This is a genomic window from Candidatus Halocynthiibacter alkanivorans, assembly GCF_003333265.1.
In the GTDB taxonomy this organism is placed as follows: Bacteria; Pseudomonadota; Alphaproteobacteria; order Rhodobacterales; family Rhodobacteraceae; genus Halocyntiibacter_A; species Halocyntiibacter_A alkanivorans.
The window spans coordinates 1-51496 of sequence record NZ_QOLB01000149.1 but is presented as its reverse complement, the minus strand read 5'-3'; the positions used below and the strand labels follow the sequence as shown (position 1 = coordinate 51496).

The window sequence follows — 51496 nt, the reverse complement described above, 5'->3', positions numbered from 1 at the left end:
GCCCCGCGCCCGTCACCCGGCCCACGCCGCTCAGCAGCCACCAGGAAACAGCGCGCCTGTTTTGCCGGTGATCCGGTAGACCAGCAACCCGATCCATTCGCGCACCCCGGTGTTCAGATCATCCAGATGGTCGGCATAGTCCCAGCTCACTTCCAGACCGGCGGGCCGGGCGCGATAATCCACCGGATAAGGAACAACATCCCGCCAGCCAGCCGCACAAAACACACCAACACTGCGCGGCATATGAAAGGCCGAGGTCAGCAGGATCCAGGGCCCCTCCGTTGTTTCAGATGTTGCCACCAGCAGCTCCAGCGTGTTCACCGCGTTTTCCCAGGTGTTGCGCGAGCGGCTTTCAAACATCAGCCGGCCAGGCGGGATGCCGGCAGCGGCAAAAATCTTGCGCGCCACATCCGCGCCCGAAACGGACGGGTCCAGCACAGCGCCACTGCCACCGGTGAATATCAGCTTTGCCTGCGGGTATTTGCGCGCCAGCACCAGCGCCTGCAAGAACCTCTCCCCGGCCTCATTGGTCTGAAACTGCCCATGATCCGCCGTCAGCCGCGATTCTTCGCCACCGCCCAGAATGATGATACCCGCCGGGTCACTGACCTCAGGCCCGGGCGCAAACCGCGCCTCCAAAGGCCGCAGCACCAGATACCCCAGTGGCAGCGCGCCAAGCAGCAGCGTCAGCAGCACGCCTGACGACAGCAACCACAGCGCGCCACGCCGGCGATGCCGCAGCAGCGCCACCAGAGCTGCCACGGTCAGAAAAAGCGGCAGGTTTTCCGGCCGCACCAAAAACCAGAACAGTTTTGAGACCACAAAAAATACATTATCCATACCGGTCCCTTTACCCCGCATCACCCGGCGACCACCCAACGGTCCTCCCGCCAGCCATCCCGCTCCCGGCCACTATATTGTCTTGCACCCGAAACGAAACACACTCATGAAGTTAACATCCAGCCGACGGAGTGCCCCATGAAGACCAAAAGCCGCCGCAACCCCAGCGCCGAAATTCTCGGCCTCAACCTTGTGTTGCCGATGCTGGCAGGCCAGGGCCTCGCCGTGGTGCCGGTGCCAATGCTGCAACTGGTGCTGTTTGTCAGTTTTGGGATCGCGCTGGTGGCAGGCAACCTGTGGATGCTGCGCCGCCACCCGGGCTGGAAAATGATGATCTGGGGCCTGGTGGTTCTGAACATCTTCACCTCGGTGATGTTCAACTTCCTCGCCTTCCTGCCCGCCGCGATCTTCTTGCTGGTGCTGATCCCGCTGGGCATTGTGGTGATTTAGGCGCGAATCGACACGCCTGAACCGCCGCCCCGAAACGCTCTCAATCCCCCGCTTCAGCCGCCGACTTTCAATACGATCTTGCCGATGTGGCTGCCGGCCTCCAGCTTTGTATGGGCGCCCGCCGCGTCGGCCAGCGCAAATTCGCTGTCCATCACCGGGCCGACCTGACCGGCCTCGATCAGCGGCCAGACCCGGGCCAGCAGCTCATCGGCAATGCGCGCCTTGGCCAGATCGCTCTGGGGGCGCAGAGTGGAGCCGGTAATGGTAAGGCGCCGCATCATCACCTGGGCAAAATTCAGCTCGATCTTGGGTCCGGTCAAAAAGGCAATCTGCACCAGCCGGCCATCATCCGCCAGCGCCCGCACATTGCGCGGCAGGTATGAACCGCCCACCATGTCGAGAATCAGATGCGCGCCGCCCTCGGCCTTCAGCACCTCGACAAAATCATCCTCGCGGTAATTTATTGCTTTTTCGGCGCCCAACCCGGTGCAGGCGGCGCATTTTTCTGCCGATCCTGCGGTGGTGAACACCCGCGCCCCAAAGGAACGCGCCAGCTGGATCGCGGTGGTGCCGATGCCACTGGAGCCGCCATGCACCAGGAACCGCTCGCCGGCCTGCAGCCCGCCGCGCATGAACACGTTGGACCAGACGGTGAAAAAGGTCTCCGGCAAGCAGGCGGCCTCGGCCATGCTCAGCCCAGAAGGCACCGGCAGGCAATGCGAGGCCTGGGTCGCCACATATTCCGCATATCCGCCGCCGGGCACCAGCGCACAGACCGCATCCCCCAGCGCCCAGCCCTGGGCATCCGGCCCCAGCGCCACGACTTCGCCAGACACTTCAAGCCCCGGCAGATCGCTGGCGCCCCTGGGCGGCGCATACAGCCCGGCGCGCTGCAAGGCGTCCGGACGGTTCACCCCGGCATATGCCACTTTAATCACCACTTCGCCCAGGCGGGGCACTGGTCTTTCACGCTGGGCCAGCTGTAAGACGTCCGGCCCGCCTGCGGCGGTAATCTCTACGCAATTCATCTCGCTCACGACTCAGCTCCCTTATCCGCAACGCCCGCCTCAGCAGCGCTGTTGTCCCGGGCGCCCGCATCCGCGCTGCCCCTGTCCGTTTGGCCCGTATCTGCCGCAGCCCTGTCCGCCCCGCCCTGACCCGGGTCCATATAGCCCGGCACATCGTGGCGCCGCGCCCCCGCCGGTGCTTTCACCTGGGCCAGCACCGCCATCGGCAGCGCCAGCAGGCCAGAGAGCAACTTGCTGTCGCGCACCCCGGCCTTGACCTTTTCAATCCGCATCACATCCTCGACCCGCCGGTCGAGAAACTCCCAGCTGTCGGCGTGGCTCTCAGAAGTATCGCCCAGCCAGAACAGCACCGTGGCAGCATAGACGCCCGACAGGCTTATGCGTTTGCTGTACCAGTTCACATCCTCAGAGGTGTCGCCCAGCGCATTCCAGATCGCATCACAGGTGTCCCACATCAGCCTGGTGCCGTCGGGCGCATAATAAGGCAGCGCAAACAAGGTCATACCCCGGCGCACCATTTCAATGTCTGAGGCCTCAATGCGCAGCCGCACCGCCAGCGCAATCTTGTCGCGAAAGCGCATGTCGGTAAGATCCGCCGCCGCCAGACCCGCCAGCATCTGCGCATCTCCACGCCGGTGATAGGCGCTCGCCAGATCCACCGCACCGCGCGGACAGACCGCCAGGGCCAGCTCCGCGCTGACCGCGCAATCCTGCACCGCGGCGTCAAATGTTGCCTGACTCCAGCCGTCAAACGGCACATGGTCCAGCGCCGCCTCCAGCAGCGCCTCTTTCAGCGGGGCATCCGTTGTATCGACACGCATAACAGCCTCTCAAACAGCCTCTCAAAATCTATGCACCCGATAGTAGACAAGATAACATCGCTTTGCTATACGGCCAATTCCTGCAATTTTGCAAATTCAACCTAGAAAGGTGGTGAAAACCACATGCAGGTAAGCGTACGTGATAACAACGTCGATCAGGCACTTCGTGCTCTGAAGAAGAAACTTCAGCGTGAAGGCGTTTTTCGTGAAATGAAGCTCAAGCAACATTTTGAAAAACCGTCCGAGAAAAAAGCCCGCGAGAGCGCCGAAGCAATTCGTCGTGCCCGTAAACTGGCTCGGAAAAAAGCGCAGCGTGAAGGTCTCCTCTAAGACGATTACGCTTTTGATCCTCCGGGATCAGGAATTTAACCCCTGGGGCCTCACGGCGCCGGGGGTTTTCTTTTGGCTGACGGGGATCAGAGGCGCTCAGACCTTTGCCCATTGCCCGCACAACGTGCGCCCGGACGTCTGACGGTTGCACTGACATGGGGGCTGACGCGTGGTCGGGCAGGCATCCGGCGCAGCGCTCCTCTGCTCACAACATCCGGGCGCAACACACGGGCGCAACACACGGGCGCAGCACCCCGCCCCACCGGCGCAAGTCCCACAACGCTCCGAGCTGCCCGTCACAGCCCTCTGAAAACGTCCTCGACATAATCCGCCAGGCCCACGGCCAGCGCCCCTGGTGGGCGCTCCGCGCTGTGGGCCAGCACCACCGGCGTCGGCGGCAGCTCTTCCTCCAGCGCGATGGGCACCACCTGGCCACCGTCATAGGTCGCATCAGAGGCAGGGCGCATTGACAGGATCGACACGCCAAGCCCGTTGGCCACGCTGCAACGCACCGATTCGATGGAGCGCGAGCGAAAGGCGATGCGCGGTCCGATGCCATAACGCGCAAAGATCGAGAAAAAATAGTCCCGGCTGCGCGGCGCATCAAACAGGATGTAATCTTCCGTTGCGATGTCGCGCACCGAAACGCTTTGACGCTCTGCCAGCCGGTGCCCCGGCGGCACAATCAGATAGGGCGGTGCCTGGGTCAGCGCCCGCCATGAGATCCGCCCCGGATCCAGCCCGAGATCATACATAATCGCCAGATCAAGCGTGCCCTGGGTGAGCGCCTCGCTCAGCTCCTCCTGCAGCATTTCTGAAACGTCCAGCACCACATCCGGTGCCAGCGCCCGGTAGCCGCGCACAATCCGCGCCAGACAAAACGGCGCAATCGACTGAAAACAGCCCAGCCGCACGGTGCCACTGCGGTTGTCGGCGATCTTTTCCACCGCAGCCTCGATACCGGTGCCGCAGACCACCAGCTCGGTCGCGTAGGACAGGAACGCTTCGCCCTGCGCCGTCAGCTCAGTGCCACGCGCATGCAGCCGGCGCAGCAGCACCAACCCGGTCATATCCTCCAGCTTGTCCATCGCCTGGGCCACCGCCGGCTGTGACACACCCAGCGCGCGCGCCGCCGCAGCAATACCGCCGCACCGCGCCACCGCACAAAAATACTCGCATTGTTTGAGCGTGAGTCTGATCATCGCGACGCTCCTGAATAAGAATTTCTTTTCTTAAAGCACAAATAATACAGTTTTTTCAATCTTTGTATCGGGTCTAATCTCGCAGCAACCGGCAAAGGAGCCCCGAAATGAAAACCGAGACGCAAACCCAAATGACCCTGAACCAGATTGTAGACCTGCACAGCTATCCCCTTGGCGATACAGCCTTTCAGAGCGCCTGCCGCGCAAAAATCGACGACACTGGCGTGCTGGTCATGCCGGATTTCACCACCGCGGCCGCAGTCAAAGCCATCCATTCCGAGGGAGACGCCAATCAGCACCGGGTCTACGCCAGCGCGGCGCAGCACACGGTCTATCTCAGCCCGCAGGACCCCGCGTTTGCCGAAGACCATGCCCGCAACCGGCTGGTGACCTCGTCAAAGGGCTGCATCACCGATGATGTGGTGCCGGCTGATTCCGCCCTGCGCACGCTCTACAATGCACCGGAATTTCGCAGCTTCCTGTGCCAGGTGCTGGGCGAAAGCGCGCTTTTTGAGTACGCAGACCCGCTGTCCTCAATCAATCTGCACTATGCACAAACCGGCCAGGAGTTGGGCTGGCATTTTGACAATTCTTCTTTTGCCATCACCCTGATGGTGCAGCCGCCCGAACGCGGCGGCGCGTTTGAATATGTCAGCGATGTGCGTGACGCCGATACCGGCGATATGGCCTACGGTGCTGTGGCCGACGTGCTCGACGGCAAAACAGCTGTGCAGCAAATCATCGCCGGGGCCGGTACTCTGGTGCTGTTCCGCGGCCGCAATTCCATCCACCGGGTGGCGCCGAACCTGGGCGCCCGCACCCGCATGCTGGCGGTGCTGGCCTATAATTCCGCCCCCGGCATCGCGCTGTCAGAAAAAGCCCGCCTGACCTTTTTTGGCCGCACCGGCTGAGCTTTTTTGGTTGCACCGGCACACAGCTGCCGCCCGTGGCCTGCAGAACAGCGGCCATGGGCGGCAGGCGGGGCGAAAATCGCAGCCCCCCTCCTGCAGGCCGCGCTGATCCGGCCCCCGATCCGGCCCACCGCCTGCAGCGCAAAACCATGGCGTTACGGGCGGCTTTTTGACCTGATCGCCGCGCCTCTGCCTCTCATATGGATTTTTCCGCATTTTCTTGCTACGGTCACGCAGCGGTCGCACCGTATTTTGCAGCCTCCGGCAATTTCAAACCTGCGCTACGACAGAAACCGCACCCTTGGGACAGAGACACAGGCCAGCGCCATCTCGGACGGGCATTCCGCCCGTCGTCAGTGTCACTTAACGAGGGATCAAATCATGACAGAGTGGAGTATCCAGGGCGCAGAACTCACCAACTGCAATTGCAATTTTGGCTGCCCGTGCCAGTTCGCCGTTTTGCCCAGCGACGGCACCTGCGAAGCGGCGGTGTTCTTCAACATCAACAAAGGCCATTACGGCGATGTAAATCTCGACGGGCTGCGCGCCGCCGCCGTCTATAAATGGCCCGGCCCCATCCACGAAGGCAATGGCGAGATGCAGCTGATCATTGACGAAAGCGCCAGCGCTGAACAGCGCGCCGCGCTTGGGGAAATCATGAACGGCCGCGACACCACTGAAATGGCAACCATGTGGTTTGTCTATTCCGCGATGGCCCCGACCAAACACGACACGCTCTATAAACCCGTTTCAATCGACATGGATCCCGAGGCGCGCACCGGAAAGGGCTCGGTCTCCGGTGTGGTCGAAATCAACGTCAAACCGATTCCTAATATTGTCACCGGCGATCCGCACCGGATCAGAATCAACCTGCCACACGGGTTTGAATTTGACGTTGCCGAAATGGCCAGCGGCAGTACCACCACCTCCGGCGGCGCTATTTCACTGCTGAAAAACAATAACACCCATGCGCACCTGGCCCAGCTGCATCTCACCGGTGCCGGCGTGGTGCGCTGACAAGGCGCTACGATGGGGACAAAACTCCCGCCCGCCACCGGAACCAGCACCGGTCCCGGTCGCGCGGCCAGTACCGCGAGCAACGCCAGGGCCGGCGCCAGTGCCCGCAGCCACAAGGGCACCGCCGGGCACGCCACCGGTCCTGCACGGGCGGCCACAGCTGGTCCCGGTATCGCCGAACGCCTCGCCCGCCGCGACCAGCTGATTGTGCTGCTGGCGGCGGCGGCAATCGTCGTGCTGGCGTTCACCTATACGGTTGTCGGCGTCGGCATGGACATGTCTGCCCTTGATATGGCCCGGATGGAACTGACATCACAAACCGTCATGCCGTCAACCGCTCTGCCGCCCGCCGCGAGCCCGTCATCCGACCCGCCGCCAGCTGCCATGCCAATGGTCGCTGCAACCACGTGGACGCCGGGCTATGCCATCCTGGTGGCGCTGATGTGGTGGGTGATGATGATTGCGATGATGACCCCCAGCGCCGCGCCAGCCCTGCTGCTGTTCACCGCGCTGAAACGCCAGGGCGCGGACCAGGACAAAGCACCAGGGTTAGCCCTGTTGTTCCTTACTGGTTATCTGTTGATCTGGGCCCTGTTCAGCCTGGTGGCGACCGCGCTGCAATGGGGGCTGGGGCACGCAGGCCTGGTGGCGCCGGCTTTGATGAAGATCAGCTCCTCCGGCCTCGCCGGCACCGTGCTGATACTTGCCGGGCTGTACCAGTTCTCTGCCCTGAAAAACGCCTGCCTTGACCATTGCCGTTCCCCGGCGCAGTTTCTGACCCGGCACCGGCGCCCTGGTGCGCGCGGCGCGCTGCAGATGGGCGCACATCACGGCACGTTTTGCCTCGGCTGCTGCTGGGCCCTGATGGCGCTGCTCTTTGTCGGCGGCATCATGAACCTGTTCTGGATCGCCGGCCTCGCGTTCTATGTCATCGCCGAGAAAACCCTGCCCTACAGCGCCCTGATCCCAAAACTCACCGGCGTGGCATTAATCCTGGCAGGGCTGGTGGTATTGTTCTACTAGGGCAAAACCCCGGAACGCAGCCCGGCATCACCCGACAACCGCTTGTTGCAGCGCGACCACCGGCGCCGAACTGTCCAGCTCCATCACCGGGCATTTCAGTCCGGCGGTCCACTCCAGATGCCGCGCGCGACTGCGACGGCCGGTGTCTGGCAGATCATACAGCGCCGCCCAGTCCATAAACTCCCGGCTGGCGGCATGCATGGCCCCGCCCGGCGCCAGCGCTGCTGCGCCATAGCGCGCGACCTCCCGCGTCCTGAGGCTCTTCATGCGCAGCGCCGGATCAAGCCGCAGCAGGATGACCAGATCGAAATAAGGCTCAACTTCAGCGCTCCAGGTCTCCAGCGCGCCCGACAGCGCCCTGGCCGGGCCGGGAAGAAACATCTGCCGCATCAGCGCCAGCCGTGCGGCCGCATCGCATTTCAGCTGGCAGGCCGGTGTGGTTGGCTGCCAGAAATAATCGTCTGTGTCGTGGCAGGGCACCGCCCAATGCTGCGCCAGCGCCCGCCCGAGGCTGGTCACCCCGGACCCGCCCGGCCCGGTAATATGCACCCGACAGGGCGGCCTCACACCGGCAGCGCCGTGGTATTGACCACGGTGCGCAGTGAAAACGAGCTCTGCATGCCCTGCACCCCGGGCAACCGCGCCAGATAGCGCCGGTGCAGCTGGGCGAAATGATCGGTGTCCCGCGTCACAACTTTCAGCAGATAATCCGCCGTGCCCGCCATCAGGTGACATTCCAGCACATCCGGGATCAGCGCCACCTCGCGCTCAAACGCATCCAGCACCTCATCCGCCTGACCTGACAGGGTGATTTCCACAAACACTGTTGCCGGCAGATCCACCCGGCGCGCGTCCAGCAGCGCCACGTAATCGCGGATAAACCCCTCGCGCTCCATACGCTGCACCCGGCGGTGACAGGCCGACGCCGACAGATGCACCCGTTCGGACAGATCCGAATTGGAAATCCGCCCCTGTTTTTGCAGCACCGCCAGAATGCGGCGGTCGGTGTCATCAAGTTCAGCCATCTGTTCGTCCCCGGATCTTGCATACCTTGTCGCAATGTGGCCATCCTGACGCCGATTGGCAACAGCGCAACGATACGCTCGCCACCGCAGGAGGAGCACTGGAGGACCGCCGCCCGGTCGCCGGAGCCCGCAGCGGGGACCCGCGACCGGGCGGCGGCGGAAGCGGCGGACAGGAGCGATGGCGGGAACGGCTTTAAGGTTGTCGCGGGGCTACTGAGGCGGCGGGAGCTGTGACATCAGGAGCGACGGCGGAAACGGCACTGAGGTAACGGCCGTGCCACTGAGGTGGCGGCGAGAACGGTGGCGCCGGCAGTCAACTTGCGCCACGCCCGCGGGCCGGATCGCCCCTTCTTAAGGGCGCGGCAGTCCGCACCCAGACCTGACACCCCGCGCCCACGCCGCCACGACACCTGCAATACAGTGCTGCGGCACCGCCCGCATTTCGCGCAGCGGCCGCCGCAGCTTCACGGGCACGCCTCATCCGGTGCGCATCATATCCGCGGCCTTTTCTGCAATCATAATTGTCGGCGCATTGGTATTGCCCCCGGTCAGCCGTGGCATCACCGACGCGTCCACCACCCGCAAACCCTCAATGCCATGCACCCGCAGCTGCGGATCCACCACCGCCATCTCATCCACACCCATTTTGCACGTGCCCACCGGGTGGTAGATCGTATCGGCGCGGGCCCGGATATCGGCCTCAAGCGCCGCATCTGACCCGTCATGCGGATAGAGCCGCTTGCCACGCCAGGGCGTAAGCGCCGCCGCCTGCAGCACCCCCTCCATCAGGCGCGCGCCGCGTTTCAGCACCGCCATGTCCCGCCCGTCGTTCAAAAAACCCGGATCAATCACAGGCGCCGCCCCGGGGTCCGCTGAGGCGAGGGCGACCCGCCCCCGGCTCTCGGGACGCAAGACGCAGACATGACAGGAATAGCCATGCGCAAGATGGATGCGGCGCATGTGATCATCCACAATGCCAATCACAAAATGCAGCTGCAGATCCGGCCGCGCCAGCGACGGGTCCGAGCGTAGAAAAGCCCCGGCCTCGCCATAAGGGGTGGCGAACAGGCCACTGCCGTCGCGGCGCCGCGATCTGTGGGAAACGGTGTAATCCAGATGATCCTGCAGATTGCGCCCGACGCCGGGCAGATCATGCACCACCTCAATCCCGTGGGCGCCGAGATCCTCCGCCGCGCCAATGCCCGAGAGCTGCAGGATTTTCGGGGAGCCAAAAGCGCCTGCCGCAAGCACAACTTCGCGCCGCGCGCCGATCACTGTGCCGTCCACACACATGACGCCGACGGCGCGCCTGCCTTCCATCACCAACCGCGCCACATCGCGGCGGGTAAAGACGCGCAGGTTCGCCCGGCCCTGCACCGGATGCAGATAAGCAGCCGCGGCGGAACAGCGCTCGCCGCGTTTTGAACCAGAGGAGAACTGCGTCACCTGAAACAAGCCGGCGCCGTGCTGGCAGGCGCCGTTGAAATCCGCGTTGGCAGGGATTTGCGCCTCAGAAGCGGCTTTGACAAACGCCTGTGAGACCGCCCGGGGCTCTGACTGTTCCGCCACCTGCAATGGCCCGTCTGCGCCGTGCAGGGAACAGGCACCGCGTATATTGGCCTCAGATTTGCGGAAATACGGCAGCACCGACGCCCAGTCCCAGCCGGTACAGCCCAGATCGGCCCATTCATCAAAATCGCGCCGGTGACCGCGCACATAGAGCATTGCATTGATGGCACTGGAGCCGCCAAGCGCGCGGCCGCGCGGCTGCAACCCCCGCCGCCCGTTCAGCCCGGGCTGGGGCGTGGTCTGAAAACTCCAGTTGTTGATTTTTGGCCGCCCGGACACCATCGCCGCCACCAGCGCCGGGGCGCGGACAAAAAGACTTTTTCCGGTCCCGCCGCTCTCAATCAGCGCCACGGTGACCGAAGGGTCCTCGCTCAGCCGCGCCGCCAGCACCGAGCCGGCGGATCCACCACCGACAACCACATAATCAAAATCCATTCTGTGCCTCCCGCACCGGGGCGCCTGTCTGCGGCCTTGGAGCCCAGCCTGGCACGGCAGCGGCCGATGCTGGCAAAGACGTCGCGTCAGCGCGAGGGCACGATTTTCAGAAAAGGCCGCCCCGCCTCCCCCGGCCTCTGGCAGGCCAGGTCCCGGCCTGAGGGGGCAGCCGGGGCGCATGCACCGGGCGGAAGGTGCTGGCGAAAGTTGCCAGCCTGTTCCCGGTTTTGCACACCTCATGCGCTGAAACGTGCAAATTTCACATAAGTCCGCAGCGTTTAATGCGGCCTAACCCGGCAGCGCGCCGCTCAACACATAGCGCAGGATTTCGACCACCTGGCCCGGCGTTTCGGTCACCGCCAGCGCGGCGGCATCGACCTCTTTCAGCGGGTGCTGGATGTCCGGCCCGTGCAGCACAATCAGGGATTTCCCCAGCGCCGATGCAAATCCGGCATCAAAAGCCGCGTTCCACTGTTTGTATTTATCGCCAAAGCGAACCACGACAATGTCAGCGTTTTCAATGGCATGGCGGGTGCGGATCGCATTGAGCTTTGCGCCTTTGTTGTCGTGCCAGAACTTGTTCTCTTCTGCGCCCATGATCGCCACGCCGCAATCATCAGACGCCGCATGATCAGTCACCGGGGCGCTGAATTCCACGTCCAAACCCTTGGCGCCGGTGATGATCTGGTCGCGCCAGTCGGTGTGAATTTCGCCGGACAGATAGATTTTAAGTGTCATATCAACCTCTTATAATAAAAAGGGCGCGAGAGATTCCCGCGCCCGTTACCCACATTCTGTCGCGCTGCAGTGCTGAAATCAACCGCGCAGCGTGCCACCGGTGACTTTGCTGACCTTCTCAACGATCCGGGTCGCCACCGCTTCAATGTCTTTTTCTTTCAAGGTCTTATCAACCGGCTGCAAGCGCACGGTTATGGCGATCGACTTTTTGCCCGCCCCCATCTGCGCTTCGGCTTTTTCGCCTTTGAACTCGTCAAAGACCCGCACCGTTTCAATCAGCACTTTATCGACACCAACAGCAGCATTCACCAGCGTCAGAGATTCGACGTTGTCATTGACAACAAAGGCAAAATCCCGCTCTACCGCTTGCAGGTCATTCAGCTTAAGCGCCGCACGTGTGGCGCCTTTTTTGCGCGCAAAAGGCGGTTCCTGCAGGAACACGGTAAATCCAACCGCCGGGCCTTTCACGTCCATTTCGCGCAGGATCTTTGGATGGATTTCGCCAAATACCGCCATGACTTTTTTCGGACCCAGACAAATTTTGCCCGAACGTCCAGGATGCCACCAGGCGGAAACACCGCGCAATATCTGAGACTTAGCAGGAGCACCGATTGCCGAAAGCACGGCTTCGGCATCCGCCTTGGCGTCATAGAGATCGACTATACGGCGCGCGCCATGCACGTCTTTGGGACCGGTCGCGCCGATCAGAATGCCGCTCAGCAACAGCTGCTGTTCACCAGGTTCGCCGCCGTGAAACACCGGGCCAACCTCAAACAGCGCCATATCCGCGAAACCACGCGCCTGATTGCGGCTTGCAGCCTGCAGCAGACCCGGCAAAAGTGACGGGCGCATGTGGCTCATCTCGCTGGAAATCGGGTTGTCCAGCATGGTAGCATCGGTACCACCGTCAAACAGTTTCGCCGATTTTTTGTCGATAAAACTGTAGGTTACGCATTCGTTATAACCAAGCGACGCGGTGGTACGCCGGGCGGTGCTTTCGCGCACCTGCATCGGCGTCAGGATCTGCTCCGCCACCCCGGGCACAGGACGTGCCATCGGAACACCCTGCAATTTGGTCAGCGAAGCGACCCGCGCCACCTCTTCGATCAGATCGGCTTCGCCGGTCACATCCGGGCGCCAGCTTGGCACTTGAGCCATATCGCCATCCAAAACAAAACCAAGTGCGGTCAATGTCTTGCGTTGATCCTCAGCAGGGATTTCCATGCCCACCAGACTTTGCACCCGGTCGGTATCAAGACGGTAGGCGCGGCTGACATCCGGCACTTCACCGGCGATCACCACATCAGAGGGCTCACCCCCACAGAGATCGAGGATCATCTGCGTCGCCAGTTCAATCGCATCGGCATTGAACGCGGGATCAATGCCACGCTCATTGCGGTAACGTGCGTCAGAGTTGATCTTCAGCGTACGGCCTGTCGCCGCAATCTGGATCGGGTCCCAGATGGCGGCTTCCAGGAACACATCGGTGGTGTCCTCAGTGCAGCCTGTGGCCAGACCGCCCATGATTCCGGCAATGCTTTCAATGTTATGCTCGTCAGAGATCACCACCATGCCAGGCGCGAACGTATATTCTTTTTCGTCCAGCCCGACCAGGGTCTCGCCGCCCTGGCTGCGGTGAATGCGCAGATCACCGGTCACTTTTGCCGCGTCAAACACATGCAGCGGACGGTTGGCATCCATGGTGAAAAAGTTGGTCACGTCCACCAGCGCCGAGATCGGTCGCAGACCGATGGCCCGCAGACGCTCCTGCAACCATTCGGGGCTCGGACCGTTTTTCACACCTTTGATCAGGCGGCCCATGAACACTTCACAGCCGTTGCCACGGGTATCACTGTCGATGGTAATGCCAATCGGGCTGGGGAATTTACCCTCTACCTTCAGCCGCTTACGGGGCTTCAACGTACCAAGACCGCGCGCGGACAGATCGCGGGCAATGCCCTCAATTCCAAGCGCATCAGGCCGGTTGGGGGTGATGGCAATCTCTATCACCGGATCGACTTTGGTTGGCTCGTTTTTCGCCAGCCAGGACACGAAGGTCTGGCCAACTTCGCCGGAAGGCAGCTCGATAATGCCGTCATGCTCGTCTGACAGTTCCAGCTCACGCTCGGACGCCATCATGCCAAAGCTTTCGACACCCCGGATATTGCCCACCTTGATGGTGATATCCAGACCCGGGATATAGCTGCCGGGCTTGCACAGAACCACAGTGATGCCGGCACGCGCATTATGGGCACCACAGACGATCTGGATCTCGCCCGCGTCTGAGGCAACTTTGCACACCCGCAGCTTGTCCGCATCCGGGTGTTTTTCGGCATGAGTGACCTTGGCGATGGTAAAGGAGGCCAGGCGTTCCGCAGGGTTCACCACCTCTTCGACCTCAAGCCCGAGATCGGTCAGCGCATAGACGATCTCATCAAGCGTCGCCTCGGTTTCGAGGTGCTCTTTCAGCCAGGAAAGTGTGAATTTCATATCGTTTCCTCTTTCGGCACCGGTTACCGGTCTGCCAAATCCTCAACCAATTCAAAGTGTTCGAACACTAAAACCATTTCGGGATCAAACCCGCCGTTGCGTTCGAAATAGGCCTGATGGCTTTTGCGCCAACCCTCGAGCGTGTCGTCTTCACCCTCAGCCAGAGCCATGTCTTGCGTGACATCACCAAAGCGGACTTTCTCCACTTTGGTTGTTTTGATCACCAATGCCAGACTGTCGTCCCAGTTGGCAGCAATATCACATCGCCCGACCATCGGCATCGCGTCCAGATCGTCTTCAAACTCGGCAAAGGCACCACAGGTGGCGGTCTTTTTGCCGGAGCGCACCAGCGAGATCAGCCGGTCGGACAGCGCCTGGCTGTCGCCAAATTTAAAGGTGCCGGCACCGGGGTAAGTGACCTGCAGGTCTTCCATGTCGTCGCTCATTTGCTCAGGCCTCCGTGTAAAGTTGGCATATCAAGCGAGGCAAAGCCGTAGTGGCGCAGCCAGCGCAGGTCGGAATCGAAAAACGCGCGTAGATCGGGGATGCCGTATTTCAACATCGCCAGCCGGTCGATGCCGATACCAAAGGCGAAACCCTGGTACTGATCGGGATCAATACCGCCGGCTTTCAACACCTTAGGGTGCATCATGCCGGAGCCCAGCACCTCCATCCAACCGTCACCTTCGCCGATGCGCAGCTGACCATCGACCCAGGAACACTGAATATCAACTTCAGCCGAGGGTTCCGTGAACGGGAAATGGGACGCGCGAAAGCGGGTTTTGACCTTGATGCCAAAAAACGCGTGGAAGAATTCTTCCAGCACCCATTTCAGATTGGCCATTGAGATGTCTTTGCCGATCGCCATGCCTTCGACCTGGTGGAACATCGGCGTATGGGTCTGGTCATAATCGCAGCGATAGACACGCCCGGGCGCAATCACCCGGATCGGAGCGCCCTGGGCTTCCATAGCGCGGATCTGCACCGGGCTGGTATGGGTGCGCAGCACGTGGGGGGCGCGTTCATCATCCGCCGCGCGGTGCATATAGAACGTGTCGAACTCCTGCCGCGCCGGGTGATGGGGCGGGATATTCAGCGAATCAAAATTGTACCAGTCGGATTCGACCTGCGGCCCTTCGGCCACCGCAAAACCAAGATCGGCAAAGATCGCATAGATCTCTTCTGAGACCTGGCTGACCGGGTGGATCGACCCTTTGCCACGGCTGCGGCCGGGCAACGTCACATCAAGCCATTCAGATTGCAGCCGTTCTTCCAGAGCTACATCTTCCAGCGCCGCTTTTTTCGCCGCCAATGCCGAAGTGATCTCGTCTTTCAACGCATTCAGCTTCGGGCCCATCAGCTTGCGTTCTTCGGGCGTCATCTTGCCCAGCTCCCGCATTTTCAGCGCCACTTCGCCTTTTTTGCCCACCGCCTGAAGACGAATGTCTTCCAAAGCTGCTTCGTCAGAGGCGCCGGAAACCGCGCCCAGGTATTTGTCTCTCAGATCGTCCATGACCGACCCCCTGGAATTCATCCCCGTGGTGCTATCACACAGGGGGTAAAACACAAGAAGCCGCGAGACCTGGAAGGTCCGCGGCTTCTGATTCTTCAAACCCGGATGGGTTTATGCGAGCGCGGCCTGAGCCTTTTCAACGATCGCTGTAAATGCTTCGGGCTCATGTACAGCCAGGTCAGCAAGAACTTTCCGGTCCACTTCGATACCGGCCATAGCCAGACCGTTGATGAAGCGCGAATATGTCAGAGTTTCGTCATGGCTGCGCACAGCAGCGTTGATCCGCTGGATCCAGAGCGAACGGAAATTACGCTTCCGGACTTTCCGGTCGCGTGTCGCGTACTGGTTAGCCTTATCAACGGCTTGTGTAGCTGTACGGAAGTTACGGCTACGGGCGCCATAATAGCCTTTTGCAGCTTTGATTACTTTTCTGTGACGGGCGTGGGTTACGGTACCACCTTTAACGCGTGACATTTTGGCGGCTCCTTAACGGTCGTAGGGCATGTAGGACTTGACGATTTTCGCATCAGGTGCGGAAAGCGCGGTCGTGCCACGTGCATTACGGATAAATTTCTTGGTACGTTTGATCATACCGTGCTGTTTGCCAGCCTGAGCTGCCATGACCTTACCGGTCGCAGTCACTTTAAAGCGCTTTTTCGCACTCGATTTTGTCTTCATCTTGGGCATTTCCGTCTCCTTCTTCGGGCGGTAGTTACGCGCAACTCGGCATGCCACTTCAGCCGGTCCCGCACCTAGAATTCGGGCGTATACGCGGCAATACAGCGACTCGCAAGAGGAAAGCCGGTTTCAGCGAATGAATTTAGCGAGCACACGGGCAAAAACGCCCGGAACTTCGCTGATGGTATAACCACCGGGCTGCGCAATTACTGCCCAGGCGATTAATGCGCCGCCAAGAGCGAACATTAATATGCTCGCTCTTGCGGATCTGCTTTCTGAAAAGGAGGTTATCAGCGCGGGAATTCCAATCCCCGCGATGATAATGCCGACAATCAAGACCAAGTCATTGCTCATAAAAGCCCTCCCTGAACAGGGGCTGGGGCTATTATTCCGGATCTGCGCTGAAAATCAATCTTTCGTCGCAGGGGGCCACCCGCAGAATGTTGGTCGAGCCTGGCTGATTAAACGGAATACCCGCGGTCACGACGATCTGATCTGTCCTGGTCGCAAAGCCGCCTTCACAAGCCGCACGCGCTGCATTCACAACGGCGGTTTTAAACCGGTCGACCTCAGAGGTCACCACACAATGTGTGCCCCAGTTCAGCACCAGGCGGCGCGCCGTCGACTTGTGGGACGTCATTGCAATGATCGGCACCTGAGGGCGTTCCCGTGCGGTCAGCAATGCGGTGGTGCCGGATTCGGAAAAACAGACGATGGCTTTAACATCGGTGGTTTCCGCAATCTCACGCGCGGCAGAAACGATGGCATCAGCGGTGGTGGTTTTGACACCCGAGCTGCTGGCATCCATGACTTTACGCCAGGTCGGATCGGCTTCGACCTCTATGGCCACGTTGTTCATCGTGGTCACCGCTTCAATCGGATAGTCACCGGCAGCGGATTCGGCAGACAACATGATCGCATCGGTGCCGTCATAAATTGCGGTAGCAATATCAGACACTTCAGCGCGTGTTGGCATTGGGCTTTCGATCATGCTTTCCAGCATCTGCGTCGCCACAATCACCGGCTTGGCCGCGGCGCGGCACCTTCTGATCAGACGTTTCTGAATCGGTGGCACAGCCTGCACCGGAAGCTCAACCCCCAGATCCCCACGGGCAACCATGATGCCATCAGACACCGCCAGGATGTCGTCAAACACGTCCACTGCGGCAGGTTTTTCAATCTTGGACAGGATCGCGGCGCGGCCAGCGGCCAGGTCGCGGGCTTCGGTCACATCTTCAGGACGCTGAACAAACGACAGCGCCAGCCAGTCAACTCCCAGCGCGCAGACAAACTCCAGGTCTTTGCGGTCTTTGTCAGACAGCGCCGCAACCGGCAGCACCACATCTGGCACGTTCACACCTTTACGGTTGGAAATCGTGCCACCGAATATAACGGTGCAATTGGCAAAGTCCGTGCCGCACTCATCGACTTTCAGGCTGATTTTACCGTCGTTCACCAGCAGCGTCGCGCCGGGTTTCAGCGCGGCAAAAATTTCCGGATGTGGCAGGCAGGCGCGGGTTACATCACCGTCAGAGGAGTCCAGATCCAGTCGGAAGGCGGCGCCGGAGACCAGTTCTTCGGAATCATTGGCGAATTTGCCCACACGCAGCTTTGGCCCCTGCAAATCGGCCAGAATTGCGATCGGGCGGCCAAGGTCGGTTTCGACCTGGCGGATAATGGTGTGCAGCTTGCGGATGTCTTCATGTTCGCCGTGGCTCATATTCAGGCGGAACACATCGGCCCCGGCTTCGGACAGAGCCCGGATCATTTTATAGTCATTCGATGCAGGCCCAAGCGTTGCAACGATCTTCACATGGCGAAGGCGTCTCATATTGCCTCGTTCCTTATAGTCGTTTCAATTTTTTGGTGGGCCGCGCTCTATATGGCTGAATTCAAAGCCGCTGACAACTGGCGCATTGTCTTTGATTTTTGTAAGCACATGTAAACGTCCATGCAGACCAGCTAGCACTTTACCCCTTCAAGGAGCCCAAATGCCTCATTTTGTTCTGGAATATTCGCCTGACCTCGAGACTGCACATGACATGCAAACTCTTTGCAATGACATTTGCGCATTTGCCATCGAAACCGGCGCATTTCCCAATTCCGGCGCGGTAAAAGTACGCGCGACCGCTGTGGGCCATGCCGCACTTGGCTGTGAACGTCAGGATTTCCTGCATGCCACCATCCGCCTGCTGCAGGGGCGCTCAGAGGAAGTTCAGGCCGGGCTGACCAGCGGCTTGCTGGCGCTGCTGGATGAAAAACTGCCCACTGTGGCCAATCTGTCGGTGGAGATCAAAGAAATCACCACAGCGACCTACGCCAAACGCAACTTGTGAAAGGATCGGACATGGACGACCAGACCCGCATAGAAATTGAAGCTGCCGCTTTTCGCACCCTGCGCCAGCACCTGATGGAAAAACGCACCGATGTGCAAAACATCGATATGATGAACCTGACCGGGTTCTGCCGCAACTGCCTGTCGCGCTGGTACCAGGAGGCCGCCAATGAGCGCGGCATCGAGATGGACAAGAATGAGGCGCGCGAAATCTATTACGGCATGAGCATGGCCGAGTGGAAAGCCAATTATCAGTCCGACGCCAGCCCGCAAAAGCAGGCTGAATTCAAAGTCGCCTTTGAAGAAAACGTCGGACCGGACAAAGGCTGATCGCGCTGACAAATGCGATGTGAGACCTCCGCTGTCCTGTGGGGGCTGTCACAGAGGTGTATTATGACCCGATATTTCAGAGAATCCCCCCCCTGGGTGGGGCTGCTAGGGAACCGAAACCACTGCCGCCGTGCAGCATGGTTCGCGTGAAACGCTGGTTTTGGATCATCGCCTTTTACGGGGCGCTGCTTGGGCTGGGCTGGGGCGTGGGCCACCTGCTGCCGGATATCGCCGGGCTGGAAACGTCAGACGGTGACGACACTGGTATGCCGCCGATGGTCTGGGTCACAGCGGTGATTTATTTTCTGGCTTCCGCAGTGCCATTTGTCCCCGGCGCGGAAATCGGCCTCGGGCTTATGTCCACATTTGGCGATCAGATTGCCGCGCTCGTGTATATCACCATGGTTGGAGCGCTCAGCCTGGCCTATCTGGCAGGACGGCTTTGCCCGCCGGCGGTGCTGGCCAGGATTTTTGCCGCAATTCACATGCAAAAAGCCAGCAATCTGGTCGCGCGGTCGGCGCAGATGACGCTGAGCGAACGCCGTGATTACCTTGCCGCTCAGTTTCCCAACCGGCTGGCGCCAAACCTGTTGCGGTATCGCTATCTCGCCCTGGGTGTGGCGCTTAATATTCCGGGAAATTCTCTGATCGGCGGCGGTGGCGGGCTGGCGATGCTCGCCGGGATGAGCCGGCTTTATTCGCTGCCAGGCTTCCTGCTGACGGTGCTGATCGCGGTGGCGCCGATCCCGTTTCTGGTGATCTTGCTGGGCTACCACCCGTAACCGCTTGGGGCTGCCCCCGATTTCTCAACCGGGAACAGCCTGAATATCAGTGGGGTCAGATCGCCGCCTTGCGGCTTTCATCCAGGTAGATTTCGCGCAGACGCATGGCCACCGGACCCGGGGTGCCGGTGCCGACGGTTTCGCCGTCAATTTTCACAACCGGCTGCACAAAGGTCGTCGCCGAAGTGATAAAGGCCTCGTCCGCCTGCTGCGCTTCTTCGATGGAGAACAGACGTTCTTCCACTTCCATCTGCGCCTCGGACGCGAAACGCAGAACCGCCGCGCGGGTGATGCCATGCAGGATGTCGTTGGACAACTGGCGGGTGATGATCTTGCCGCCCTTCACGATATAGGCGTTGTTCGAGGTGCCTTCGGTGACAAAACCATCCTCAACCAGCCAGGCATCGTCAGCACCGGCTTTTTTCGCCATCATTTTCCCCATCGACGGGTAGAGCAATTGCACGGTTTTGATGTCGCGACGGCCCCAGCGCAGGTCTTCAATGGAAATCACCGAAATCCCGGTCTGAACCGAGGGGGCGTTCGCCAGGTTTTTTGACTGGGTGAACATAACGATGGTGGACGGGGTTTCCGCTGGGTCGGGGAAGACAAAATCACGGTCCGCCGGCGCGCCACGGGTGATCTGCAGGTAAACGCCACCCTCGTCCAGCTCGTTGCGGGCCACCAGTTCGCGGTGAATTGTCAGCAGTTCGTCCATGTCCACCGGCGACGCCATGTCCAGCTCTGACAGAGAGCGCTGAAGGCGCAGAACGTGGCCTTCAAAATCAACCAGCTTGCCTTCCAGAACCGAGGTCACCTCATAGATGCCGTCGGCCATCAGAAAACCACGGTCAAAAATCGAAACCTTGGCTTCACCCTCGGGCAGGTACTCTCCGTTTACATATACAATCCGGCTCATACTTCTCTCCTTAGCCCCAGAGCGCCGCCACAGACGGGTGCACCCCGGCGTCATCAAACTTTAACGCGTTCTCCCGGTCTTCGGCCAGAAGCAGCGGCCCGTCAAGGTCTGTCACTGCCACGCCCTGTGCCACCAGCACCGCAGGCGCCATCGCCAGCGAGCTGCCAACCATGCAGCCGACCATGACGCCGTAACCTTCCGCAAGTGCCTGCTCCCGCAGCAAAAGCGCTTCGGTCAGACCACCGGTCTTGTCCAGCTTGATGTTGACCATATCGTATTTGCCTTTTAGCGCGGGCAGGCTGGCGCGATCATGACAGCTTTCATCGGCACAGACCGGCAGTGGCCGCGCGATCTCGGCCAGCATGTCGTCCTGGCCCGCCGGCAGCGGTTGTTCCACCATATCAACCCCCAGGCGCAACAGATGTGGCGCCAGATCGGCATAGACTTCGGCCGTCCAGCCCTCATTGGCGTCGACGATAATGCGGGATTTGGGCGCGCCCTGGCGCACGGCCTCAAGCCGCGCCATGTCATCCGGTGTGCCCAATTTGATTTTAAGCAGCGGACGGAATGAATTGCGCGCCGCCGCCGCCCGCATGTCAGCGGGCTCTCCCAGTGACAGGGTAAAGGCGGTCAGCTCGGGACCAGGGGCGGCCAGCCCGGCCAGTTCCCACACCCGTTTGCCGGCGCGTTTGGCTTCAAGATCCCACAGGGCGCAATCCACTGCGTTGCGCGCGGCTCCGGCGGGCAACAGGTCCTGCAACTGCGCACGGTTCAGCGGCAATGGCAGCGCTTCAACTTCTGCGGTCACACTGTCCAGCGTTTCGCCATAGCGGGCGTAGGGCACACATTCCCCCCAGCCCTGGTGAAGCCCGTCAGTAATCCGGACGGTCAGAACTTTGGCGTCAGTGCGGGACCCGCGCGAGATGGTGAACACCTCGGCGAGCCGATAGGTATCGGGGGATACAGTCAGTTGCATGGGCACCTCAGATTGCCGCCAGCGCGTCTGCCAGCCTGTCGGCACCCTGACGGAACGGGTCCACCGCCGGCAAGCCCATTTCGGCCTCAATCTCGGCAAGATAGGCCAGCGCGTCTTCTTCACTCATATTGGCGGTGTTGATTGAGATGCCGACAACTTTGCATGCCGGGTTTGCAACCTGCGCCAGTGGCAGTGCCGTGTCCCGCAGCGTCTGAAGGCTGGGCAGCGCATAGCCTGGCAGGCCGCGCATATGTTCGCGGGTGGGTTCGTGGCACAGGATCAGCGCATCCGGCTGACCGCCGTGGACCAGCGCCATTGTCACGCCGGAATAAGAGACGTGGAACAGGCTGCCCTGACCCTCGATCAGGTCCCAGTGGTCAGCTTCATTGTCAGGCGAGATATATTCAACCGCGCCCGCCATGAAATCGGCAACAACTGCGTCAAGCGGCACTCCGTCCCCGGTGATCAGGATACCGGTCTGCCCGGTGGCGCGGAAGGACGACTTCATGCCTTTGGCCTGCATGGACTTGTCCAGCGCCAGAGCGGTGTACATTTTTCCGACCGAGCAATCGGTGCCCACGGCCAGGCAACGTTTGCCGCTGCGTTTCACCCCGTTGGCGATCGGATATTCCACTTCGGGCACCCGCACATCATGCAGCTCACGGCCGCAAGCCTCAGCCACTGCCACCAGATCCGCCTCATCGCGCAAAAGATTGTGCAGACCGGATGCAAGGTCAAAACCTTCTTCCAGCGCCAGCACCAGTACTTTTTTCCAAGCGGGCGAAATCACCCCGCCGCGGTTGGCAACGCCAATCACCAGGGTTTCCGCCCCGGCGGCGCGGGCCTCGGCCAGCGTCATATCGGGCAGGCCCATATCGGCGTTGCAGCCTTCCATGCGGAACTGAGCCACGGCGTGATCCGGACGCCAGTCCTTGATACCCTGGGCAACTTTGGCGGCCAGGGCGTCAGGCGCGTCTCCGAGGAAAAGAAGATAAGGTGTCTTGATCATGTCGGTTCTCCACTGTGCTTGCTCTCCTTGTAGCGATGATCTGTGGGATGTGATCGCGTATTTGCCTGCAGTATTGCCGAATTTTGGGAGAATCCTTCACCTGACCTGGCCTTTTATGAATTTTCTTCGCAGAATCTCCACACGCTGCCCGCTTTCTGCGAAATTGCTGCGGCGCGGCTAAATTTCTGCACATGCGAAACACTGCTTGCAGACAAGTGCGCAACAATGTAACTATTGCGGATAGATACGAGCAACATCCTTACGCTGAGGTCGCCATGAGTTTCCGCATCCAACCCGCCGCCCCTGCCCGCCCGAACCGCTGCCAGCTGTTTGGCCCCGGCTCGCGCCCGGCCATTTTTGAAAAGATGGCAGCCAGTGCGGCGGACGTCATCAACCTGGACCTTGAGGATTCTGTTGCCCCGTCTGACAAAGACAGCGCCCGTGCCAATGTCATCACCGCGCTGAACACCGTGGACTGGGGCAAAAAATACGTTTCGGTGCGTATCAACGGGCTGGATACCCCATATTGGTATCGCGACGTTGTTGATCTGTTGGAACAGGGCGGCGCGCGGCTGGATCAGATCATGATCCCCAAAGTCGGCTGCGCCGCAGACGTTTACGCGGTGGATGCGCTGGTAAGCGCCATTGAGGCCGCAACCGGGCGCAAAAGCCCCATCAGCTTTGAAGTCATCATTGAATCGGCTGCCGGCCTCAGTCATGTCGAGGAAATCGCCGCATCCTCCCCGCGCCTGCAGGCGATGAGCCTGGGCGCGGCAGATTTTGCCGCTTCAATGGGAATGCAGACCACCGGCATCGGCGGCACCCAGGAAAATTACTACATGCTGCACCAGGGCCAGAAACACTGGTCGGATCCCTGGCACTGGGCCCAGACTGCCATTGTCGCCGCCTGCCGCACCCATGGCGTACTGCCGGTCGACGGCCCGTTTGGCGATTTTTCGGATGACGAAGGGTTTGTCGCGCAGGCCCGGCGCTCGGCCACTTTGGGCATGGTGGGCAAATGGGCGATCCATCCCAAACAGATCGCGCTGGCAAATGACGTGTTCACCCCGTCCGACGCCCAGGTTTCAGAGGCCCGTGAAATTCTCGCCGCGATGGAGCTTGCCAAGGCCAATGGCGAAGGCGCCACAGTGTACAAAGGCCGTCTGGTCGACATTGCCTCGATCAAACAGGCCGAAGTTATCGTTGCCCAGTCCGAACTGATCGCCGGATCATGACAAATACGCCCCGCCGGCAACAGGCGGGGCGGTTCTCTGCATCCGGGTCTATTTCAGCACGACACAGACGTCGGTAAGTAAATCGTCCGGCGCTGTTTCGCGCGGATCATTCAGATAGACCTCAAGACAGGGCTGATCGCCGGGCGCTTCGCCGCTTGCGGGCAGCCAGACGCCAAACAGATGATCATAGGCCGCACGCAGACCGGCATAGGGGCCCTTGTAGTGCATCACCGCATAGCGCCCTGCCGCCACCTCATGTCGTTCAAGCCCTTCGGGCACCGCCTCGCCGGTCCATTTCACGCCCGCAAAACTGCGCAGCTCACTTTCGGCAACCGCGGACGGGTCCTGCCAGTAGGCCGCTGCCATGCCGCGCGTCTGAGGCCACAGGTTGCGCGCCGCAACTACCGCCGCCACTTTTTCGAAACTTGAACCGATCTCAAAATAGCTGCCTTGATGCACCAGGCCCGCGAGGACCCCGGCTTCAAGCGTGTTAATTTCCACTGGGAACATCGGATATTGTCCTTTCCGTACTTTAAGTAGCGGCGACGTCATATCGCCGCGTTGACGGAATTGATTGGGGGCCATGCCATAGGATTCGGAGAACGCACGCGAAAAACTCTGCACGGAACTATAACCCACATCCCGGGCGATCTGGTCCACGGAGGCCGCAGAATGCACCAACTTTGCTGAGCCCAGATGCAACCGCACCCGGCGCACCGCCTGAGCGCAGGTTTCACCGGTGATCGCCGCAAAGACCCGGTGCCAGTGAAACCGCGACAGTGCCGCGACATCTGCCAGCGCATCCAACGACAGATCGCCAGCCGGGTTCTGGTGAATATAATCCAGCACCCGCATCATGCGATTTTCGTAATTGATCCCCATGTCCGGGCTCCCATTCAATCCGTGTCCGGTTTGACATGAGTGGTTTTAGCAAATCTTGCTGACTTGTGCTGCCCGTGGCGACAAAAGCTCAGGACTCGTTTCGACTGATGTGCTTATTCGCTCTGCCCCACTGCACCCGCGCCCACAAGCGTTCGTGTATCACATAGCTGATCAGACCGATGGCCGCGGCTGCCAGGGCGAAATACCCACCAGCAGTGAACGACCCGGTAAATGCCGCGCCAAGAGCTGTCATCGAAAACAAACCCAACACCTGCCACGTAATTGCTTTGGCCCATAGCCGGCGGCGACTGTCCATAACTCGTTCCTTTCAAATGATTTCTGCAGCAAATCTACCAATTGCCAGCCAGGGGTGGAATTTGGTAGATTTGCTGCAGAAATCATGCAATGCAGATTTAACTCAACAAGTGGTGAGATTATGGACAAACGGGACCGTGCCGTGCTTTTCCGCAACCGCCTCGGGGAAGCCATGACCCGCAACGGCGTCAACAAAAGCCAGCTGGGCCGGGCCTGCGCTGTCGACCGCTCCACCATTGGTCAGCTGTTGATGGCCGATTCGCCGCGTCTGCCAAATGCCCAGCTTGCGGCCGATGCGGCCGGCGCGCTGGGTGTCAGCTGTGACTGGCTGCTGGGCCTGTCCGACCGGCCCGAACGCGCCGGTGATATTCTGGCCGCGTCAATGAGCTTTTCCCAGGCCCGGCGCAGCTCGGCGGATGAGCAGCTCCAGGTCTGGCACCAGGAAGCCGCCGGATATAAAATCCGCCACGTGCCCGCGACCCTGCCGGATTTTTTGAAAACCAATGAGGTCCTGCGCTGGGAATATGCCGATCACCAGGCGAAATCGCCGGAACAGGCGATTCAGGCGACGCAATCCCTGCAGTCTTTTCTCAAGTCACGACAGTCTGATGTCGAAATCGCTGTGCCTCTGCACGAATTCCAGGCCTTCGCCGAGGGTTCCGGCTATTACGCCGGCCTGCCCCGTGACGTGCGCCAGGCTCAACTCGACCACCTGGCGGAGACCTGTGACGAGCTTTTCCCCACCCTGCGCCTGTTCATGTTTGATGCCCACACCATTTACTCCGCACCAATGACCGTATTTGGCCCCTTGCTGGCCGTGGTCTATGTCGGCCGGTTTTATCTGACATTCCGCGGCAGTGACCGCGTGGCATCGATGACTCAGCATTTCGACTGGCTGGTGCGCGAAGCCTCTGTGGACGCCCGGGATGCGGCGCGGACCCTGCGGGATTTACAGGTGCTGTAAATGAGTCCAGTTGCAAACGCCGCCCCGCCCCGCCATATACGCATGTAACAAGTGACGGAGTACGGTATGATCAACTATCTCGATTTCGAAAAACCGCTGGCTGAGATTGAAGGCAAAGCGGAAGAACTGCGCGCGCTGGCACGTGCGAACGAAGAAATGGATGTTGAAAAAGAAGCCGTGGCGCTGGACAAAAAAGCCGCCGATCTTCTGGTCAGCCTGTATCGTGATCTGACACCCTGGCGCAAATGTCAGGTGGCGCGCCACCCGCAGCGCCCCCATTGCCGCGACTATATCGCTGCGCTGTTCAACGAATACACTCCACTGGCCGGCGACCGCAATTTTGCCGATGACCATGCGGTCATGGGCGGGCTTGCGCGTCTTGGCGACCGTCCGGTGGTGGTGATCGGCCATGAAAAGGGTCACGACACCAAATCCCGCATTGAACGCAATTTCGGCATGGCCCGCCCAGAAGGCTACCGCAAAGCGGTGCGGCTTATGGATCTGGCCGACCGGTTTGGTCTGCCCGTGGTGGCGCTCATTGATACCACCGGCGCCTACCCCGGCAAGGGCGCAGAAGAACGCGGCCAGTCTGAGGCCATTGCCCGCTCAACCGAGAAATGTCTGCAGCTGAAAGTGCCGATGATCTCCATTGTGATTGGCGAAGGCGGCTCCGGCGGCGCTGTGGCTTTTGCTGCCGGCAACCGCGTGGCGATGCTGGAACATTCGGTCTATTCGGTGATTTCGCCAGAGGGCTGCGCCTCCATCCTGTGGAAAGACGCGACAAAGATGCGTGAAGCGGCCGAAGCGCTGCGGCTGACAGCCCAGGATCTGCACAAACTTGGCGTGATCGACCATATCATCGAGGAACCCCAGGGCGGCGCACAGCGCGACAAAGAGGCAACGATGGCCTCGGTTGGCGCTGCGATTGAAGCAATGCTGGACGACCTGAGCAAAAAAAGTCCGCAAGAGCTGCTTAAAGACCGGCGGCAGAAATTCCTCGATATTGGGGCGAAAGGTCTGGCCGCCTGAAATCTGGCCGCTTAACGCGTCTTACCACATCGATTTTTCGGCCCGCCCGGGCCACTCACGGTCATAAGCGGCGCCATCTGTGGCGCCGTTTGTCATTTCCCGCAGCATGTCTCCGACCGTTGGCAGCCCAGCGGCCTGATCCCCCGCCTGCCACAGTTCTGCGCGCATTATGGCGCGGGCACATTGCGAATAGATCTCTTTGATTTCAATGATGATCACGGTGACCGGGTGTTTGCCCTGACGCTCAAACCGCCGGGTAATCTCTGTGTCGGCAGTCAGGCGTGCCCGCCCGTTTACCCGCACCACATTGTCGGACCTCGCCACCATAAACATCAGAGAGACGCGGTCGTCACGTACAATATTACGCAGTGAATCCAACCGGTTGTTGCCACGCCAGTCCGGCAGGGCCAGGGTCCCGGAATCCAGCTCCAGCACCACCGGCCCGGCGTCCCCACGCGGCGAGCCGTCAATGCCTTCAGGGCCCACGGTGGAGAGAATGCAGAATTTCGAGCGCGCGATCCAGGACCGGTAGGCCGGCGTCATCTGCCGTGCCACTTTCACCAGAGACGCCTGGCCCGGCACGCCGTAGAGCATCTCCAGCGCCTCAACATCCCTGATAAAATCCATGCTCAGCCCTTTCCGGTAAATCCAACCTCAACCAACAAAGCGTCAGAGGATCCTTCGACCCGCTGTTCGAGAATTTTCATCGCCTCTTTGATCGGCACTCCAGGTGCAATCTCTGGCAGGAATTCCAGCACCGCCAGCCCGGGTTTGCGCAACAGCCCGTGGCGTGGCCAGAAAGCACCGACATTGGTACTGGCCGGGATCATCGCCTGTCCGGTCTTTTCAAAGAGCACACCGGCGCCAATTTTATAAGGCATTTTTTTGCCGGCGGCGACGCGGGTGCCTTGGGGGAATATGATAAGCTGACCCGGAATTCCACCGCTCTCTTTCACCCCTTTTACCATGCTTTTAATCGCCGCTGAGCGTTTGCCGCGATCCACATAGATGCATCCGATCCGCCTGGAGTAAAACCCGACAATCGGCACAAAACGCAATTCCTTTTTCACGATGAATTTGGGCCGGGGCAGCACCGAGACCAGCATCAGCACATCAAAGAAGCTTTGATGTTTGGAGGCGATGATCACCTCACCATCCGGGACCGGGCCACGGATTTCGGACTTCAGCCCGATCATCCAGGACGCGCTCCAGCGCACATAACGGCAGTAGGTCCGGATCGCCCGATAAGCGTACTTCCGGTTCACCACCGATGGCAGCAGGTAAAGCAGCCCGAACACCACCATCATCACATACATCATGGTGTTAAAAACCAGCGACCGCAGATACTGAATTGCCGTGCCCATTACATCAGCCCTTTCAAAACGCGCAACGCCGCAAGTCGCGTTGCCAAAAATCCGACGGCACCCGCCAGCGGCGGCACCGAAAGAGGCCACAGCCAGTGCAGCCCCTGAAAACCAAGCCCGGTGAGAAAACTGCCCTCAGCACTGGCGCCCGGCAGCATAAAGACTGCCAGCATGCCAAGCAGAGTGCCACCCACCGCGCCACTGAAGGCCCGCAGGGTAAAGCGACGCACAAAAGCAGCGGCAATGAACTTGTCGCGTGCCCCCACCAGGCGCAGCACCCGGATCACCTGGGCATTGGCTGACAACGCCGCATTTGCCGCCAGAGTGATCATCGCGCCGGTCGTGGCTGCAATCAGCGCCAGCGCGATCCAGCCCATGGTGCGCAGCCGTTCCGCCGCCTGGACCAGTGGACGCCGCCAGCGGGTGTGATCGTCCAGAACCGCCCCGGGTGCCTCCGCCATCAGCCGCAGCCGCAACCCTTCAGCCTCGTATCCGTTCTCATCTTCAATCACCTCAATCAACTGCGGCACCGGCAGGCTGGCGATGGGCATGGCGGGGCCAAACCAGGGCTCCAGCAGCGCCTGTTCTTCCTCCAGGCTCAGCGCCCGGGCCGAGGCAATACCAGGGGTGGTTTCCAGAACCTTCAGCGCCGCGCGGGTCTGCGCCACCCTCTGATCCTGAGTGGTGGAAATTCGCACCGTTGCAGTGCGCGCCAGTTCGCTGGCCCAGCGGTCCGCCAGCCGTCCGGTCGCCAGCGACAGCGCCAGTGCAAACACCGCAAGGAAAGCCATCGCAGCAGCAGCAAAAAGCGTCAGCCTTGCGGTAAAACCTGTGGGCGGCACCACACGGTCCGCCGCCGTTTCCGCTGAGAACACCGCGCGTCCCTGCGTCCCGCCGCTCAAAGGTCCGCTCCTGCGATTTGTAGCCGCCGGTCCTTGATCCGCACCACGCGCGCCGAAACCTGTGCTTTGGCGGCGCGGATCAGGTTCATGTCATGAGTGGCAATTATAATGGTTTTCCCCATCCGGTTCAGTTCAATCAACAGCTGCAGAAGACGCTGTGACATTTCCCAGTCCACGTTGCCGGTGGGCTCATCCGCAATCACCACATCAGGCGACATGATCACCGCCCGGGCCAGCGCCGCGCGCTGGCGTTCACCGCCCGACAGTTCTGCGGGCAACGACCCGGCCTGGTCTCCGAGGCCAACCCAGCCCAGCAACTCTTTGAGATTTCCCGGGTCAGACGCGTGCCCGGACACCAGAAGCGGCAAGGCGACGTTTTCAGCCAGGCTCAGATGGTCGAGAAACTGACAATCCTGGTGCACCACACCGACCCGGCGGCGCAGATCGGACACGTCATCACGGCCCATGTCGCGCGCGTCCTGGCCAAACAGCGTGATCCTGCCGGAACTGGCCTGCAACTCGCGGTAACACAGCTTCAGCAAGGTGGTTTTCCCGGCGCCCGAAGGTCCGGTCAGAAAATGGAAAGAACCCGCGCCCAGGGACAGGGACGCCCCGACCAGAAGGTCCGCTCCCCCATAGCCGTAGTTCACATCTTTCAGCTCGATCACAGAACACCTCATTGCTTACGCGACAGTTTTGCCTCAGCCGCGCGGGTGATTCAATGCAAGCTGTGCAATTGCTTGGACAATCGGGGTAATCTTGGTAGAATCCCGCTGAATGAGTGGTGGGATCTCCCTATTTTCGGGGCGGCACGGGGAAAAAATGCGTTTAGTTTGTCCAAATTGCGGTGCACAGTATGAGGTGGATACCGGAGCTATCCCCGAAGACGGTCGTGATGTTCAATGTTCAAACTGTGGCCACACCTGGTTTCAGCCGCCCGCAGGCCAGGATGCCGGCCTGGCTGAGGATCTGGGCATGGCAGCCCCGGCGCAGCCCGCGCCTCCGGCTGCGGCCAGTCCGGACCCCGCATCACCCGCCCCCGGCGCGGAGGCCAGTGGAAAACACATGCGCCGCGCGATGGATCCCGGCGTGCGCGACATTCTGCGCGAAGAAGCCGAACGGGAAACCACGGCACGCGACGGCGATGACAATACGTTGGAAACGCAGCCTGATCTCGGACTTGACGATCCGGGCCAGGATGAGACCAACGCGCTGAACCGACGCATGGCGCGGCTGCGCGGCACTGACCTGCCCGAAGAGACCGAGCCCGGCGCCGGCAAACGCCGCGATCTTCTGCCCGACATCGAAGAAATCAACTCCTCGCTGCGGGCCACATCTGAGCGCGAGGCAGAGGCCCCGGCGGCGTTGGAAAGTGAGACAAACACTTCTGCGCAGCGCGGCTTTCGCACCGGTTTTGGGCTGATGATGATCTTGACCGCGGCGCTGATCGGCATCTACGCCTATGCGGAAGTTCTGGCCGGTATGATGCCGGAGCTCAGACCAGCATTGTCCGGTTTTGTTAATGTCGCCAATGGCTTGCGAGACTGGCTTGACCAGGTCATGCAGGGCACCGCCACGCGCATCGCTGAACTTCTGGAACAGGTCAGCGGCGACTGAGCGGCTCAGAACCGGTCGAGCAACCGTTTGAGATATTCCAGCTCCAGCTCCGGGCGGGACTGTTCGCCACTGCGTTTGCGGATCTCGTCAAGCAGGTCCCGGGCCCGGCGGTAGACGTCGTCGCCTACGGCCAGATCCCCTTCAGAGCCAACCATTCCGTTCGCCCCGGTTTCACGCCCCAGCGGATCGCGGCGCTGCCCGTCCCGGCTGCGCGCATCGGCGCTGCCCTGCTGATCGGACTGACCATCCTCGTCCCGCGCCAGTTGATCGGACAGGTCGCGCATGCCCTGACGCAACGCCTCCATCGCATCCGCCTGGCGATCCAGCGCGGTGGCAAAATCTTCGTCTTTCAAGGCATCAGCTGCCTCATCCATTGACCGCATCGCCTGATCAAGCATATCGCGGGCCGCATCGCCCTCCTCGCTGCCACTGCCGGGCAGATTGCGCTGCTGGCGCGCCACCTCATCTGCCAGCGCCCGTTGCCGGTCTGCCAGGGTGTCGGCCAGATCATCGCTCTGCTGGGGCTGTTGCCCCTGAGGCCCCGGCTGGCCCGGGCCGGTGTTCTGCCCCGGGTTTTGCTCGGAAGTCGGCGGCTGCCCCGACGGGTCGCCGTTCTCGCCGCTGCTGCCCGGCGGGCGCAGCGCCTGATCAAATTGCTGCTGCAGATCCCCGAAGGTCTCGTCGTTCAGCTGCCGCTGCTCTTCCAGCGTGTCTCCCAGCTGTTCCAGCGATCTTTGCCCCGGTGTCTGGCGGCCGTTTTCACCCTGGGTGACCTGCATATTTTCCATCATCTGGCGCAGCTGCTCCAGCAGCGCCTGTGCTTCGGCACGCCGCCCCTGCTCCATCAGCTGCTGCAGCCGGTCCAGCAGTTGCTGCAACTGGTCGCCAGTAATGTCCATCGAATTTTCGCTGCTCTGCGACGGGTCGCCCGGCGGGCTTTCCTGCGCCAGCCGCGCCATGTAATTGTCCAGCGCCTCATTCAGCTCCTGCATCAGCGCCGCGATCTCCTCATCAGAAGCGCCCTTGCGAATCGCCTCAGACAGCCGCTCCTGCGCCTGGCGCAGACGCGCCAATGCATTCTCCAGGGTGCCATCTTCCAGCAGCACGGCCACCTCCCACAATGCGGCTGCGATATCACCGACCTCAGCCGGGCTCAGCGGACCGGTATCCAGCGCCAGCTCCAGCCGCCGGATCACGCTGCGCACCGTCAGGTAATTGGAACTGTCCTCAAACACATCCTCCGGGCGCCAAGTGACCGCGCGCAGGATCTGAGCCACACGTGCGCCGTTGGTCCGCGACCACAACAGCTCACGCCGCTCTTCAATCAGCGCTGCGGCCATCGGATCGAAAAACCGCCGCCCTGGCAGGTCAACAGAGACGGGCGCGGCCCTGCCCTGTTGCGCCGCCGCGTCCAGCACGCTCAACTGCACCTTCACCGGCAGACCAGCCCAGGGATGTTCTGACAGGTTGTCCACCAGCATCTCGGTAAAGTCCCGCCGGTCTCCGGCAATGGTCATCGGCAGATCAAGCACAATGGTCTCGCGTGGATCAGGCGCGACCGCATAGCCATAGACCCGCTTCACACGCGCCAGATCCAGGGTGATTTCGGCCTGACCGGATTTGATGCCGTAATCATCGCTGGCGCTGAAAGGCTGGCGCATTTCGCCGTCGGCAGCGCGGGTAATCTCGCCGGATATCCAGACCTGCGGCGGCATGTCGTCAATCACCGCGACCTCAAAGCGTGCGCCGCCTGCACCGGTGATATCCAGAGTGCCCTGTCGGGCAATCAGATAGTTTTGCTGCTCCGCGCCACTGTCGTCCTGGTCAAATTTCGTCAGATCCTGGTGCACGCTCAGCGCGCCGGCTGAACCGTAGAGCCGCAACATCAGCGTGCTGCCCACCGGCACCCGGACTTTCCCGTCAGTAATATCCGCCAGGTAAAGCGTTGGCAGGCCGGTATAGGAGGGCGGCGTCAGCCAGCCTTCCCAGGATGGCCCATTGGCGGCATTCACCTGCCCCACCCCCGGGGCCAGCCCCTGCAGGTCGTTCAGGCGCAGCCCGTTGCCAAATAACAGCGCCATCACAAAAGCCACCAGTGCCAGGTAGCGCAGGGCGAAGGGATCATCGCCGGCAATGCGCAGATCCGGTCTGGCCGGCGCCGCACCCTTCAGCTGCGCCATCAAACGGTCGTGATGGGCCTGCCAGACCACGACTGACGCCGCATCCGCTGCGCCGATGGCCATAGAATCACTGAGCCCGGACAGCGGCCGGTGGACCAGGCTGGCATCAAGATGGGCCAGCGCATCCGCCCGGCCGGGCCAGCGAAAGCGTCTCAGCCCCCGTAGCAAGGCCCAGCCCAGCGCCAGCACAGCCAGCAGGGCGCCTGCCCAGAACATTTCGACCGGGGCCCGCAGCGGCAGGCCGAACATTTGCAGCGCCAGCAAGAAAAACAGGATGGAATACAGCGGCCAGAACGCCCGGTGCGCACGCTCGGCAAAGACCCCCAGATGCGTCAGCAAAAGGGGCCATCGCAGCAGGCGTTCAGCCTGTGGTGGCAGTTTGGGGCTATGTCTCATGCACCGATCCCATTGCTCCGGTGCGAAACGTCACATCAGAGCCATTCAGGAATGATATCGCGGTTTATCATCTCATCATAGTCCGGGCGTTTGCGAATGACAGCGAATTGATCCCCCTGCACCAGCACTTCCGGGATCAGCGGGCGGGAATTATATTCAGATGCCATCACCGCGCCGTAAGCCCCGGCCGAACGCAACGCGATCAGATCGCCCTCGCCCAGCACATCCAGATCGCGCTGTTTGGCAAAAGTATCGCCGCTTTCGCACACCGGGCCGACGACGTCATATTTGACTTTCTCGCTGCCAGGAGCGGCTTCAACCACCGGGACAATGTCGTGATGCGCCTCATACATCGCCGGGCGGATCAGATCGTTCATTGCCGCGTCAATGATCAGAAACTCGCGCTCTTCGCCCGATTTCACATAGATCACTTCCGACACCAGCACTCCGGCATTGCCAGCAATCAGCCGGCCCGGTTCAATCTCGACTTCCACATCCAGATCGCCCAGCACCCGCTGCACCATGGCGCCATATTCTGACGGCAGTGGCGGCGCCTCGTTGGAGCGTTCATAGGGGATGCCCAGCCCGCCCCCGAGATCAAGCCGGCGGATGTCATGCCCGTCAGCGCGCAGCTCGTGCGTCAGCTCTTTCACCTTGTTATAGGCCGCCTCAAACGGCTCCAACTGGGTGAGTTGCGAGCCAATATGCACGTCAATGCCAATCACGTCGATGCCGGGCAGCGCGGCGGCGCGGGCATAGACTTCCCGCGCGCGGCTGATCGGGATGCCAAATTTGTTTTCTTTCTTGCCGGTGGCGATCTTGGCGTGGGTCTTTGCATCCACATCCGGGTTCACCCGCACGGTAATGGGTGCCACCAGCCCAAGCATCTGGGCGACCGCGTTCAGCCGTTCCATTTCCGGCTCGCTTTCGACATTGAACTGACGGATGCCGCCCTGCAGCGCCAGGGTCATTTCCTCGCGGGTTTTACCAACACCGGAAAACACAATTTTGTCGCCGGTGAAACCGGCCGCTATGGCGCGGCGGTATTCGCCGCCCGACACAACATCCACCCCGGCACCAAGACCGGCCATCAGCGTCAGCACCGCCTGGTTGGAATTGGCTTTCATCGCATAACAGACCAGGTGGTCCATGCCCGACAGCGCCTCATCAAACAGGGTGAAATGGCGTGTCAGCGTCGCGGTGGAGTAACAATAAAACGGCGTGCCGACCCGGGCAGCGATCTCCGCCAGGGAGACATCTTCGGCATACAGGCTACCGTCGCGATACAGAAAATGGTCCATCAGGTCACAGGCCTTCGTGCGTAAGGAAAGTCAATGCGCCGGGGCGCAGGCCCCACACATACAAAAGGTGGGCGGAAATGCAATCGGTGCAATGAGAAAGACCGGCCCGGAGGCCGGCCTTTCAGCGTCAGTTCAGCGGCACATAAATTGAGATTTCAGTGTCGGTATAAGCGCCACTGTTGGAATTCACCCCCAGCGTCGCGGAGCCGCTGACCTGGGGTTTGACCGGCGCGCCGGCGGCGCCGCAGCCTGCCAGTGTCAGCAGGCCGAGAAACAATACGGTTTTTATCAAGACAGGATCTCCTTCCAGCGCGCGATCTGCACCCGCACCTGCGCCGGCGCAGTGCCGCCGTAGGACATGCGGGAAGAGACCGAGTTCTCAACCGTCAGCACGTCAAACACCGCGGCAGTGATGTCGGCGTGCACGCCCTGCATGTCCTCAAGGCTCAGCTCTGGCAGGTCACAGCCCTGGGCCTCGGCCAGTGCCACCAGCGCGCCGGTCACGTGATGGGCGTCGCGGAACGGCAGGTTCAGCTCGCGCACCAGCCAGTCGGCCAGATCGGTCGCGGTGGAGAAGCCCGAGGCCGCAGCCTTGCGCAGCTCCTCGGTGTTGGCGGACATATCCGACACCATGCCGGTCATCGCTGCCAGTGCCAGCATCAGGTGGTCGGCCGCGTCAAAGACCTGTTCTTTGTCTTCCTGCATGTCTTTGGAATAGGCCAGAGGCAGCCCTTTCATCACCGTGAACAGTGCCACCATTGCGCCCATGATGCGGCCAATTTTGGCGCGGATCAGCTCGGCGGCATCCGGGTTCTTTTTCTGCGGCATGATCGAGGAGCCGGTGGAGAACCGGTCCGACAGCGCCACAAAGCGGAACTGGGCTGAGGACCAGATCACCAGCTCTTCAGCAAAGCGGGACAGGTGCATGGCGCAGATGGTGGAGCAGGACAGGAATTCCAGCGCAAAATCACGGTCCGACACCGCGTCCAGCGAGTTGGCGGCAGGCCGGTCAAAGCCCAGCGCCTCCGCCGTCATGTGGCGGTCAATGTCAAAACCAGTGCCCGCCAGCGCGGCAGCTCCCAGCGGTGATTCGTTCATCCGGGCACGTGCGTCTTTGAAGCGGCTGATGTCGCGGCCAAACATTTCCACATAAGCCATCATATGGTGGCCCCAGGTCACCGGTTGGGCCACCTGCAGATGGGTAAAGCCCGGCATCACCGTATCAACCCCGGCTTCGGCCTGGGTCAGCAGCGCGCCAATCAGCGCCTCCAGCCCCTGAATGGCGGCGTCATACTGTTCACGCGTCCACAGTTTGAAATCGGTCGCCACCTGGTCATTGCGCGAACGCGCGGTGTGCAAACGGCCGGCCGGCTCGCCGATAATGTCCTTCAGACGCGCTTCCACATTCATGTGGATGTCTTCCAGCGCGGTGGAAAACGGGAAATTTCCGCTCTCGATCTCTGACAAGACTGTGAGCAGCCCTTCCCCTATCGCTTCGGCATCTTTATCGGTAATGATGCCCGTTGCAGCCAGCATGGCCGCATGGGCGCGAGACCCGGCAATATCCTGGGCGTACATCCGTTTGTCGAATCCGATCGAGGCATTGATGGCCTCCATGATTGCATCCGGCCCGGCGGCGAAACGTCCGCCCCACATTGCGTTCGAGGATTTATCAGTCATTCGGCGCCCCTGGAGAAATATATGAAACTGTTTCAGTTGATCCTCCTTTATACCGCCCTTGCCTTTGGCGCAAATGCTGCGCTGGCGGGAATCAGCGATGTCGCTGCGCTGCGTAGCGGGACGATGAAAAAACTGGTGGTTCATGCCAGCGCAAAACCTGTTGGCACCACCCTGCTGGGCACGATGGACGGGGCGGAAACTTCACTGTCAGACTTTCGCGGCAAATATCTGCTGGTGAATTTCTGGGCCACCTGGTGCGCCCCTTGCCTGAAAGAAATGCCGCAGCTGGACGCCTTGCAACAAGAGTTTGGCGGCGAGGATTTCCAGGTGCTGACCATTGCCACCGGCCGCAATCAGCCCGTGGCGATCACCCGGTTTTTCAAAAAGGCCGCCATCACCGCGCTGCCGGTGCTGACCGACGCCAAACAGGAGCTGGCCCGCGAAATGGATGTGCTCGGCCTGCCGGTGACCCTTGTGCTTGACCGCCAGGGGCGCGAAGTCGCGCGTATGGTGGGGGATGCGGAATGGTATGGCGACAGCGCCCGGGCCATTATTGCGGCGCTGATTGCAGATCCCGCCAGCTGAGCACAGCGGAACAGATGCCCGTTTAATCCGGCTTAATCCGGCCTGACCGCCAGCGCGCTGACTTTGGCGTGACACGGACAGCCCACCAGGTGGTCGTTGACCATACCCACCGCCTCCATGAACGCATAGACGATGGTGGGGCCACAGAACTTAAAACCGGCCTTTTTCAGGTCCTTTGAGATCTGCAGCGACAGCGGCGTCTGCGTCGGCACCTGATCCTTGTCGGTGAAATTGGTCTGCAACGGCGCGCCGCCGACGTAGTCCCACAGGAAGCGGTCAAAGCCCTGCGCCGCCTCAATACGTTGCCAGGCCTTTGCATTGCCGATGGTCGCTTCGATCTTGCCCCGGTGCCGGATAATGCCCGGATTTTGCAACAGCGCTGCAACTTCCTGGTCTCCCCAGGTGGCAATGACATCAGGATCAAACCCGGCAAACGCAGCGCGGAAGTTGTCCCGTTTTTTGAGAATGGTGATCCAGCTCAGCCCGGCCTGAAACCCGTCGAGAATCAGTTTCTCCCATAAAGCCCGGCTGTCCCACTCCGGCACGCCCCATTCCTCATCGTGATAATCTAAATAAATTACCTCACTGCCGACCCAGGCGCATCTCTGATCCATACAACCCCCTGTTTTTATGGCTCAGACGTGGTTCCGCCCGCCACAGCATCTAAAAATGGACACTTTTTCTTCATGCTTCTTTATCTTTTCAACGCCAAGTTGTCAGCAGCAGAAAGGCAGTGAGCACATGTTTGAGACCAAGACTGATATCCCCGCAACGAAGATGAACAATCCGCTGGATATTGCCGTCGCCACACGAGACGGCGATGTGCTGGCCATGGTCCGCACTGCGCTGGAAAACAAACAGGTCATGCTCGCCTATCAACCGGTCGTGCAGACCGCGCGCCCGGAAGAGCCGGCGTTTTACGAAGGCCTGATGCGCATCCGGGACACCACCGGCCGTATCATTCCCGCCAAGGACTTCATCGAAGAGATCGAAGAAACCGAAATGGGCCGCGTTGTCGACTGCCTTGCGCTCGAAATGGGGCTTGAGACCCTGGCACAGCAGCCGGGTCTGCGGCTGGCGCTGAACATGTCGGCGCGCTCCATCGACTATCCGCGCTGGAGAGAGACTTTGGCGGCGGGCCTCGCGCTCAGCCCCACGGTTGCGGAACGGTTGATTCTGGAAATCACTGAATCTTCGGCAATAGTCAGACCCGACCAGGTGCGGGATTTTATGGCCGAAATGCAGGATCAGGGCGTGTCCTTTGCGCTCGACGACTTTGGCGCCGGGTACACCTCTTTTCGTTACCTGAAAGACTTTTATTTCGACATTATCAAAATTGACGGCCAGTTTATCCAGGGCATTCACAAATCCCCTGACAATCAGGTTCTGACCCAGGCACTGATTTCGATCGCGCGCCATTTTGAAATGTTTACCGTTGCCGAACTGGTCGAAGACGCAGCGGACGCGAAATACCTCGCCTCAATCGGAATCGACTGCATGCAGGGCTACTACTTTGGTGTGCCTACGATTTCTCCGGTCTGGGACCAGGAATATCAGCAGGATCTGACCGGCTGATTTCATAAAATTGCGATTACCTGCAACGTGATCATTGCTTATTGTGCAGTTGCAGCATTACGCTGAGCCCATCCAGGGAAGGATCGGCCAGCCATGCGCGCACACGTCAGAGATCCTCTCCCTGTTCATGAGAGAGAGGACCCCAATGACCAAAGTTGTAATCGCATCAGCTGCCCGCACCGCCGTCGGCAGCTTTGGCGGATCGTTTGCCAATATCCCTGCACATGACCTCGGAGCTGCCGTTCTGGAAGCGCTGGTGACACGCGCCGGAATCGAAAAATCAGATGTATCTGAGACCATCCTTGGTCAGGTTCTGACCGCAGGCCAGGGCCAGAACCCGGCCCGCCAGGCCCATATCAACGCCGGCCTGCCGCAAGAATCCGCCGCCTGGGGCATCAACCAGGTCTGTGGATCCGGCCTGCGTGCCGTGGCGCTTGGCGCCCAGCACATTCTGCTTGGGGATGCGGACATCGTCGCGGCCGGCGGTCAGGAAAATATGTCGATGAGCCCCCATGTCGCCAATCTGCGCAACGGCAAAAAAATGGGCGATATGAGTTTTGTCGATTCGATGGTCAAAGACGGGCTCTGGGACGCGTTTAACGATTACCACATGGGCACAACCGCCGAGAACGTCGCTGAAAAATGGCAGATCAACCGCGAAGCCCAGGACGAATTCGCCGTGGCCTCGCAGAACAAAGCAGAGGCGGCCCAGGCTGCCGGCAAGTTCGCTGATGAAATCGTGCCTTTCATCGTGAAACACCGCAAAGGCGACATCACGGTCGATTCTGACGAATATATCCGCAAAGGCGCAACTCTTGCGCAAATGCAGAAACTGCGGCCGGCATTCGCGCGCGACGGTTCTGTGACTGCGGCCAACGCTTCGGGGCTGAACGACGGCGCCGCCGGCGTGTTGCTGATGAGCGAAGAAAACGCCCTGGCGCGCGGCATCAAACCGCTGGCCCGTATCGCCTCTTATGCCACTGCAGGCGTGGACCCTTCGATCATGGGGATCGGCCCGATCCATGCCTCGCGCAAAGCGCTGGAAAAAGCCGGCTGGGACGTTTCGGATCTGGACCTGGTTGAAGCCAATGAAGCCTTTGCCGCCCAGGCCTGTGCCGTCAACAAAGAGATGGGCTGGGACCCCGCAATCGTCAACGTCAACGGCGGCGCTATCGCCATCGGCCACCCGATCGGCGCTTCCGGTTGCCGGGTGCTGAACACGCTGCTGTTTGAGATGCAGCGCCGCGACGCCAAGAAGGGACTCGCCACACTTTGCATCGGTGGTGGTATGGGGGTTGCTCTCTGCGTCGAACGCGACTAACAAGAATTGAGCGCGCAACTTTATTGCGCGCTCAAAGCTGTTTTCGATATGAATGTTTCTTTACTGAGGGCTGAACATGACCAGAGTAGCACTTGTGACAGGCGGAACCCGCGGCATTGGCGCCGCAATCTGTATTGCGCTGAAAGGCGCCGGATACAGCGTTGCCGCCAATTATGCCGGCAATGATGAGGCCGCAAAGAAGTTCAGTGAAGAAACAGGCATAGCAACCTACAAATGGTCGGTTGCAGATTATGATGCCTGCGCCGCAGGTATCGCCCGCGTCGAAGCCGATCTTGGCCCGGTAGAGGTGCTGATCAACAATGCCGGCATCACCCGCGACGGCATGTTCCACAAAATGACGCGGCAGCAGTGGCAGGAGGTCATCGATACCAATCTCTCCGGCGTGTTCAACATGACCCATCCGCTTTGGAACGGCATGCGCGGGCGCAAATTCGGCCGTATTGTCAATATTTCCTCGATCAACGGCCAGAAGGGCCAGATGGGTCAGAGCAATTATTCTGCCGCCAAAGCCGGTGACCTGGGCCTGACCAAAGCGCTGGCACAGGAAGGCGCCTTTAAGGGCATCACCGTCAACGCCATCTGCCCGGGGTATATCGGCACTGAAATGGTAATGGCCGTGCCGGAAAAAGTGCGCGACAGCATTGTGGCGCAAATCCCGGTTGGCCGCCTCGGCACCCCGGAAGAGATCGCCCGCTGTGTGGTTTTCCTTGCCTCGGATGAAGCCGGGTTTATCACCGGCTCAACCCTGTCAGCAAATGGCGGTCAACTGATGTCCTAACAGCGGGCACAGTCAGGAATTGTCGGGGCCGGTCTGCGCGCAGGACCGGCCCCTTTCTTATGCCGTAACGAAAAGGATACGAGCGGCAAGAGAACGGCGGAAATCAGGCTTCGAAGCGCGGCGCCACGGGCCACGCTGGCGGCTTTTCCAGCAGCAATTTTTGTCGGATCTGAAGTTATCAACGGCATGGTCGCCTCCTGATTGGTTAAAATCTTCTGTTGCATCTTGTATAAACCCGGCGATATCAGGTGACAAACGAGACTTTCTATTAGTTCAGTTAAGCTGTACTTGTGTGAATATGTCTGATCACCTGCCCCCACTGACCGCCCTGCGCGCCTTTGACGCCGCCGCGCGCCATATGAGTTTCGCCCGTGCGGCAGCCGAGTTGAATGTCACGCCGGCGGCGCTGAGCTTTCAGATCAAATCGCTTGAAGATCACCTGGGTGTGCCTGTGTTCCGCCGTCTGAACCGGCAGGTAGAACTGACCCAGGCCGGGCGCACCCTGGCCTCCGGCACCCAGGGCGCCTTTGAAACTTTGGCGAAATCCTGGGCTGCGACACGCAGATTGCAGAACACCTCATCGCTGACCATCACCGCCGGACCGGCATTGACCGCCAAGTGGCTGGCCCCCCGAATGTATGATTTTGCCCGCAGCCACCCCGGGATCGAACTGCGCTTTGCGGCCGGGCTGGGATTCGCGGATCTGGAACGCGACGGTGTCGATGTGGCAATCCGGTTCAGTGCCGAAGAACCAAAAGACCTGTGGTCCGAACCGTTGATGCGGGAATGGATGACGCCAATGGTGTCGCCCGCATTGGCACAAAAGCTGAAAACCCCCGCTGACCTGGCGTCGCTACCGCTGATTCATCAGGACAACCCAACCATTCACCGTCCGGTGATCTGCTGGAAAGTCTGGTTTCGGGCCATGGGTCTGGGCACACCCCCACTGGGTGGGCCGCGATTCAGTCAGGCTGATCACGCAGTTGATTCCGCCGTCGCGGGTGGCGGCGTCGTTCTTGGCCGCATTTCAGTCGCCAGCCAGGCCCTGGCTGCCGGATCATTGGTCGCCCCGTTTCCTTTGTCGATTTACACATTTGGCTCCTACCGGCTGATGTGCCTGAACTCCGCCCGCAACAGCCCCAACGTCAGCGCGCTGATCGACTGGCTGCACCAGGAGGCCGCCAGAATTGATGTGTTCCGGGAGGGGCGCGACTTCAGAGACGCCGAAGAGGTCATCTGACAGAGCAGAACTGCCGCAGTGCTGCATTCAGTTGCCTCTGCGCAGAGGGGCTTGAACCCTGGTCGGTCGGGCAAAGTGGTATGAACGGCTCCGCGCCGGTCACGGCACCCGTCAGCGTGCCGGTCACCGGCGCTCAGATTACATAAAACTGTCGGGCCAAGAGTCACGGTGCAGCGCCGATGCAATCGGCCTCAGCGCTGAAAATGTCGTAATGTTGTGCAGCGTGGTATCCCGGAAAACCGGAGCCCATACACGATCAGGCGACAGCGCCCCCTTCAGGGCCGTCTGTACCTGTGGCTGAAATCAGGCGTGTTCGATACGCTCAATTTCCTCTTTCAACCGCAATTTCTTCTTTTTCATATCGGCGATCTGAAGATCATCAGATGCTGGGCTGCGCTGTTCCGTTTCTACCTGTTCGGACAGTGTCAGATGTTTGCGCTTAAGTTCCTGCAAATGCGAGCCCAAGTTCATTATCATCTCCTTTGCGATAAGTATGCGTAGCAGAGTGATTGCACCACAATTTCCGCGACGTGTCACGGTAAGTTTGCGCAACATTGTTACCCGGTCGTTAACGGTGGATTTTAGGGTTTTTCCACTGAAAAGCGGCGCCATCGCGCAAAATATCCCGGATTTCAGGGCGGTAGCTGTCACCGTCTTTTTCGTGCCGCGCACCGGCGTGTAAAATGAGCGGCGCTTCCAGGCGGAAATCCGCACGCCCGCCTTTGCGCGCCTGCAGAATTACCAGCTCTGACAGCCGCCCGTCGCGTGGCGCAACCGGCTGCACCCGCACCGAACCCATGCGGCTGTCCAGCGCCGCCATCAGGTGGCGCAGCCGGTCCGCTTTCTGGATAACGGTCAACAAGCCACGCGGTTTCAGCCGCCGGGTCGCCGCATCCATCCAGGCCGACAGCGGTGTATGTTCGGTCAGGGCTGCCCCGCGGCCGGTATCATTCGCCCCAGTGCCGCTGTCGCGCAGGTAATAGGGCGGGTTGGCGATCACATGGTCAAAGTTACGCGCGCGCAGCGGCTCCGGCATCTGTTCAAGATTGCCCAGGTGCAGCTCAAGCCGCAGGCCGTTTTCTTCCGCGTTGCGCTGCGCCAGAGATGCGTATTCCGCTTGCAGTTCCAGCCCGGCCAGCTCCAGTCCCGGCACCCGTTGCCCAAGGCATAATATCGCCGCACCAACACCACATCCGATATCGAGAACCGACTGCCCTGCCCGGGCTTCCACCGCGGCCGCCAGCAACACCGGGTCCACGCCCGCCCGATAGCCGTCCACCGGCTGCCAGAGTCTGAGCGCGCCGCCCAGAAAATCATCCTGCGTCAACTGCATGGGGGTTTAGCCTTCAAACTCGACGTTATTGTCTCTCAAAATGGCGCGAGCCTGAAAGAGATCCGCCCGTCGCACCATCATCCGCCGCGGCAATACGCCTATGGAACCTTCAAAGATGCTCATATGGACGTCCATAGTAAAGCACGCTATATCCTCGCCTGTAAGAAGCGCGGTTACAAAGGCGATGACGGTTGGGTCATTGGTACGTAAAAGCTCTTTCATCACCACGGACTAAAGCCCATTTGACCGGCTTTGTCGAGACAGGGGAACCGGGTTATGGGTCTTGATACAGCAGCAGTGAAACCACATGAACAGCTGGCCGAAGCGCTGGCAGCCGAGTTGAGTGATGTAAACGTTCTGATTCGCGAACGCATGGCCTCGCGTCACGCGCCGCGCATTCCCCAGATCACCGCCCATCTGGTCGAAGCCGGGGGCAAACGCCTGCGCCCGATGCTGACGCTCGCTGCGGCAAAACTCTGTGGCTACGACGGGCCCTATCATGTGCACCTGGCCGCGACAGTTGAATTCATTCACACCGCGACGCTGCTGCATGATGATGTGGTGGACGAAAGCGGCCAGCGCCGCGGCCGCCCCACCGCCAATCTGATGTGGGACAACAAGTCCTCGATTCTGGTGGGCGACTACCTGTTTGCCCGCGCCTTTCAGCTGATGGTGGAACCGGGCGACCTGCGCGTGCTGGAAATCCTGTCAAACGCCGCGGCCACCATTGCCGAAGGCGAGGTGCTGCAACTGACCGCAGCCCAGGATCTGGCCACGGACGAAGATATTTACCTGCAGGTGGTGCGCGGCAAAACGGCAGCGCTGTTTTCCGCCGCCACCGAAGCCGGTGCCGAGATTGCCGGCGCCGATGAGAAAACCTCCCGGGCCCTGTTCACCTATGGCGATGCGCTTGGTGTGTCCTTCCAGATCGTGGATGATCTGCTGGATTACTGGGGCTCTGACGCCACCGGCAAAAACATCGGCGACGATTTCCGCGAGCGCAAGCTGACGCTGCCGCTGATCAAAGCCGTGGCGAAAGCCGATACAGAGGAACGCGGCTTCTGGGTCCGCACCATTGAGAAGGGCCGCCAGCAGGATGGCGACCTGGACCATGCGCTGGTGCTGCTGGCCCGCCATAACGCGCTGGAAGACACCCGCGCTGAGGCGCTGGACTGGGCGGAAAAAGCCAAAGCCGCGCTGCAGGATCTGCCAGAGCACCCGATCCGGGACATGCTGCACGATATTGCGGATTATGTGGTGGCGCGGATCAGCTGATCCCTGCCGCGGCCCCGTTCAAAATACAGACCTGAACCCACCAGCCCGGCTGGCGTTGTGACAACAACGCCGCCGCCTGCTGCGCCTGTGCGACCGTGTCATAAATTGCAAAACAGGTGGCGCCGGAGCCCGACATCCGCGCCAAACGCGCAGGGCCAGACCGCAGCGCCCGCAGCACCTCGCCAATCACCGGCGCCAGGATCAACGCCGGTGGCTCCAGATCATTGCGCTGCCCCGCCAGCCAGGCGGCACAGTTTGCCGGGCTGTCAAACCGGGGCATCACCTCAGGCATCGCGGCATTGTCTTTGCGCGCAAGCCCGGCAAAAATCGCCGGGGTCGGCACCTCAACGCCCGGGTTGACCAGAACCACCGGCAAGGCCGGCACACCGGTCACCAGGCTGACATCTTCGCCGATGCCCCGCATCCTGGCCGCCGTGGCCAGCACACAGACCGGCACATCCGCCCCCAGGGTGACCACACCCGGCGGCACTGCCGCCCCGGTAAGCCGCGCCAGCGCCCGCAGCGTCGCCGCCGCATCCGACGAGCCCCCACCAATGCCGGCCGCATGGGGCAGCCGCTTGTCGAGGCTCAAAGCTGCATGCGCACCAAAAAACCGCGCCGCTTTCATCATCAGATTGCGCTCATCAACCGGCACGCCGCCAGCGCGGGGGCCGGCGACGGTCAGCGACAGCTCATCCGCGGGCCGCGCTGTGACCCGGTCGCCAAAATCAGCAAACACCACCAGGCTGTCGAGCAGGTGATAGCCATCTGCGCGCTGGCCGGTGACATGCAGTGTCAGGTTCACCTTGGCCGGGGCAAAGGTCTCAATTGCCATCAAGCGGGGCGGCGCCTTCCGCGGCAAGAACCGCGTCCAGCCCGATGTCCAGCTTGCGGCGGATGCGGCTGGCGTCCACCTCCTCCGGATCAAAACTCATCGCCCGGCGCCACTGGAACCGCGCCTCGCGCTCCCGGCCGACCGCCCAGTACACATCCCCAAGGTGATCGTTCAGGATCGGGTCCACCGGCATCAGTTCGACCGCGCGTTCCATCTGCAGCACCGCGTCTTCATACCGCCCCAGACGGTACAGCACCCAACCAAGACTGTCGGTGATAAACCCATCCCCCGGCCGCTGCTCAACCGCGCGCACAATCATCGCCAGCGCCTCGTCCAGATTCTGCTGTTTCTCCACGTAGGAATAGCCGAGATAATTCAGCACCCGCGGCTGATCGGGCTGCAGCGTCAGCGCCAGACGGAAATCCGCCTCCGCGTCCGGCCAGTCGCCATTGCGCTCATAGGCAATGCCACGGGCGAAATACGTCGCCCAGTCGCCCGCCGCCGGTGTCCCGATCAGCTCAACTGACCGGGTATAGGCCGCGATGGCGGCAGGGTAATCTTCTTCGCCGCGCATTATGTCGCCCAGCGCAATATGCACCGCCGAAAATTCCGGGTGGCTTTCTGACAGCCGCGTCAGGACTTCAATCGCCGTATCCTGCTTGCCGGCCCGGCGCAAAGTCGAGGCGCGGCCAAGTTCAGCCGCCTGAAACGCCGGATCAGACTCGGGAATGGAATCATAGGCCGCGGTGGCCAGATCAAATTGCTCCAGCTGATCCAGCAGCGCCGCCGCCAGCAAAGTTGCCTCTACCAGATCCGGGCGCAATGCCTGGGAAACCCGCGCGTAGAGCAAAGTATAATTGGCGTCCGCTTCCAGCTCCAGCGCCCTGGCAACCGAGAAGAAGACTTCCGCCATGCCGTCGCGCGCCGAGCGTACAGCAGTCACCTGAAGCGTGTCGCCCGCTGCCAGTTGCGCCCGCATCAAAGCCAGGCCCGGATCAAGCTCCCGCCCGAATACCCCGTCAATAAGCGCGATGGCCTCGTCGTTGCGCTCCAGCTGGCTGAGCACCTGGGCTTGCGCCATCACGCCGCGACGGGTGGCGGGCAGCCGGGTGCCCTGCTGCGACAGGATCGCATCTGCGGCTTCAAAGTCGCCCGCCAGCATCAGCGCCAGCGCTTTGTGATAAAGCCCGAAGGAGCTCAGGCCAGGCTCCGCCGCCACCGCATCAAACAGCGACAGCGCCTCAGTCATACGGCCAGCCCCAAACTGAGCCCAGCCCGCAAGCAACCCGTCCACCAGCGGGCCGATGGCTGCGCCGTTTTTTGTCAACTCGTAGAGCTGCGTGTAATTCTGGTTGCGCACAAGACTGGTGGCAATCGCGAGATTGGCGATCTGGTTGCCGGCGTCCCGCGAGACCAGCAGCTTGGCCACCGCCAACGCCCGGTCAATCTGCCCCAGCGAAATCTGCGCCATCACCGCACTTTCCATCAGCGGCAGGTCGTCTGGATTGCCGATCAGTGCGGTATTGGCAAATTCAGCCGCTTTGGCAAAATCATTTTCGATTTCTCCGTGGCGCGCCGCCAGATAGGCACCGGCGCCATCGGCCTGAGCCAGTGTTGGCAAAGTGCTCAGCACCAGAAGCGCCGCTTTAAAGGTCAGTTGAAATTGTTCACGGAAAAATAGGGCGGGGCGAAATTGCACGGGTCGAAATCCTTTCGGCGACAGGTTGTGTTGAAACCTAGTGCCTTGCCCCGCCTTACGCAATGCGGGGCGACCAATTGGCCGCCCCGCTGATACAATCGTTACAAACTGGAATTACCCGGCGTTACATGTTGGGATAATTGGGCCCGTCACCGCCCTGAGGCACGGCCCAGGTGATATTCTGCGACGGATCTTTGATGTCGCAGGTTTTGCAATGCACGCAGTTCTGGAAATTGACCACAAAACGCGCCTCTTTGCCCTCTTCCTGGATCACCTCATAAACCCCTGCCGGACAATAGCGCTGCGCCGGTTCGTTGAACTCGGGCAGGTTGACCGAAATCGGCAATGACGGATCTTTCAGCTGCAGATGGCAGGGCTGGCTTTCTTCGTGGTTGGTGGCGGCAAAAGACACGTTGGTCAGCCGGTCAAAGCTGAGCGTGCCATCGGGTTTGGGATAGTCAATCGGCGCGTAATCTGCGGCTTTGCCGGTGCATTCCGCGTCGTTCTTGCCATGTTTCAGCGTGCCAAACAGCGACACCCCGAACAGGGTGTTGGTCCACATGTCAAACCCACCAAGCGTCAGCGAGGCCATCAGCCCCCATTTGGACCACAGCGGCTTAACATTGCGCACTTTTTTCAGATCTTTGGCGATCGGGCCGGAGTGGATTGCGGCCTCATAATCGCTGAGCTCATCGCCGCTGCGCCCGGCTTGAATCGCGGCATAGGCCACTTCAGCCGCGGATTTACCCGACAGCATCGCATTGTGGTTGCCCTTGATGCGCGGCACATTGACCATGCCCACCGAACAGCCCAGCAATGCGCCGCCCGGGAACACCGCTTTGGGCATCGACTGATAGCCGCCCTCGGAAATCGCCCGCGCCCCATAAGCCACACGTTTGCCGCCCTTCAGCAGTTCCGCCACCATCGGATGATGTTTGAAACGCTGGAATTCCATATAGGGGTACAGATGCGGGTTTTTGTAGTTCAGATGCACCACAAATCCGACATAGACCTGGTTGTTTTCTAGGTGATAGATGAACGACCCGCCGCCGGCATTGGCGTTCAGCGGCCAGCCCATCGTGTGGGTGACTGTGCCTTCGCTGTGTTTCTCCGGGTCGATCTCCCAGATTTCTTTCATGCCGAGGCCGAATTTCTGCGGTTCACGCCCCTGGGACAGATCGTATTTTCCGATCACTTCCTTGGACAGCGACCCACGCACGCCCTCAGACAGGAAGACGTATTTGCCCAGCAGTTCCATGCCCGGCTCATAGTTTGGCCCCTGGCTGCCATCGGCGTTTTTGCCAAACTCACCGGCGACGACGCCACGCACTTCGCCATTGTCGCCATAGACCAGTTCGGAACAGGCCATGCCGGGGAAAATTTCGACGCCAAGCTCTTCCGCCTGCTCCGCCATCCAGCGGCAGACATTGCCCATCGAGACGATGTAATTGCCATGGTTGCTCATCAGCGGTGGCATCGGGAAGTTGGGGATGCGCAGCTTGCCCGCCTGGCCCAGCATGTAGAAATTGTCTTTTTTGACCGGCGTGTTCAGCGGCGCGCCTTTGGCTTTCCAGTCGGGAATCAGCGCGTCGAGGCCACAGGGATCCAGCACCGCACCTGACAGAATATGCGCGCCCACTTCGGAGCCTTTTTCAAGCACCACAACCTGGATATCCGCGTCCAGTTGTTTTAACCGGATGGCCGCAGACAGACCCGCAGGGCCAGCGCCCACGATGACCACATCATATTCCATACTCTCGCGTTCGGACTCGGCCATGAAAGCCTCCTTTTCGTGCCTGCACCATTGCCCCGAGGCAACATTCTTGCGCCTTGGTTAGCTGACCCAGGTGAACGGGTCAATTCATTCGCGACCGCTTCAGGGCCCCTCCACGACATCTGCAGAACAAGAACGCGATATTGTCGCTGCTGCAGCAGCTGTCACAGAGCGGCGACCGCAAGAAATGAAGCTCATCCGCCCACCTCACCGGGACAGCGGGTGCCGGTTGACAGGTCGGGGGTGGACACCAAATGCCCTGGGGCGACAGAGCGGAACGAAGAGACATGTGCCCGGCAATTCATCAGTTCAATTCCCGCCAACATCGCGCCGCCTTAAAACGCACGCCCAACAGACGTGCCATTTATGACAGCCTCCGGGGCCTGAACATCAATCCACCGAACAAGGCATACAGGATCCCTCTGCCCCCTTCTGCGCGTCACTGAACCGGCCGGCGCGACCACCACCCGCGTGGCGCCGGCAAACAGGACGCATCATCTATGTCAGCTTACCGCGGCAGGCTCGGTTGTGGCCCGGCTGAGCGGCCTTGCTGGAGCGCAAGGGAAAGGTGACCTGCCGGAGCATTGCAAAACAGCGGGTATTAGAGAAGAGTGGCTTTTCATTCCAGCCACTTGCCTAACTTTGTCACTTTGATACATATTGCTATTCGACACCCGGGCCTCTTGACTTCGTCCGCACGCATCGGGTTTAGACCTCAATGTTGCACTAATCCCAAACAGGGCTCGGGAACTTATGGAAAAAATTCTGATGACGCGCGCAGGGCACACTGCGCTGGACGTTGAACTGAAAAATCTGAAATCGGTTGAACGCCCGGAAATTATCCGTGCGATCTCCGAAGCACGTGAACACGGCGATCTGTCGGAAAATGCCGAATATCATTCCGCGCGCGAAAAGCACAGCTTCATCGAAGGCCGGATCAAAGAGCTGGAAGGCCTGTTGTCTCTGTCTGATGTGATCGACCCGAAGTCCCTGTCCGGAACCATCAAGTTTTCCGCCACGGTGACCATCGTTGACGAAGACACGGATGAAGAAAAGACCTATCAGATCGTCGGCGAACAAGAAGCCGACATCGAGAACGGTCTGCTGAACATCAAATCACCGCTTGCCCGCTCGCTGATTGGCAAAGAAGAAGGCGACAGCGTCGAAGTCCGGACTCCCGGTGGGGTCAGGGGCTATGAAGTGTTAAGCGTCGAGTTCAAGTAACCAGCCCTTTTACGGGACAGCCTCATGTCTGAGAGCAAAAAAAATGTGGAAGCTGAACTGGGGGTCTACCGCGCCCGGACCGGCGCAGGCCGCGCCACCTCTGCCGAGCTGATTGCGGCGGCGGCGGCGGTTGTCTGGGTGGCCGCCACCGCAGTGTTTTTCCTGTTCGTGGACGCAGGCAACGGTGGCGACGGTTTTGACCCGCTGCGATTCGTGATGATGCTGATGACCATTTTCCTGCCGGTGGCGCTGGTCTGGGTGGCCACCAGCGCGGCCCGTTCCGCGCGCATCATGCGCGAGGAATCAGAGCGGCTGCAGGTAACCATCGACGCCCTGCGCCAAAGCTACATTCAGCTGCAGAACAGCCAGGACCAGGACGGCAAGGCAAGCGTTGCCAAAAAGCTGGAAGACGTCGCCGCCGCTCAGCACAAAATTGCGACGGCGGGCGCCACATTTTCGTCCTCCCGTCCGCCCCCCCAGCCGCCGCAGCCGCCGAAAACGGCCGTGGAAAACGCCACAACGGCGCCGCAACAAACCTCTGCCCGGAGCACCGCGCAGGTGCCGGAGCAGGCTTTGGGCCAGGGTTCCCTCGCGCTGGACACAGCAGCCGCGCCTGTGATTCCGCCGCTGTCGGTGTCAGATTTCATCAAATCGCTGAATTTCCCCGACACACCCGATGACAAAGAAGGCTTTCGTGTCCTGCGCATGGCGTTGAAAAACCGCAAAATCTCGCAGCTGATCCAGGCCAGCCAGGATGTGCTGACCCTGTTGTCGCAGGACGGGATCTATATGGATGATCTCAACCCTGACAGGGCGCGCCCCGAGATCTGGCGCCGCTTTGCCCAGGGCGAACGCGGTCGCCTGGTGGCGCCGCTGGGCGGCATCCGCGACCGTTCCTCACTGGCGCTGGCCGCCAGCCGCATGCGCCAGGACACCATTTTCCGCGACGCGGTGCACCATTTCCTGCGCAAGTTTGACCACATGTTTTCCGAATTTGAGGACGGCGCGTCGGACCAGGAGATCGCCGAGCTCACCAACACCCGCACCGCCCGCGCGTTTATGCTGCTGGGCCGGGTCACCGGGACGTTCGACTAGGCCCCGGACACCTGCCTGAGCACTCAGATCCCGAACGAGGCGTAGGGGTAGTAGCGCACCAGATCCCCGCGGCTGATCTGCTGTGCCGCGTCGCCCAGCTCCACCAGACCACCGGCCCAGCTCAGGCCTGAAATGCGCCCGGACCCCTCTGATTTGAACACGTCGACCTGACCGTCCTCGTTCATCCGCGCCCGCAGATATTCCCGTCGGCCAGGTTTTTTGTTCTTTTCGAACGCCGCCGGCACCATAAAGCCCTGAGGCTTCACCCATCCCGCCCCCGCCAGCATGGAAAAGGCCGGGCGGCCAAAGATCAGCGTGCAGACCAGCGCTGCCACCGGATTTCCTGGCAGGCCGAACACCGGCACGTTGTCCCACAACGCCAGCGCCAGAGGCCGCCCCGGCTTGATGGCGATGCGCCAGGTTTTCATCTCCCCTTCCGCGCTCAACAGGGCGGAAAC

At 60.7% G+C, this 51496-nt stretch carries 54 protein-coding genes and 2 pseudogenes; 20 read left to right on the top strand and 36 right to left on the bottom strand.

Annotation, left to right across the window (positions count from 1 at the left end; all coding sequences use genetic code 11):
• Positions 1 to 30: 30 nt before the first annotated feature.
• Positions 31 to 840 carry a YdcF family protein gene (locus DWA01_RS19615; protein ID WP_160116081.1) on the bottom strand — a complete coding sequence of 270 codons (810 nt, stop codon included), beginning with the start codon at positions 838 to 840 and terminating at the stop codon, positions 31 to 33.
• A 138-nt stretch (positions 841 to 978) separates the two neighbouring features.
• On the opposite strand from DWA01_RS19615, the gene DWA01_RS19610 reads away from it, so the two are divergent.
• Positions 979 to 1290, top strand: coding sequence for a hypothetical protein (locus tag DWA01_RS19610; RefSeq protein ID WP_114287500.1), 312 nt, complete (start codon positions 979 to 981; stop codon positions 1288 to 1290).
• Between the two features lie 53 nt (positions 1291 to 1343).
• Here the strand turns inward: DWA01_RS19610 and DWA01_RS19605 are convergent, their stop codons facing one another.
• Both DWA01_RS19605 and DWA01_RS19600 read right to left on the bottom strand, forming a co-directional pair.
• Positions 1344 to 2318: an NAD(P)H-quinone oxidoreductase gene (locus tag DWA01_RS19605; protein WP_114287499.1), complete on the bottom strand. Its 975-nt coding sequence runs from the start codon at positions 2316 to 2318 to the stop codon at positions 1344 to 1346.
• Positions 2319 to 2461: 143 nt separating this feature from the next.
• A pseudogene (locus tag DWA01_RS19600) lies at positions 2462 to 3139 on the bottom strand (COQ9 family protein); the annotation flags it as partial.
• A 123-nt stretch (positions 3140 to 3262) separates the two neighbouring features.
• On the opposite strand from DWA01_RS19600, the gene rpsU reads away from it, so the two are divergent.
• Positions 3263 to 3469, top strand: a complete 207-nt coding sequence (rpsU, locus tag DWA01_RS19595; protein ID WP_114287497.1) for a 30S ribosomal protein S21 — start codon at positions 3263 to 3265, stop codon at positions 3467 to 3469.
• 296 nt (positions 3470 to 3765) lie between these two features.
• Here rpsU and DWA01_RS19590 read toward each other — a convergent pair whose 3' ends face one another.
• Entirely contained in the window at positions 3766 to 4671 is a 906-nt protein-coding gene (locus DWA01_RS19590) for a LysR family transcriptional regulator (RefSeq protein WP_114287496.1), read from the bottom strand.
• Positions 4672 to 4778: 107 nt separating this feature from the next.
• Here DWA01_RS19590 and DWA01_RS19585 point away from each other — a divergent pair, with 107 nt between their 5' ends.
• From DWA01_RS19585 to DWA01_RS19575, 3 genes are all read left to right on the top strand, one after another.
• A complete protein-coding gene (locus tag DWA01_RS19585) occupies positions 4779 to 5582 on the top strand; it encodes a HalD/BesD family halogenase (RefSeq protein WP_235008628.1) in 804 nt (267 codons plus the stop codon).
• 381 nt (positions 5583 to 5963) lie between these two features.
• Entirely contained in the window at positions 5964 to 6599 is a 636-nt protein-coding gene (locus tag DWA01_RS19580; protein WP_114287504.1) for a DUF1326 domain-containing protein, read from the top strand.
• Between the two features lie 12 nt (positions 6600 to 6611).
• Positions 6612 to 7622 carry a DUF2182 domain-containing protein gene (locus tag DWA01_RS19575; RefSeq protein WP_114287495.1) on the top strand — a complete coding sequence of 337 codons (1011 nt, stop codon included), beginning with the start codon at positions 6612 to 6614 and terminating at the stop codon, positions 7620 to 7622.
• 27 nt (positions 7623 to 7649) lie between these two features.
• Here the strand turns inward: DWA01_RS19575 and DWA01_RS19570 are convergent, their stop codons facing one another.
• From DWA01_RS19570 to pyk, 11 genes are all read right to left on the bottom strand, one after another.
• Positions 7650 to 8189 carry a P-loop NTPase family protein gene (locus DWA01_RS19570; protein ID WP_114287494.1) on the bottom strand — a complete coding sequence of 180 codons (540 nt, stop codon included), beginning with the start codon at positions 8187 to 8189 and terminating at the stop codon, positions 7650 to 7652.
• Positions 8186 to 8647 carry an Lrp/AsnC family transcriptional regulator gene (locus DWA01_RS19565; protein ID WP_114287493.1) on the bottom strand — a complete coding sequence of 154 codons (462 nt, stop codon included), beginning with the start codon at positions 8645 to 8647 and terminating at the stop codon, positions 8186 to 8188. Before DWA01_RS19565 ends, DWA01_RS19570 begins: the two co-directional genes overlap by 4 nt.
• A 477-nt stretch (positions 8648 to 9124) precedes the next feature.
• Complete coding sequence (locus tag DWA01_RS19560) at positions 9125 to 10651, bottom strand: GMC family oxidoreductase (protein ID WP_114287492.1); 1527 nt, start codon at positions 10649 to 10651, stop codon at positions 9125 to 9127.
• Positions 10652 to 10939: 288 nt separating this feature from the next.
• Positions 10940 to 11389: a YtoQ family protein gene (locus DWA01_RS19555; RefSeq protein WP_114287491.1), complete on the bottom strand. Its 450-nt coding sequence runs from the start codon at positions 11387 to 11389 to the stop codon at positions 10940 to 10942.
• Positions 11390 to 11467: 78 nt separating this feature from the next.
• Positions 11468 to 13879 carry a phenylalanine--tRNA ligase subunit beta gene (gene pheT, locus DWA01_RS19550; RefSeq protein ID WP_114287490.1) on the bottom strand — a complete coding sequence of 804 codons (2412 nt, stop codon included), beginning with the start codon at positions 13877 to 13879 and terminating at the stop codon, positions 11468 to 11470.
• Positions 13880 to 13902: 23 nt separating this feature from the next.
• Positions 13903 to 14325 (bottom strand): ASCH domain-containing protein, encoded by a 423-nt coding sequence (locus DWA01_RS19545; RefSeq protein ID WP_114287489.1) that lies wholly within the window; start codon positions 14323 to 14325, stop codon positions 13903 to 13905.
• On the bottom strand, positions 14322 to 15392 hold the full coding sequence (gene pheS, locus DWA01_RS19540; RefSeq protein ID WP_114287488.1) for a phenylalanine--tRNA ligase subunit alpha: 1071 nt from the start codon (positions 15390 to 15392) through the stop codon (positions 14322 to 14324). Before pheS ends, DWA01_RS19545 begins: the two co-directional genes overlap by 4 nt.
• 111 nt (positions 15393 to 15503) lie before the next feature.
• The gene (gene rplT / locus DWA01_RS19535; RefSeq protein WP_114287487.1) at positions 15504 to 15866 is read right to left on the bottom strand and encodes a 50S ribosomal protein L20; all 363 of its coding nucleotides are present in this window, start codon (positions 15864 to 15866) and stop codon (positions 15504 to 15506) included.
• Positions 15867 to 15878: 12 nt separating this feature from the next.
• Entirely contained in the window at positions 15879 to 16079 is a 201-nt protein-coding gene (rpmI, locus tag DWA01_RS19530) for a 50S ribosomal protein L35 (protein ID WP_114287486.1), read from the bottom strand.
• A gap of 120 nt (positions 16080 to 16199) precedes the next feature.
• A complete protein-coding gene (locus DWA01_RS19525) occupies positions 16200 to 16424 on the bottom strand; it encodes a hypothetical protein (RefSeq protein ID WP_114287485.1) in 225 nt (74 codons plus the stop codon).
• Between the two features lie 31 nt (positions 16425 to 16455).
• Entirely contained in the window at positions 16456 to 17901 is a 1446-nt protein-coding gene (gene pyk, locus DWA01_RS19520; protein WP_114287484.1) for a pyruvate kinase, read from the bottom strand.
• Positions 17902 to 18061: 160 nt separating this feature from the next.
• Here pyk and DWA01_RS19515 point away from each other — a divergent pair, with 160 nt between their 5' ends.
• The 3 genes from DWA01_RS19515 (at position 18062) to DWA01_RS19505 (ending at position 19517) form a co-directional block, all read left to right on the top strand.
• On the top strand, positions 18062 to 18406 hold the full coding sequence (locus DWA01_RS19515) for a 5-carboxymethyl-2-hydroxymuconate Delta-isomerase (RefSeq protein WP_114287483.1): 345 nt from the start codon (positions 18062 to 18064) through the stop codon (positions 18404 to 18406).
• Between the two features lie 11 nt (positions 18407 to 18417).
• A complete protein-coding gene (locus tag DWA01_RS19510) occupies positions 18418 to 18735 on the top strand; it encodes a DUF1244 domain-containing protein (RefSeq protein ID WP_114287482.1) in 318 nt (105 codons plus the stop codon).
• A 146-nt stretch (positions 18736 to 18881) separates the two neighbouring features.
• On the top strand, positions 18882 to 19517 hold the full coding sequence (locus DWA01_RS19505; protein ID WP_136057789.1) for a hypothetical protein: 636 nt from the start codon (positions 18882 to 18884) through the stop codon (positions 19515 to 19517).
• A 55-nt stretch (positions 19518 to 19572) separates the two neighbouring features.
• On the opposite strand, the gene DWA01_RS19500 is transcribed toward DWA01_RS19505, so the two are convergent.
• The 3 genes from DWA01_RS19500 to dgcN are packed head-to-tail and all read right to left on the bottom strand — an operon-like array spanning position 19573 to position 22418.
• Positions 19573 to 20433 carry a D-amino-acid transaminase gene (locus DWA01_RS19500; RefSeq protein WP_114287480.1) on the bottom strand — a complete coding sequence of 287 codons (861 nt, stop codon included), beginning with the start codon at positions 20431 to 20433 and terminating at the stop codon, positions 19573 to 19575.
• A gap of 10 nt (positions 20434 to 20443) precedes the next feature.
• Complete coding sequence (dgcA, locus tag DWA01_RS19495; protein ID WP_114287479.1) at positions 20444 to 21409, bottom strand: N-acetyl-D-Glu racemase DgcA; 966 nt, start codon at positions 21407 to 21409, stop codon at positions 20444 to 20446.
• 7 nt (positions 21410 to 21416) lie between these two features.
• On the bottom strand, positions 21417 to 22418 hold the full coding sequence (gene dgcN / locus DWA01_RS19490) for an N-acetyltransferase DgcN (protein ID WP_114287478.1): 1002 nt from the start codon (positions 22416 to 22418) through the stop codon (positions 21417 to 21419).
• A 275-nt stretch (positions 22419 to 22693) separates the two neighbouring features.
• Between dgcN and DWA01_RS19485 the strand changes: the two genes are divergently transcribed.
• Positions 22694 to 23653 carry an L-malyl-CoA/beta-methylmalyl-CoA lyase gene (locus DWA01_RS19485; protein WP_114287477.1) on the top strand — a complete coding sequence of 320 codons (960 nt, stop codon included), beginning with the start codon at positions 22694 to 22696 and terminating at the stop codon, positions 23651 to 23653.
• 48 nt (positions 23654 to 23701) lie between these two features.
• Here DWA01_RS19485 and DWA01_RS19480 read toward each other — a convergent pair whose 3' ends face one another.
• The gene (locus DWA01_RS19480; RefSeq protein ID WP_114287476.1) at positions 23702 to 24535 is read right to left on the bottom strand and encodes an AraC family transcriptional regulator; all 834 of its coding nucleotides are present in this window, start codon (positions 24533 to 24535) and stop codon (positions 23702 to 23704) included.
• 88 nt (positions 24536 to 24623) lie between these two features.
• The gene (locus DWA01_RS19475) at positions 24624 to 24851 is read right to left on the bottom strand and encodes a DUF2061 domain-containing protein (protein ID WP_114287475.1); all 228 of its coding nucleotides are present in this window, start codon (positions 24849 to 24851) and stop codon (positions 24624 to 24626) included.
• 120 nt (positions 24852 to 24971) lie between these two features.
• On the opposite strand from DWA01_RS19475, the gene DWA01_RS19470 reads away from it, so the two are divergent.
• Together DWA01_RS19470 and DWA01_RS19465 are read left to right on the top strand one after the other, a co-directional pair.
• Complete coding sequence (locus tag DWA01_RS19470) at positions 24972 to 25814, top strand: Scr1 family TA system antitoxin-like transcriptional regulator (protein ID WP_114287474.1); 843 nt, start codon at positions 24972 to 24974, stop codon at positions 25812 to 25814.
• A 66-nt stretch (positions 25815 to 25880) separates the two neighbouring features.
• Entirely contained in the window at positions 25881 to 26843 is a 963-nt protein-coding gene (locus DWA01_RS19465) for an acetyl-CoA carboxylase carboxyltransferase subunit alpha (protein WP_114287473.1), read from the top strand.
• A gap of 21 nt (positions 26844 to 26864) precedes the next feature.
• Here DWA01_RS19465 and DWA01_RS19460 read toward each other — a convergent pair whose 3' ends face one another.
• The 4 genes from DWA01_RS19460 to DWA01_RS19445 are packed head-to-tail and all read right to left on the bottom strand — an operon-like array spanning position 26865 to position 29777.
• On the bottom strand, positions 26865 to 27470 hold the full coding sequence (locus DWA01_RS19460; RefSeq protein WP_114287472.1) for a pyridoxamine 5'-phosphate oxidase family protein: 606 nt from the start codon (positions 27468 to 27470) through the stop codon (positions 26865 to 26867).
• 2 nt (positions 27471 to 27472) lie between these two features.
• Positions 27473 to 28207, bottom strand: coding sequence for a lysophospholipid acyltransferase family protein (locus DWA01_RS19455; RefSeq protein WP_114287471.1), 735 nt, complete (start codon positions 28205 to 28207; stop codon positions 27473 to 27475).
• Positions 28207 to 29109, bottom strand: coding sequence for a cell division protein FtsX (locus tag DWA01_RS19450; RefSeq protein WP_114287470.1), 903 nt, complete (start codon positions 29107 to 29109; stop codon positions 28207 to 28209). The genes DWA01_RS19455 and DWA01_RS19450 overlap by 1 nt, the downstream gene beginning before the upstream one ends.
• A complete protein-coding gene (locus tag DWA01_RS19445; RefSeq protein ID WP_114287503.1) occupies positions 29106 to 29777 on the bottom strand; it encodes a cell division ATP-binding protein FtsE in 672 nt (223 codons plus the stop codon). Before DWA01_RS19445 ends, DWA01_RS19450 begins: the two co-directional genes overlap by 4 nt.
• Before the next feature lie 154 nt (positions 29778 to 29931).
• Between DWA01_RS19445 and DWA01_RS19440 the strand changes: the two genes are divergently transcribed.
• Complete coding sequence (locus DWA01_RS19440; protein WP_235008627.1) at positions 29932 to 30726, top strand: zinc-ribbon domain-containing protein; 795 nt, start codon at positions 29932 to 29934, stop codon at positions 30724 to 30726.
• A gap of 5 nt (positions 30727 to 30731) precedes the next feature.
• Here DWA01_RS19440 and DWA01_RS19435 read toward each other — a convergent pair whose 3' ends face one another.
• The 4 genes from DWA01_RS19435 to argH all read right to left on the bottom strand — a co-directional run bounded on the left by DWA01_RS19435 (position 30732) and on the right by argH (position 36283).
• Positions 30732 to 33302 (bottom strand): TIGR02302 family protein, encoded by a 2571-nt coding sequence (locus DWA01_RS19435; RefSeq protein ID WP_114287468.1) that lies wholly within the window; start codon positions 33300 to 33302, stop codon positions 30732 to 30734.
• 35 nt (positions 33303 to 33337) lie between these two features.
• Positions 33338 to 34603 (bottom strand): diaminopimelate decarboxylase, encoded by a 1266-nt coding sequence (gene lysA, locus DWA01_RS19430; RefSeq protein ID WP_114287467.1) that lies wholly within the window; start codon positions 34601 to 34603, stop codon positions 33338 to 33340.
• Positions 34604 to 34730: 127 nt separating this feature from the next.
• Positions 34731 to 34895, bottom strand: coding sequence for a hypothetical protein (locus DWA01_RS23355; protein WP_200832623.1), 165 nt, complete (start codon positions 34893 to 34895; stop codon positions 34731 to 34733).
• On the bottom strand, positions 34892 to 36283 hold the full coding sequence (gene argH / locus DWA01_RS19425; RefSeq protein WP_114287466.1) for an argininosuccinate lyase: 1392 nt from the start codon (positions 36281 to 36283) through the stop codon (positions 34892 to 34894). The genes DWA01_RS23355 and argH overlap by 4 nt, the downstream gene beginning before the upstream one ends.
• Before the next feature lie 21 nt (positions 36284 to 36304).
• Between argH and DWA01_RS19420 the strand changes: the two genes are divergently transcribed.
• On the top strand, positions 36305 to 36868 hold the full coding sequence (locus tag DWA01_RS19420; protein WP_114287465.1) for a TlpA disulfide reductase family protein: 564 nt from the start codon (positions 36305 to 36307) through the stop codon (positions 36866 to 36868).
• A 32-nt stretch (positions 36869 to 36900) separates the two neighbouring features.
• On the opposite strand, the gene DWA01_RS19415 is transcribed toward DWA01_RS19420, so the two are convergent.
• Positions 36901 to 37482, bottom strand: a complete 582-nt coding sequence (locus tag DWA01_RS19415; protein WP_114287464.1) for a DNA-3-methyladenine glycosylase I — start codon at positions 37480 to 37482, stop codon at positions 36901 to 36903.
• 127 nt (positions 37483 to 37609) lie between these two features.
• On the opposite strand from DWA01_RS19415, the gene DWA01_RS19410 reads away from it, so the two are divergent.
• The 4 genes from DWA01_RS19410 (at position 37610) to gcvA (ending at position 41803) form a co-directional block, all read left to right on the top strand.
• The gene (locus DWA01_RS19410; RefSeq protein ID WP_114287463.1) at positions 37610 to 38443 is read left to right on the top strand and encodes an EAL domain-containing protein; all 834 of its coding nucleotides are present in this window, start codon (positions 37610 to 37612) and stop codon (positions 38441 to 38443) included.
• A 145-nt stretch (positions 38444 to 38588) separates the two neighbouring features.
• Entirely contained in the window at positions 38589 to 39764 is a 1176-nt protein-coding gene (locus DWA01_RS19405; protein ID WP_114287462.1) for an acetyl-CoA C-acetyltransferase, read from the top strand.
• Between the two features lie 76 nt (positions 39765 to 39840).
• On the top strand, positions 39841 to 40563 hold the full coding sequence (gene phbB, locus DWA01_RS19400) for a beta-ketoacyl-ACP reductase (protein WP_114287461.1): 723 nt from the start codon (positions 39841 to 39843) through the stop codon (positions 40561 to 40563).
• A 298-nt stretch (positions 40564 to 40861) separates the two neighbouring features.
• The gene (gene gcvA, locus DWA01_RS19395) at positions 40862 to 41803 is read left to right on the top strand and encodes a transcriptional regulator GcvA (protein ID WP_114287460.1); all 942 of its coding nucleotides are present in this window, start codon (positions 40862 to 40864) and stop codon (positions 41801 to 41803) included.
• A gap of 303 nt (positions 41804 to 42106) precedes the next feature.
• On the opposite strand, the gene DWA01_RS19390 is transcribed toward gcvA, so the two are convergent.
• The 3 genes from DWA01_RS19390 to DWA01_RS19380 all read right to left on the bottom strand — a co-directional run bounded on the left by DWA01_RS19390 (position 42107) and on the right by DWA01_RS19380 (position 43358).
• A complete protein-coding gene (locus DWA01_RS19390; RefSeq protein ID WP_114287459.1) occupies positions 42107 to 42274 on the bottom strand; it encodes a YdcH family protein in 168 nt (55 codons plus the stop codon).
• 97 nt (positions 42275 to 42371) lie between these two features.
• Positions 42372 to 43136, bottom strand: coding sequence for a tRNA1(Val) (adenine(37)-N6)-methyltransferase (locus DWA01_RS19385; RefSeq protein WP_114287458.1), 765 nt, complete (start codon positions 43134 to 43136; stop codon positions 42372 to 42374).
• 6 nt (positions 43137 to 43142) lie between these two features.
• On the bottom strand, positions 43143 to 43358 hold the full coding sequence (locus DWA01_RS19380) for a putative signal transducing protein (RefSeq protein ID WP_114287457.1): 216 nt from the start codon (positions 43356 to 43358) through the stop codon (positions 43143 to 43145).
• Positions 43359 to 43412: 54 nt separating this feature from the next.
• On the opposite strand from DWA01_RS19380, the gene DWA01_RS19375 reads away from it, so the two are divergent.
• Complete coding sequence (locus DWA01_RS19375; RefSeq protein ID WP_114287456.1) at positions 43413 to 44411, top strand: polyprenyl synthetase family protein; 999 nt, start codon at positions 43413 to 43415, stop codon at positions 44409 to 44411.
• On the opposite strand, the gene DWA01_RS19370 is transcribed toward DWA01_RS19375, so the two are convergent.
• From DWA01_RS19370 to DWA01_RS19360, 3 genes are all read right to left on the bottom strand, one after another.
• Complete coding sequence (locus DWA01_RS19370; RefSeq protein WP_114287455.1) at positions 44404 to 45246, bottom strand: 4-(cytidine 5'-diphospho)-2-C-methyl-D-erythritol kinase; 843 nt, start codon at positions 45244 to 45246, stop codon at positions 44404 to 44406. The genes DWA01_RS19375 and DWA01_RS19370 overlap by 8 nt on opposite strands.
• Positions 45236 to 46945: a tetratricopeptide repeat protein gene (locus tag DWA01_RS19365; protein ID WP_235008626.1), complete on the bottom strand. Its 1710-nt coding sequence runs from the start codon at positions 46943 to 46945 to the stop codon at positions 45236 to 45238. Before DWA01_RS19365 ends, DWA01_RS19370 begins: the two co-directional genes overlap by 11 nt.
• Before the next feature lie 124 nt (positions 46946 to 47069).
• Entirely contained in the window at positions 47070 to 48722 is a 1653-nt protein-coding gene (locus DWA01_RS19360) for an electron transfer flavoprotein-ubiquinone oxidoreductase (RefSeq protein ID WP_114287454.1), read from the bottom strand.
• 750 nt (positions 48723 to 49472) lie between these two features.
• Between DWA01_RS19360 and greA the strand changes: the two genes are divergently transcribed.
• Both greA and DWA01_RS19350 read left to right on the top strand, forming a co-directional pair.
• The gene (gene greA / locus DWA01_RS19355) at positions 49473 to 49943 is read left to right on the top strand and encodes a transcription elongation factor GreA (RefSeq protein WP_114287453.1); all 471 of its coding nucleotides are present in this window, start codon (positions 49473 to 49475) and stop codon (positions 49941 to 49943) included.
• Between the two features lie 24 nt (positions 49944 to 49967).
• Complete coding sequence (locus DWA01_RS19350; RefSeq protein ID WP_114287452.1) at positions 49968 to 51038, top strand: hypothetical protein; 1071 nt, start codon at positions 49968 to 49970, stop codon at positions 51036 to 51038.
• Between the two features lie 23 nt (positions 51039 to 51061).
• Here the strand turns inward: DWA01_RS19350 and DWA01_RS19345 are convergent.
• Positions 51062 to 51496 (bottom strand): annotated as a pseudogene (locus DWA01_RS19345) (molybdopterin molybdenumtransferase MoeA); the annotation flags it as partial.

What these genes read in the sequence shown, in the direction of transcription:
- DWA01_RS19615 (WP_160116081.1), bottom strand. Translation starts at nt 840, where the DNA reads ATGGATAATGTATTTTTTGTGGTCTCAAAACTGTTCTGGTTTTTGGTG.
- DWA01_RS19610 (WP_114287500.1), top strand. Translation starts at nt 979, where the DNA reads ATGAAGACCAAAAGCCGCCGCAACCCCAGCGCCGAAATTCTCGGCCTC.
- DWA01_RS19605 (WP_114287499.1), bottom strand. Translation starts at nt 2,318, where the DNA reads ATGAATTGCGTAGAGATTACCGCCGCAGGCGGGCCGGACGTCTTACAG.
- rpsU (WP_114287497.1), top strand. Translation starts at nt 3,263, where the DNA reads ATGCAGGTAAGCGTACGTGATAACAACGTCGATCAGGCACTTCGTGCT.
- DWA01_RS19590 (WP_114287496.1), bottom strand. Translation starts at nt 4,671, where the DNA reads ATGATCAGACTCACGCTCAAACAATGCGAGTATTTTTGTGCGGTGGCG.
- DWA01_RS19585 (WP_235008628.1), top strand. Translation starts at nt 4,779, where the DNA reads ATGAAAACCGAGACGCAAACCCAAATGACCCTGAACCAGATTGTAGAC.
- DWA01_RS19580 (WP_114287504.1), top strand. Translation starts at nt 5,964, where the DNA reads ATGACAGAGTGGAGTATCCAGGGCGCAGAACTCACCAACTGCAATTGC.
- DWA01_RS19575 (WP_114287495.1), top strand. Translation starts at nt 6,612, where the DNA reads ATGGGGACAAAACTCCCGCCCGCCACCGGAACCAGCACCGGTCCCGGT.
- DWA01_RS19565 (WP_114287493.1), bottom strand. Translation starts at nt 8,647, where the DNA reads ATGGCTGAACTTGATGACACCGACCGCCGCATTCTGGCGGTGCTGCAA.
- DWA01_RS19560 (WP_114287492.1), bottom strand. Translation starts at nt 10,651, where the DNA reads ATGGATTTTGATTATGTGGTTGTCGGTGGTGGATCCGCCGGCTCGGTG.
- DWA01_RS19555 (WP_114287491.1), bottom strand. Translation starts at nt 11,389, where the DNA reads ATGACACTTAAAATCTATCTGTCCGGCGAAATTCACACCGACTGGCGC.
- pheT (WP_114287490.1), bottom strand. Translation starts at nt 13,879, where the DNA reads ATGAAATTCACACTTTCCTGGCTGAAAGAGCACCTCGAAACCGAGGCG.
- DWA01_RS19545 (WP_114287489.1), bottom strand. Translation starts at nt 14,325, where the DNA reads ATGAGCGACGACATGGAAGACCTGCAGGTCACTTACCCCGGTGCCGGC.
- pheS (WP_114287488.1), bottom strand. Translation starts at nt 15,392, where the DNA reads ATGGACGATCTGAGAGACAAATACCTGGGCGCGGTTTCCGGCGCCTCT.
- rplT (WP_114287487.1), bottom strand. Translation starts at nt 15,866, where the DNA reads ATGTCACGCGTTAAAGGTGGTACCGTAACCCACGCCCGTCACAGAAAA.
- rpmI (WP_114287486.1), bottom strand. Translation starts at nt 16,079, where the DNA reads ATGCCCAAGATGAAGACAAAATCGAGTGCGAAAAAGCGCTTTAAAGTG.
- DWA01_RS19525 (WP_114287485.1), bottom strand. Translation starts at nt 16,424, where the DNA reads ATGAGCAATGACTTGGTCTTGATTGTCGGCATTATCATCGCGGGGATT.
- pyk (WP_114287484.1), bottom strand. Translation starts at nt 17,901, where the DNA reads ATGAGACGCCTTCGCCATGTGAAGATCGTTGCAACGCTTGGGCCTGCA.
- DWA01_RS19515 (WP_114287483.1), top strand. Translation starts at nt 18,062, where the DNA reads ATGCCTCATTTTGTTCTGGAATATTCGCCTGACCTCGAGACTGCACAT.
- DWA01_RS19510 (WP_114287482.1), top strand. Translation starts at nt 18,418, where the DNA reads ATGGACGACCAGACCCGCATAGAAATTGAAGCTGCCGCTTTTCGCACC.
- DWA01_RS19500 (WP_114287480.1), bottom strand. Translation starts at nt 20,433, where the DNA reads ATGAGCCGGATTGTATATGTAAACGGAGAGTACCTGCCCGAGGGTGAA.
- dgcA (WP_114287479.1), bottom strand. Translation starts at nt 21,409, where the DNA reads ATGCAACTGACTGTATCCCCCGATACCTATCGGCTCGCCGAGGTGTTC.
- dgcN (WP_114287478.1), bottom strand. Translation starts at nt 22,418, where the DNA reads ATGATCAAGACACCTTATCTTCTTTTCCTCGGAGACGCGCCTGACGCC.
- DWA01_RS19485 (WP_114287477.1), top strand. Translation starts at nt 22,694, where the DNA reads ATGAGTTTCCGCATCCAACCCGCCGCCCCTGCCCGCCCGAACCGCTGC.
- DWA01_RS19480 (WP_114287476.1), bottom strand. Translation starts at nt 24,535, where the DNA reads ATGGGGATCAATTACGAAAATCGCATGATGCGGGTGCTGGATTATATT.
- DWA01_RS19475 (WP_114287475.1), bottom strand. Translation starts at nt 24,851, where the DNA reads ATGGACAGTCGCCGCCGGCTATGGGCCAAAGCAATTACGTGGCAGGTG.
- DWA01_RS19470 (WP_114287474.1), top strand. Translation starts at nt 24,972, where the DNA reads ATGGACAAACGGGACCGTGCCGTGCTTTTCCGCAACCGCCTCGGGGAA.
- DWA01_RS19465 (WP_114287473.1), top strand. Translation starts at nt 25,881, where the DNA reads ATGATCAACTATCTCGATTTCGAAAAACCGCTGGCTGAGATTGAAGGC.
- DWA01_RS19460 (WP_114287472.1), bottom strand. Translation starts at nt 27,470, where the DNA reads ATGGATTTTATCAGGGATGTTGAGGCGCTGGAGATGCTCTACGGCGTG.
- DWA01_RS19455 (WP_114287471.1), bottom strand. Translation starts at nt 28,207, where the DNA reads ATGGGCACGGCAATTCAGTATCTGCGGTCGCTGGTTTTTAACACCATG.
- DWA01_RS19440 (WP_235008627.1), top strand. Translation starts at nt 29,932, where the DNA reads ATGCGTTTAGTTTGTCCAAATTGCGGTGCACAGTATGAGGTGGATACC.
- DWA01_RS19435 (WP_114287468.1), bottom strand. Translation starts at nt 33,302, where the DNA reads ATGAGACATAGCCCCAAACTGCCACCACAGGCTGAACGCCTGCTGCGA.
- lysA (WP_114287467.1), bottom strand. Translation starts at nt 34,603, where the DNA reads ATGGACCATTTTCTGTATCGCGACGGTAGCCTGTATGCCGAAGATGTC.
- argH (WP_114287466.1), bottom strand. Translation starts at nt 36,283, where the DNA reads ATGACTGATAAATCCTCGAACGCAATGTGGGGCGGACGTTTCGCCGCC.
- DWA01_RS19420 (WP_114287465.1), top strand. Translation starts at nt 36,305, where the DNA reads ATGAAACTGTTTCAGTTGATCCTCCTTTATACCGCCCTTGCCTTTGGC.
- DWA01_RS19415 (WP_114287464.1), bottom strand. Translation starts at nt 37,482, where the DNA reads ATGGATCAGAGATGCGCCTGGGTCGGCAGTGAGGTAATTTATTTAGAT.
- DWA01_RS19410 (WP_114287463.1), top strand. Translation starts at nt 37,610, where the DNA reads ATGTTTGAGACCAAGACTGATATCCCCGCAACGAAGATGAACAATCCG.
- DWA01_RS19405 (WP_114287462.1), top strand. Translation starts at nt 38,589, where the DNA reads ATGACCAAAGTTGTAATCGCATCAGCTGCCCGCACCGCCGTCGGCAGC.
- phbB (WP_114287461.1), top strand. Translation starts at nt 39,841, where the DNA reads ATGACCAGAGTAGCACTTGTGACAGGCGGAACCCGCGGCATTGGCGCC.
- gcvA (WP_114287460.1), top strand. Translation starts at nt 40,862, where the DNA reads ATGTCTGATCACCTGCCCCCACTGACCGCCCTGCGCGCCTTTGACGCC.
- DWA01_RS19390 (WP_114287459.1), bottom strand. Translation starts at nt 42,274, where the DNA reads ATGAACTTGGGCTCGCATTTGCAGGAACTTAAGCGCAAACATCTGACA.
- DWA01_RS19385 (WP_114287458.1), bottom strand. Translation starts at nt 43,136, where the DNA reads ATGCAGTTGACGCAGGATGATTTTCTGGGCGGCGCGCTCAGACTCTGG.
- DWA01_RS19380 (WP_114287457.1), bottom strand. Translation starts at nt 43,358, where the DNA reads ATGAAAGAGCTTTTACGTACCAATGACCCAACCGTCATCGCCTTTGTA.
- DWA01_RS19375 (WP_114287456.1), top strand. Translation starts at nt 43,413, where the DNA reads ATGGGTCTTGATACAGCAGCAGTGAAACCACATGAACAGCTGGCCGAA.
- DWA01_RS19370 (WP_114287455.1), bottom strand. Translation starts at nt 45,246, where the DNA reads ATGGCAATTGAGACCTTTGCCCCGGCCAAGGTGAACCTGACACTGCAT.
- DWA01_RS19360 (WP_114287454.1), bottom strand. Translation starts at nt 48,722, where the DNA reads ATGGCCGAGTCCGAACGCGAGAGTATGGAATATGATGTGGTCATCGTG.
- greA (WP_114287453.1), top strand. Translation starts at nt 49,473, where the DNA reads ATGGAAAAAATTCTGATGACGCGCGCAGGGCACACTGCGCTGGACGTT.
- DWA01_RS19350 (WP_114287452.1), top strand. Translation starts at nt 49,968, where the DNA reads ATGTCTGAGAGCAAAAAAAATGTGGAAGCTGAACTGGGGGTCTACCGC.